Origin of the sequence: Chitinophaga sp. Ak27, assembly GCF_012726295.1 — a bacterium.
In the GTDB taxonomy this organism is placed as follows: domain Bacteria; phylum Bacteroidota; class Bacteroidia; order Chitinophagales; family Chitinophagaceae; genus Chitinophaga.
In genome coordinates this window covers 519,043-576,713 of the sequence record NZ_JABAOB010000004.1, presented here as the reverse complement: position 1 = coordinate 576,713, position 57,671 = coordinate 519,043, and the positions used below count along the sequence as shown (strand labels likewise).

The following is a 57,671-nucleotide window of genomic DNA, read 5'->3' as shown; positions in this document are numbered from 1 at the left end:
TATCTCAAAGCAACCGGTGGCTTTTTTTTTAGCGTATCACCGGGACAGTTTCCGAATGTAGGGCCTTATCCGCCGCAGGATTTGCATACCCAGTTTAATCCCGGCAGTCCCAACGCCAATCACATGGATACACTAAGCCGCAGAGTGCTTACCGGTTCCTATGGAGAAGGCTTCAGAGGTGGTTTGTCGGTAGGTTATAATATCAACAAATACCTGGCGGTAGAAGGAACCTTCAACTATTACCACAGCCGGAAAAACCTGATGACCCGCCAATCTACTACGTTGGTAGGCGGTAATACAGAGTTGGGGCATGTGGAATCACATGGTTATGTAAACGCAGTGGATTTTGCACCCAGCCTGGTAGTTAGCCCGGGATACGAAAAAGTAAATCCCTATGTGCGCTTCGGGTTTGTGGTACCGCTATGGGGCCGCCTGTACATAGAAACAGACGCCAACCAGACAACCGCTGTATCGCCCACCACGCAGGCGCTGACGACGATCAGTCGCAAGGAAGAAGTAAAACCTAATGTGACCATCGGTTTCCAGGGAGCACTGGGCGTTTCTTTTAAAGTGGGTTCCCGCTTCGATGTTTTTGTAGAAACAGAATATAGAAATGTACCGGTAAAAAGTAAGGAAAAAGAAATTACCCAATATATCGAAACCACGAAACTGGTCGCCGAGGGGAAGATAGTAGGGGAGACTTTCCGTAGCCTTGATCAGCTGAGTTATGCCGAAAAGCACACCATCTACCAAACCACCCTGGATCAGAATTCCAATACCCCCATTAACCAGCAGGGTACGAAAGTAATTTATAAAGATGACAGCAAGGCATCTAACGACCTGAAATCTTATATCAATATCGGCGGCCTCGGCGCTAATGTGGGGCTGAAGTTCAGGCTGTAAGAGCATAAAGCAAAAAGCTATTGTGGAGGCCAACTTAGCGAGTTTAAAATTCGTGTTAATGATCCTCCACATTAGCTTTTTGCTTTTTGCTTTCTGCTTTCCGCTTTTTGCCCACCTTAAAATTTGGTTAAAATACCAGGTACAACGATACTAGTCAGCCCGGTATTGAATAACTTAGTGCGGCAGAAAGCAGTATACCACATGAAATTATTCCGCCAATTATTCTTTGTTTGGATAGCGATGATGTTCCTGCCCAGGATGCAGGTACATAGCGAAGTTCTGCAAAGGAATGCGCTTGATAATATTCATGTGGCCAGCCACGGGATAGTGGTGGTACAACGGGTGGAAGCACTCAGGGTAAGTGCTACAATTACCCGCTTTAAGCGCAGGCCCGTTGGTATTAACGATAGCTACGGACATGAAAAGGTTTGTCCCCCTTTATTATCTGCCATTGCGCCCCGTTTTATTTACGTCGACAAAACCCATCGTGGATATTATTTTAACCCTTACCTCAGCGTACCCATACCGCTAAGAAGCTGGAGAGGCCCGCCAACAGCCTGATCACCGAATTCTATTCCTTTTTATTTCATTCTTTTTTCGTCGATTTATGAACGCACATATGATCGCGAAGAAGTTGTGTGGGTGGTTGCTATGTTTTTTTCCTTTCACATCTTCGTTCGCACAATCTGCAGCGGATAGCTTTTCGCTGCACCGCGCCATCGCGCTTACACTTGAGCACTACCCGGCCCTGAAAGCCAAAGCAGCCCAGGTGAAAGCAGGGCAGGCCAACCTGACAGATATTAAGCATAATTGGTACCCGGATATAAAACTGCATGAACAGCTGGACGCGGGTACAGATAACAGTATTTACGGCTCTTACTTTACATTGGGAATGATTCCTTCCACCTCCGGAGGTATCCGTGCAGAAAATAACAGCACCCTGATGAGTGGCAATATTGCGATGACAGCTATGCAGTGGGAAGTGTATAACTTCGGCGCCTATGGCAGCCAGCAGCGGGAAGCCGCCCAGGCATTGAAAGTACAGCAATCCGATCTCAACAATACGACTAACCAGTTAACTGTACTGGTTATACAAAATTATCTCGAACTATTACGGCTACACGCCTTACAGAAAATTGCATCGGATAATATTCAACGGAATGCAGAAGTACTGCGCGCGGTGGCCGCTATCGTATTACATGGTTTAAAACCGGGCGTAGACAGTGCTATCGCTGCGGCTGAATTATCCAAAGCACGGCTCAACTTGCTCGATATCAACAACAGCTATAACCAGGTACGCATTCAGCTATCTACCTTCACGGGGCTGGATACCGCACAGATCACTCCGGATGAGGTGAACAATGAACGCCTGCCGGTATTGCTCGGGCTTACACCTCCGGATAGCATAAGCGCACATCCCTTGCTGGAATACTACCAGGCCATTTACGGACAACAACGGGCTGCCACCGACGTCATTCGCAAAGCAAGATTGCCTAAAGTAAACCTGATGGCGGCCGGATGGATGCGCGGTTCCAGCGGATCGTATAATGATGTATATGATAAAAATCTCTGGAGCGGGTTGGGATACAGCAGGTACAACTATTTACTGGGGCTGGGGATTACCTACAACCTCACAGACCTGAAGCGTACCCACGAAAAGGTAGCGATACAGGATTACAAGGCCGAAGCAGCACGGGAACAACTGGAAACTACCCGTACCACGCTAAGTGGCCTCCTGCAACAGGCGCAAGCAGACATCGCCGCTTCCGGCGATAAGCTGAAAGAATTGCCGGTACAACTAGCCGCTGCGCAGGCAGCCGCCAGGCAAAAAATGGTGCTGTATAAAGGGGGACTTACCAATATTATTGACGTCACCACTGCTTTATTTGTACTCAACCGTGCGGAAACAGACCTGGTGCAAACCCGGGATGCCGCCTGGAGAGCGTTATTTCGCGCCGCCTATGCCGGCAATACGATTTCACAACTTTTACCTGATCTGAACTAAACTACCAACTATGTCATTTGTTGCTTCGGCACTGAAAAAACCAATAGCCGTGGTGGTGATCACCGGGGGACTACTGCTTTTCTCCGTGCTGTCTATATTCAATATACCCATCGATATTTTTCCGAAGCTCAATCTGCCTACCATTTATGTGATTGAGCCATATGGGGGAATGTCGCCTCAGCAGATGGAAGGCTTTTTTGCCACGCGGCTACAGGATCAGTTCCTTTATGTGAATGGGGTTAAAACGATTACTACTAAAAACATACAGGGGTTAACGTTATTAAAACTTACCTTTTATGAAAACACCGATATGGCGGAAGCCTCCGCCCAGGTGGCCTTACAGGTGAATCGTGTAATGACCTTTTTCCCGCCGGGCGCATTGCCTCCGCAGGTGATGCGCTTTGACGCTTCTTCCCTGCCGGTAGGGGAGCTGGTGTTCAGCAGTCCCTCCCGTTCTCTGAAAGAAATCTATGACCTGGCGGCTACCCGTATCCGGCCTATGTTTGCCGCGGTGTCTGGACTGTCTGCGCCACCACCTTTTGGCGCTAACTCCCGCTCGGTGATTATCAACGTTGATCCGCAGAAGCTGCGCAGCTTCAACCTGAGCGCCGACGAGGTAGTGGAAGCCGTGGCAAAAAATAACGTGATGACGCCCTCCGGCAACATCCGTATCAACAACACCATGTTTGTAACCACCGTAAACTCGCTGGAAAAACAGGTGACCAATTTCGAAGATATTCCCATTGCCACCAATGGCAACAACAACGTGTTTGTACGCGATGTAGCGCGGGTAGCCGATGGGATGGATGTAACCGTGGATTATGCCCTGGTGAATGGTAAACGCTCTGTATACCTGCCGGTGGTTAAAACCGCGGATGCATCTACCTGGGATGTGGTAAAGGGCTTGAAGGCAAAGATACCTGAAATGCAAAGCCTGTTGCCTGATGACGTAAAGGTGTCTTACGAATTTGACCAGTCCGTATTTGTGATTAATGCCGTGAAAAGCCTTATCTCCGAGGGAATACTGGGAGCGTTGTTGACGGGGCTCATGGTGTTATTGTTTTTAAGAGATCTTCGTAGCTGCCTGGTGGTAGTGGTAACTATTCCGGTGGCAGTGCTGTGTGCAGTGATGGGACTTAAGCTGGCAGGCCAAACCATCAATATTATGACGTTGAGTGGATTAGCATTAGCCATCGGTATTTTAGTCGACCAGGCAACGGTAACGATTGAAAATATTCACCAGCACCTGGAAATGGGAAAGCCAAAGAAGCAGGCTATTTACGAAGCTTGTGAGGAGATTGCCTTCCCGTTGCTGCTGATCTTATTGTGTATCCTGGCAGTATTTGCGCCTTCTTTCATAATGACGGGCGTGCCAAGAGGTATGTTCCTGCCTTTGTCATTATCAATCGGCTTTGCTATGGTGGCCTCTTATTTCGCTGCCCAAACCCTGGTGCCGGTCATATCCAACTGGTGGCTGAAAGCAGAAAAATATCAGCATGCACATGCGGGGCTGGCGCTGGATGCAGCAGAGGTGGAAGAAATAAAAAGCCATTTGCAGTACGAAGAATCGCACCCCGAAAAAGCTACCGGCTTTGAAAAGTTCAAGCTAAAGTTCATGGCCATCCTGGAGAGAGGGATGAACAGATCGCGGCTCATTGTTACCATCTATGTCATCGGAGCGTTGGCACTCGCAGGTGGCTGTTATATGTGGATAGGAAAGGATTTAATGCCTCATATCAATACCGGTCAGTTTCAGCTGCGTTTACGTATGCCGGATGGCACCCGCCTGGAACGTACAGAAGAAGGGCTGCACGAGGTACTGCATATTGTTGACAGTACAGTAAATGGTCACGTAGCCATCAGCTCTGCTTATGTGGGACTAGTGCCCAGCAGCTTCGGCGCCAGCAATCTCTATGTATTCAACAGCGGCACCCATGAAGCGGTATTACAGGTAAACCTGGATGAAGATTATAAGGTAGATATCGACCGGCTGAAGGACCAGTTGAGAGCTAATATCACGGCCAGAATACCGGAGATACGCTTGTCTTTCGAACCAATAGATCTCACTGAAAAGATTATGAGCCAGGGCGCTGCTACGCCGATTGAAGTGAGGGTGGCGGGTAAAGACATACAACAGATTGCAGGGTATGCCGAACAGCTGGTGAGCCGTCTGAAAACTGTACCATTCCTGCGGGATGTACAGATAGCACAACCGCTGCACTTCCCGGTGATCAGTATTAATATCGATCGTTTCAAACTGGCGCAGATGGGATTGAATATTTACCAGGTAGCCCGTTCGGTGACTGCATCAACTTCTTCCAGCCGCTTTTCTGAGAAGAACCAATGGCTCGATGAAAAAGTGGCGTATACCTACCAGGTGCAGGTGCAGATACCCGAGTATAACATGACAGCGATCAACGACCTGAAAGAAATACCGCTCGTGAAAGGCCAGGCGAGGCCGGTGCTGGCAGATGTAGCCACTTTTACCACGAAGGAAATGCCGGGAGAATATGACCGTTCCGGTCCTCGTAGGTTCGTTACTGTTAGTGCCAATGTTTCCGGGAAGGATCTGGGCGCTGCCACAGCAGCGGTACAAAAGGCCATTAACCAGGCGGGCCCTCTTCCCAAAGGTGTGATCACAGAGCTGAAAGGCTCATCGAGCCTGCTGGTGGAAACATTGAACAGCCTGCAGAATGGATTGATGATTGCGATTGTGGTGATTTTCCTGTTGCTCGCAGCCAACTACCAGTCGTTCAAATTATCGTTGGTGGTATTGGTGACCATACCTGCGGTAATTGCGGGGGCATTGATCGCGTTACTGCTCACAGGCGCCACGCTCAACCTGCAATCTTATATGGGAATGATCATGTCAACTGGCGTGTCGGTGGCCAATGCCATTTTGATTGTGACCAATGCGGAAAAGCTGCGACTCGATTACCAGGATGCCCGGAAAGCAGCCGTGGTAAGCGCCGGGGTAAGATTGCGGCCTATCCTGATGACCAGCCTGGCCATGATAGCCGGTATGATTCCCATGGCCAGCGGGTTGGGAGAGGCCGGTGATCAAACGGCTCCGTTAGGCCGCGCGGTGATAGGCGGCCTGATTGCCTCCACTCTGGCGGCACTCCTGATATTACCACAGGCTTATGCGCTGATACAGCGTAAAGCCAGCTATGATTCTCCTTCGTTAATGCCATCCGGCACCAATGATATAAAATAAAAAAATGATGAAGCACTCTAAATATTATTTGTCAGCGTTAAGCGTCATTACCGGTTTGGCAGCCTGCAACTCCGCTGCTATGACGGATAAAAAAGTAACTGCCCATAACAGCGAACGTACCTATACCCTGGCAGCCGTGGTACAACGCCCACTGGAAGGAAGTATCCGCCTGCCCGGCGCTTTAGCAGCCTTCCAAAAGGTAAGTATCTACCCCAGGATCAACGGGTTTGTAAAAAGTATTGGGGTAGACCGTGGCAGTAAAGTAAGGAAAGGCCAGGTGCTATTGGTACTGGAGGCGCCGGAGGTAGAACAACAGTACTATGCCGCCAAATCCAAATACCTGCAGGCAGCGGCTATGTTTGCTTCCAGTAAAGACAACTTCGAGCGTACCCTGGCAGTGAGTAAAGAGCCGGGTACTATTTCAGCGCATGACCTGGAACTGGCTAAGGCTCGCATGCTGGCTGACAGCGCGTTGATGAACAGTGAACAGGCTAACTTCCGTGCCCAGGAAGTTAATAAGAGCTATCTCACGGTGACAGCGCCATTCGACGGCGTAATTACAGAACGCAACATCCATCCGGGAGCGCTGGTAGGCCCGGATACCAAGGTAGACGATAAGCCTATGCTGATGCTGGAACAGGAAGATAAGCTGAGATTGATATTACAGGTCCCTGAAATGTACAGCGCACAATTAGGGCAGCAGTCGCAAATCGCCTTTGATGTGGACGCTATCCCCGGCAAACATTTCCAGGGCGCCATCTCCCGCCAGGCAGGCACCCTGAATGATAAATACCGCTCCGAAGCGGTGGAAATTGATGTGCAGAATGCCAGCCATTTGTTGAAGGCAGGTATGTATGCAGAAGTCCTTTTACCCTTGCAGGGCTCCGCACAGGCCATGCTGGTGCCTTCCAGTGCAGTGGTGATGTCGACCGAGCGAAAATATGTAGTAGCGGTAAAAGATCACTATACCAGGTGGGTAGATGTGGAAGAAGGCAATCACCACAACGATTCTACCGAGGTGTTTGGTCACCTGCAGGCAAACGACCAGGTAATTATCAACGCTACGGATGAGATCAAGGACGGGGTACGTGTGCCCTAGCGCCTTGGGGTGATGAATACAAAAACGACCGTCCCGATGATTCGGGACGGTTTTTCTGCTAACTGTTCCGTCTATATTGATTTTTTATGTTCTTATTAAAAAAAGAGAACAAATAACATCCACCTAGTAATCAATAACGGATTTACCTGTTGTTCAACTAAAAAAAGAATGTTAAAGCAGGCAATAGCGTGCCGTCACGCAGTTACGTGCTATGGGGCTCCCAGCGGGAAAAGATAAACTTGGATTTTGCCTCATGTTATTGGGCAACCATAGCGTTCAACGCAGGATGATGGCCGTCTGTGGTGTCTTACCTACCTAAATACGCTTCTGTTTCGTTGTTTAGATTAATAACACGAAAGGATTTGAAATTGTTGAAGAAAATATGCTAAAAGTTGAAAAGTTCGCGGAGGCCCAGGGCCAGCATCTGGACACCGATCACGGCGAGGATCAGCCCCATCATCTTGGTGATCACCATCATTACGTTGGTGCCGATTACTTTCACAATCCGTTCACCGGCAATAAAGAGGAGATAGGTGATGTAACATATAAATGCATAAATGGCAATTACTATGGCTAGGTGAGTGAGGTCTTTAGCAGCAGAGTAACTCATAGAGGTGGTGATAGCGCCAGGTCCTGCCAGCAGTGGCATGGCCAGGGGAGTAATGGCGATGCTGATACCCTGGTCAGCTTTTACCGGTTGTGCGCCAAGCTTTTCTGATTTGCTTTCTTTATCGCCCCGCACCATTTCATACCCGATCACAAATACCAGGATGCCACCTGTAACGCGCAATGCCGCCAGTGTAATGCCGAATACATGAAATATCAGTTTACCCGCTACACTGAAAACAAGGATAATACAAAACGCCACTAACACCGATTTGGTAGCTATATTGCGCTTGGCTTTTTTATCCATATGGGACGTGAGCTCCATGAAAACAGGAATGGCCGAAATAGGGTTTACAATGGCGAGCAATCCCATGAACACCGTGGTAGCAAACGCAATGTAGTTATCAAATAAAGTCATCATATCAGCAATATAATAAAATTTATTTACCGGCACGCATCCAGTTGGCTATTGTAGAAAACTAAGCCCGCATGCGGGGTAACTGCCAGTTGTGACGCAGGCTGACCAGTCGTATCGTTACTATAACGCCAACGGCTATACTCTGTACAATATCTCCGGGGATACCGGTATAGTGGCCCGCTACAAGGTACAGGATACCGCCGGCCAGCGAGGCTGCTGCATAGATTTCCCGTGTGAAAAGTATGGGTTGCTCACCGCAGATAACATCCCGTAATAAACCGCCAAAGGTACCCGTTATTACGCCCAGGGCTACGCATACCGGCATAGGTAAACCAACAGCCAAACCCTTGTTGATACCCGTGATGGTAAACATACCAAGCCCGATAGCATCAAAGGTGCTGAGTAAACGCGTCAATTTTTTCACATAGGAGAAGAATACAGCGGCTATCAGTGCAGCTACGATAATGGCGGTATTACTGAGCTCATCGGTCATCCAGGCTACCGGCACAGCGCCAATGAGTAAATCGCGTATGGTTCCGCCTCCAATGGCTGTAATAAATGCCAGTGCCAGTAATCCTATAACATCGTAAGATTTATTAATGGCGGCTGTTGCTCCTGAAACAGCAAATGCGAATGTACCGAGTAGTTCCAGTACCTGAATAAAGGTGAGCTGCATTCTCCTTATCTGATTTGCGGTCTAAGATAAGGATACTTTGTCTACAGGAACATTTTTTTTAATACGTTCTCAATAGTCATACGCCGATTCGCCGCGTAAGGTACGCTCAATCTGGTTGCGGAGATCGTGACTGAATCCCACCACTTCAATTTTAGGATGATGATCGAGGTAGATAAGAAAGCGTCCGGCTTCTTTGGTGACGAGGTCGTAAATATCTTCCAGCAATGCACTCAACAATTTTCGCGTAGTTTCCGCGATCTGCGCGAGTGAACTGTCTTCAAAATGCCGGTACTCGCGGTTTTTATAAGATAAGGCTATCTGTATCATAACTGATGGTTTTTCCAGGATTAGTTATACTGATTAGTATTATCTAATCAGTTGGTTTTCATTATTTAATTGTTAAATTCGGACATAAAAATAGAAAAAAAGAAATTGTTTTATTCCAACTAAAGGGGGATTTTTATCCACAAAAAAGAAAAAAGATGAAATAAATAATATCTTTCCAAGTTAACCACCCGCCATCACAACCATACCATTCCCACATTGTTCATTTTTTTTCCGTTATAATTTAGCTACCATTGCACTTCATATTATTATAGAATAATGAAGCAACTAACCTTATTAATTGTTTTAGTAGTGCTGTATTGCCTGCCCATGCAGGCTCAGCCAGGAAAAGGTGTCCGTTGGAGCCACGATGGCCAGGCTTATTTCAAGGCAACTCCGGCAGGTATCGAAGTCTATCCGCTATCAGGCGCAGCCGCCACTGTAGAAGTCCCCGCCGCCGCTTTTAATGGTCTCCCCATCAGGGATTTCTATTTTTCAGCAGACGAGAAAAAATTACTGCTCTACACCAATGCAAAAAAAGTATGGCGTTATGAAACCCGGGGCGACTACTGGGTACTGGATATTGCTACCGGCAAGCTGCAACAGCTGGGAAAAGGTAAACCGGCATCTTCACTGATGTTCGCGAAACTATCGCCAGACGGCACTAAAGCCGCCTATGTCAGCGAGCATAACATTTTCGTGGAAGACTTACAAAGCGGAAATATCACTGCGCTAACCACGGATGGTACCCGCCGTTTCATTAATGGTACTTTCGACTGGGCTTATGAAGAAGAATTTGGATGCCGCGATGGATTCCGCTGGAGCCCGGATGGCAAACAGATTGCCTACTGGCAAATTGATGCGACCAAAATCCGCGACTTCCTCATGATCAACAATACTGATTCTATCTATTCCTTCACCGTTCCCGTTGAATATCCGAAAGCAGGAGAGAGCCCATCAGCCTGCCGCATCGGCGTAGTAGATATACATACAGCTAAAACAACCTGGATGCAGGTTCCTGGCGATCAGCAACAACACTATATTCCCCGCATGGAATGGGTGCCCGGCAAAAATGCGTTGATCATCCAGCAGCTGAACCGGAAACAAAACGAAAGTAAGGTGATGCTCTGCGACGCCACAAGCGGCAAAGTGCGTTCTCTTTACGAAGAGAAAGACAGTGCCTGGATCGACGTGAAGTCACGTTGGGATGATGATAATATCGCTGGCTGGGACTTTATCCGTAACGGTAAGTCCTTCATCTGGGTAAGTGAGGAAGATGGCTGGCGTCATCTTTATAATGTTAATATGGAAGGAGGGAAAGCTACGCTGCTTACGCCAGGTAATTATGATGTCATCAGCATCGCCAAAATAGACGAAGCGAATAATACCATCTATTTTGCTGCTTCTCCCGAAAACCCCACCCAGCAATATCTTTATAAGGTATCTTTGACCGGTGGCAAGGCCGAACGCATTACACCTGCCAACCAACCCGGTACGCATGAATACAAAATTTCCCCTTATAGCAACAGGGCGATTCATGATTTCTGCAGTGCCGTTACTTATCCGGTAAATGAAAATCTGCAACTGCCGGCACATAAAAGCAGCACCAACGCGGTAATGAATGCGATCAACAAAGCATCCGGCGTACCCAACAAACCGGAATTCTTTGATATCACTACGGCAGATGGGGTAACCATGACGGGCTGGATGAGCAAACCTGCCAACTTCGACCCTGCTAAGAAATACCCGGTTGTATTCTATGTATATGGCGAGCCCGCAGGAGCTACTTCCCTGGATGCCATCGGCGCTGGCCGTAACTTCCTCTATGATGGCGATATGGCGGCTGATGGATATATCTATGTGACCATGGATAACCGCGGCACCCCATTGCCCAAAGGACGTCAGTGGCGCAAATCCATTTACCGTAAAGTAGGATTGATTAATGCCCGCGATCAGGCCATGGGCGCACAGGCCCTGATGAAGAAGTATGCTTTCATTGATCCGGAGCGTGTGGCAGTATGGGGTTGGAGTGGAGGCGGTTCAATGACGTTGAACCTCTTGTTCCAGTATCCCGATATTTATAAGACCGGTATTGCCATTGCGGCCGTAGGCAATGAGCTTACCTATGATAATATTTACCAGGAGCGCTACATGGGGCTGCCACAGGAGAATCGCGAAGATTTCGTAAAAGGATCTCCTATCACTTACGCGCGTAACCTGAAGGGCAACCTGCTCTATATCCATGGTACCGGCGATGATAATGTGCATTACCAGAATGCGGAAATGTTGCTGAATGAACTGATTAAGTACAACCGGCAATTCCAGTTCATGGCCTATCCTAACCGCACCCACAGCATCTCTGAAGGCCCCGGCACTTTTGAGCACCTGTCTACCTTGTACACAAATTATCTGCGGACACATTGCGAACCGGGTGGAAAATAAGCAAAAGCATTACCTTTGCCACCCTAAATAGAAAAGTATGTCCAGGACGGCTATTATTGGTATACTGGCAGTTTTGCTGGTAATTGTATGTGCTTTTTTCCCTTGGTCTTTCATTGAAAGCAAGCACCTGATGTTTACAGGAATGAATGGAACTGGCTCCAGCTATGGAGAACCCGGTAAACTAAGCATTATCCTTTCTGTGTTGGCGATCATCGTATTCCTGGTAAAGAATAAATGGGTATCCAGAATGAACCTGTTCATTGTAGGATTCTTGGTAGCCTGGACTTTCCGGAATATGCTATTGTATTCACGTTGTGAAATGGGAATATGCCCTCAGCCTGGAGTGGCCTTATATGTTTCGCTGGCAGCGGCGCTGCTGGCCTTTGGCTGTGTGTTGTTTACACGAACGCCCGGGAAAGCATAAGTCGGAAAAGCGAAAGACATAAAGCAAAAAGCTATTGTGAGGAAGAATGTAGCGAGTATTTAAAATTCGCCTCTGATCATTCTACACAATAGCTTTTTGCTTTATGTCTTTCGCTTTTCTGCTCTAAAAAATAGCTTTATGAAGTATCCAGGCTCCGGCCAGTATCCCGGCGCCCATGAGCCAATATCGCAAAATAACGGGAAGCGGCCGTTGGGCAGTGACCCTTGCTTTGATAAAACTAAAAAGGGTAAGCCCAAGGAAAACCAGCATGATACTGGTTTGAGAGGCAGCGGGAAAATTTTCGTTAGAGAGATAAGGCCCCAGCGATACAGTTCCTCCCAATAAAAAAAAGAAGCCGGTCAGCAATCCATGCTTTATGGCACGTGAACGGCTAAACGAAGTTTCCCTTACTTTTTCATTCTCCAGTAACTGTTCCCAGGAATGCGCATCCTTTTCCATCTCCTGTTCAATATGCGCGATCGTATGCGCATTGATATCAAGCTGTTGTAGTTTGGATCTTTCCTTATCAGACAGCAAGGGACTGTCGTGCTGCAGATCGCCTTTGTTGGCCTGGAAAGCGCTGAGCATCACCAGCAAGCTGGCTCCCAGCAGGAGGCACAGGTGAATGGTATAAAAGGTTTGTACCTCGATGGAGAACAGCTGTATTACCTGGGTGGCAAAAAACAACAGGAAAAGTCCATCGGGAAAACCAATGATAAAGTCTGTTTTCCATCCGGAACTACGGATGGCTTTATGGGAAGCAGTCATACAGTGATTAACTAGCTAAAAGCCTGTTCCAGGCTCCTTTGAATGATTTGCACACAATCTGCAATCTGTGCGGCATTGATAGTCAATGGCGGCGCGAACCGTATTTTGTCCCCATGGGTAGGCTTGGCCAGCAGACCATTCTCTTTTAACATCAGGCACAGGTCCCAAGCGGCTTCCGGATCCGGATGCCGGATCACGATGGCATTCAATAGGCCTTTTCCACGTATAGTGGTGATGTAGGGAGAATGGAGATCTTCCAGGCCACTGCGTAATAATTGGCCCATGGCTACGGCGTTTTCGGCCATATGTTCATCTTTCAAAACCTGGAGAGACGTAATGGCCACTTTGCAGGCCAGCGGGTTACCACCATAAGTGGAGCCATGTTCACCGGGTTTAATGGTCAGCATAATTTCATCATCGGCCAATACCGCGCTGATGGGCAGGGTACCACCAGACAATGCTTTACCAAGAATTAATATGTCGGGGCGTACCTGCTCATGGTCGCAGGCCAGCATTTTACCGGTGCGGGCAAGTCCCGTCTGTATTTCATCTGCTATAAACAATACATTGGCATCCTGGCAATATTGCCGGGCTTTGGCCAGGTATCCTTCATCAGGCACCATCACCCCGGCTTCACCCTGTATGGGTTCTACCAGGAAACCGGCAACGTCTTTATCCTGCAAGGCCTGTTCCAGTGCGGTCAGGCTGTTGTATGGAATCACTTCATAACCCGGCATAAAAGGACCGAAGTTATTACGGGCCGACGGATCAGTGCTGAACGAGATTACATTCAGCGTACGTCCGTGGAAGTTATTGGCGCACACGATAATCTTTGCCTTGTTCTGGGGGATACCTTTCACGATGTAGGCCCAGTGCCGGCAGAGTTTCAGCGCTGTTTCCACCGCTTCTACACCGGTGTTCATCGGGAGCACTTTATCGTATCCAAAGTAACTGGTAATGTATTGTGCGTATTCTCCCAGCAGGTCATTATGAAATGCACGGGAAGTAAGCGTCAGCTTTTGGGCCTGTGCTATCAGGGTCGCAATTATTTTAGGGTGGCAATGTCCCTGGTTCACTGCAGAATATCCGGATAAAAAATCGTAGTAACGTTTGCCGTCTACATCCCATAAAAAAACACCTTCTCCCCGGTCTAATACAACCGGCAATGGGTGGTAGTTATGGGCACCATACTGTTCTTCCAGCGCCAGGTAATGTTGTGAATTTTCGCTTAACGTGTATGAAGGTATCATGATCCAAAAGTACGTGAAAAAAGCGTAACGCAGAAAGCGTAAAGCACAAAGCTATTGCAGCGAATGAACAAAGCGGGTATTGGTTACTAACGCAGATGTCATTCGCTGCAATAGCTTTGTGCTTTAGCTTTCCGCTTTAAGCTCCTTTCAACCGCTGCACTAACGCCACATATTCTTCCATCGCAGCTTCCCTGGTTTTGCCTGTCAACTCGGCCCAGGCCTGATGTTTGGCTTTGGCTACAAAATCGAAAGGGTTGGAAGGACCTTCGGCATCCGCATCACCACTGGTTCCCTGTTTGTAGAGGGCATACAGTTGCAGTAATATTTCATTGGATGGTTTCTCGGGCAGTGTCTTACTTTCGGCTACAGCCTGTTCAAATTGCTGGATCAGTTCCATGGTCACCTCGTTTTTATTTGTTAACAATCCGGTTTTGATGCCTCATTTTTCCTTTATGTCTATAAAGTTGAACATTATATGTTAATATATCAAAAAAAGGCGGTGATCCTTAAAAACCAACCTGTAAAACATAATTATTAAACGTATGAACTAATGAACTAAATTCAATACCTTTGCCGGCTGAAAAGGTTTAATGCAGTAATTTGCAACAGGCCGACGGAACAGCAAAACATCATATGAAGAATATTCGCAATTTTTGTATCATTGCCCATATTGACCACGGTAAAAGTACCCTGGCAGATCGTTTATTAGAGTTTACCAAGACTATTTCAGACCGTGACATGCAAGCCCAGGTACTGGACGACATGGACCTGGAACGTGAAAAAGGGATCACTATCAAGAGCCACGCCATTCAGATGGACTATACCGCTAAAAATGGCGAAAAATATATTTTTAACCTGATCGATACCCCCGGTCACGTGGACTTCTCCTACGAGGTATCCCGCGCACTGGCTGCCTGTGAAGGCGCTTTATTGCTGGTGGATGCCGCACAGGGTATCCAGGCACAAACTATCTCCAACCTCTACCTGGCACTGGAAAATGACCTGGAAATCATCCCCGTTATCAATAAAATTGATATGCCGGGCGCAATGATTGAAGAAGTGAAAGACCAGATCATAGAACTCATTGGCGTAAAAGACGAAGAAATTCTCCTCGCATCCGGTAAAACCGGTATCGGTATCGAAGATATCCTCGAAGCAATTGTACACCGTATCCCGGCGCCTAAAGGAAGCAATGAAGCACCGCTGCAGGCGCTGATCTTCGATAGCGTATTCAACTCTTTCCGCGGTATTATCGCGTATTTCCGCGTGTTTAACGGCACTATTAAGAAAGGCGACAAAATCCAATTTGTGAACAGCGGAGAAGAATATTTTGCCGACGAAGTAGGGATACTCAAACTGGGACTGGAACCCCGCAAGGAAGTGTCTACCGGCGATGTGGGATACATTATTACCGGTATCAAGAGCGCAAAAGAAGTAAAAGTAGGGGATACCATCACCCTGTCTAATAACCCTTGTACAGAAGGGATCAACGGTTTCCAGGAAGTAAAACCCATGGTATTTGCGGGTATTTATCCTGTAAATACGGAGGACTTTGAAGAACTGCGCGAATGTATGGACAAGCTACAGCTGAATGATGCCTCCCTGACCTATGAGCTGGAAACATCACAGGCGCTTGGATTTGGCTTCCGCTGCGGATTCCTGGGCATGTTGCACATGGAAATCATCCAGGAACGCCTGGAAAGGGAGTTTAACCAAACAGTGATCACCACCGTACCCAACGTAAGCTTTATCGCTCACACTACCCGGGAAGGCGTGGTGATCGTGAATAACCCCAGTGAAATGCCTGATCCTACGAAACTCGACAGGATTGAAGAGCCTTTCATCCGGGCACAGATCATTACCAAGCCAGAGTACATCGGTAACATCATGACCCTCTGCCTGGGTAAACGTGGTAACCTGCTCAACCAAAGCTACCTGACCACCACCCGCGTAGAACTCATGTTTGAAATACCACTCACTGAAATCGTATTCGACTTCTATGATAAGCTGAAAAGCCAGACCCGTGGCTACGCTTCGTTCGACTATACGCCGATAGGCTTCCGCGACAGTGATATCGTGAAAATGGATATTCTCCTGAACGGCGATAAAGTGGATGCACTCAGCGCCCTGATTCACCGCAGCCGCGCCCAGGACTTTGGCCGCAAATTGACCGAGAAACTGAAAGAACTGCTGCCACGCCAGCAATTCCTCATCGCCATACAGGCTGCCATCGGCGCCAAAATAGTAGCCCGCGAAAATATCAGCGCCATGCGTAAAGACGTAACCGCGAAATGTTATGGCGGTGATATTTCCCGTAAACGTAAACTACTCGAGAAACAAAAAGAAGGTAAGAAACGTATGCGCCAGATCGGTAACGTAGAAATCCCGCAGGAAGCATTCCTCGCAGTATTGAAACTAGACGACTAAACGCATTAACAATAATACATAGGATAGCGAAGATGACGGTCAATTAACTGCCGGTATCTTCGCTGATCTTTTTTAAAGAGAACGCAGATTAACCTTATTTTTGAGTAAAACCAATCACCCATGCGATCTTTATTACTTTCCTTCTGGTGCTTGTTCGCAATAGGCGTATTTTCACAAGTACAAGCCCAGCAAGCACCTCCTGCGGCCAGCCAGGTGGTAAAAGAAGCCTGCAGCAAGGCTGGCAAAAACAATAAAAAAGTATTCGTTATTTTCCACGCGTCCTGGTGCGGCTGGTGCCACAGGATGGACACTGCCATGAACGATGCTTCCTGTAAAAAGTATTTTACCGACAACTACGAAATCCGTCACATTACCGTCCTGGAAAACGGCGATAAGAAATCGCTCGAAAATCCCGGTGGATTTGACATGCTCGCGAAATATAACGGCGATAAGGAAGGTATTCCTTTCTGGCTTATTTTAAGCCCGGCCGGGGAATTGCTGGCTGATAGCCGTATGAAAGATGCTGTCACGGGGAAATTGCAGAATGTAGGTTGCCCGGCTCAGAAAGCGGAAGTAGACTACTTTATCACCCTTCTTAAAAAAACTTCCCGGATGAAAACTACGGAACTCGACGCTATTCGAACAAGGTTCAGTAAGATCGCTCCCGGGCACTAAAAAACTATTTATACCGGGTGGCAAAGAAATTGGCACCCGGTATAAACTATTCCCCAATTTCGGACAGCCCTCACCGTTACTGTGGCGTTATAGCAGCTACTGTGGTTTTTTTGCCTCAACTATCCCTGGTTTCAGCCCCATATTCTCAATGCTCCAGTGCCCAGGCCGGCAGGCATGGTTTTTAGCAGTATTAAACTGTTTACCCTTTCATCTGTTATAGCAAATAAAAACCTTTACCTTATGCGAAAATGGCTCCGGATGATACTCCTGGGATGCGGCATAATGATAGCTTTAGTTGTACTGTTGTTCCTCGGGATGACCTGGTATATACATGCTAACAAAACGGAGTTCCTGAAGCAGCTGACCGCCCAGCTAAATGACCGGCTGAATGGAAAGCTTACCATCCAGGATATAGAACCCTCTGTGCTAAAGAGCTTTCCTAATGTATCTATTGCTTTGAAAAAAGTAGTATTACAGGATAGCCTGTGGCAGCAACACCGGCATGCACTGGTGGATGTAGACTATATTTTCGTACGGGTAAATACGTTATCACTGTTACGCAGGCACGTAGAGGTGAACGAAGTGACGTTGCAGGATGGCACGCTGTTTTTATACACAGATTCTACCGGCTATTCCAATACCTATGTGTTGCAAGGGACGGGCGATAAGAAGAAAGCCAGTAACCACAAAGACGCCAATATCCGGCAACTGTTGTTCCGTAATATCAACTTTGTGATAGATAACCGGCAAAAATTCAAGCTGTTTCAGCTAACAATCAACCGGCTGGATGGCAAAGTGAAAGCATCCGACAGCACTATACAAGTAACAGTACTGTCTAATATTCTCTCTAAAAATTTCGAGTTCAATACGCTCAAGGGTAGCTATCTGAAGGATAAGCTACTGCAACTGAACCTGTCGGTGATCTTCAATAAACGTACGAAAATAATGATGGTGCCGCCCCAGGAAATCCGGATCGACGATCACCCGGTACAAATCACCGGGCAATTTGGCTTTGGAGAGAAACCACCGCCGTTCCAGCTAAAAATTAATGCCAACCAGGTGCTCCTGAATGATGCGGCTACCTGGCTGCCTCCCAATATAAGCACTAAGTTAAATAGTATCACTCTCTCTGAACCGCTGGATGCAGAGGCCGATCTCGCAGGGCATATGAAATTCCGGGATACTCCTGATGTACGTGTTACCTGGAAAACAACCGGCAACGTGCTGGTTACTACCATGGGAGAGTGGACGAACTGTAATTTTACCGGCCGGTTTAATAATGAAGTCCTGCCTGGCCGCGGGCATACCGACGAAAACTCAGCGGTGACTATTTTTGGCCTAAGCGCGAACTTATCCGGTGTCCCTCTGAAAGCAGATACCATCCGGGTGGTGAATCTGAAACAGCCACTGTTACGTGGGCATTTCCGGTCAGCTTTTCCGCTCACCACCCTGAATAGCGCTACCCCTGATGATGCGCCCATTTTGTTCAAAGACGGGCATGCCGATGCCGATCTGTTTTACACCGGACCGCTGTTGAAAGATGATAATACAGCGTCATCATTGCAAGGCGTTGTGCAGATACAAAAGGGCGCTTTTTCCTACCTGCCGCGTAGCCTGGATTTTCACGATGCCAGCGCCACCCTGCGTTTCACCGGGCAGGATCTGCTGCTGGAAAACATCCGTATACAGTCGGCCAAAAGCAGTTTACAGATGAACGGAGCTATCAAGAACCTGTTGAACCTATACTTCACGACACCTGAAAAAATAGCGATCACTTGGAACATACGAAGTCCGTTGGTAGATCTCAACGAGTTCAAAAGTTTTCTGTCGCCCCGCAGGAAGGCTAAACCCTCCCGCAGCCAGCAGAAAGTAAGGATGGGCCGGGTATCCCAGCAGCTCGATGTGGTATTGGCTTCCAGCAATGTGAATATGCAGGTGGCACTGGATAAGGTAATCTATCAGCGTTTTACCGCCCAACAGGTAAAAGCTGTCGTCGACCTGACGAATACAGATATCCTGCTGAAGCAGATTGCCCTGCAACATGCCGGCGGCAATATGCAGATGGCTGGAAATGTGCACCAGGAGGGGAATAACAATTACTTCCAAATAAATGCTACGGTAAATAATGTGCATATTAACCAGTTGTTTTATGCGTTCAATAACTTCGGATTGGATGGGTTAACGGCAGAAAACCTAAAAGGAAATGTATCCGCTAAAGTGAATTTAAAAGGTAACATCCTGGATAACGGCACATTGGCGAAGCGATCGTTGTCTGGAGCGGTCAACTTCAACCTGAGGAACGGCGCCCTGGTCAACTTCGGGCCTCTGGCGGATATCGGGAATTTCGCCTTCCGCAAACGCCACCTCGATAGCATCACCTTTGAGAACTTGAGTAATACCTTCCAGATAGCCGGCAATAAAATAATGATTCCACCCATGCGTATTGCTTCCAGTGCGGTAAATATAGATGTGCAGGGTGTTTATGGCCTGGACGGCGGCACCAATATCAACCTGGATGTGCCTTTGCGAAATCCTGCGAAGGATGCTGACATTACTGATAAAGAAGAAAAACGTAAACGCAGCAGGAGAGGAATTATATTGCACCTGCGGGCCGTGTCAGAAAAAGATGGCAAGGTGAAAATAAAGCTGGGGAAAGGAGATGATGGCCGCGATGACGGAGGAAAGATTGTAGATGAGTAAAAATTGCCGGCACACAGATACGGTATGCCGGCAATCCAGGCCCTGTGCTAGAGAACAGTATCAAATGCCTGGCCCAGGTCTCCCTTGATATCGTCAATATGTTCTATACCCAAGGAAATGCGCAGTACGCCCGGCGCTACTCCGGCTTTCCTTTGCTCTTCCTCGCTCAATTGCTGATGTGTGGTAGTGGCGGGGTGAATGATCAGTGTTTTGGAATCACCTACGTTGGCCAGGTGATATACTAACTTCAACGACTGTACGAATTTATCAGCCGCTTCTTTACCTCCTTTGATTTTAAATGATAGTACGCCGCCAAAGCCATGCCGCAGGTATTTTTTACCCAGCTCATGGTATTTATTGCCGGGCAGCCCGGGATAGTTCACGGAATCTACCTGCGGATGTTGTTGCAGCCACTCGGCCAGTGCCAGTGCATTATCTACCGTCCTTTGTACCCGCAGGGATAATGTTTCCAATCCCTGGATAAAGAGGAAAGCGTTTTGCGGGGAAAGGGCAGGCCCCCAGCTACGCAGTCCCGCTACGCGTGCACGGATAATATAGGCAATGTTGCCAAACGGACTATGGTCGCCAAATACTTCCCAGAATTTCATGCCATGGTATGCTTCGTCTGGTTCGCTGAATTGTTTGAACTTACCATTGCCCCAGTTATAATTGCCGCCATCTACGATGATACCGCCTATGCTGGTGCCATGTCCGCCAATCCATTTGGTAGCGGCTTCCACTACCACGTTGGCGCCGTGTTCCAGTGGACGGCACAGGTAACCGCCTGCCCCAAAAGTATTGTCAACTACCAGTGGCAGGTCGTGCTTGCGTGCAATAGCGCTGATCTTTTCAAAGTCAGGAATGGCAAACCCCGGGTTACCGATGGTTTCCACGTAAATTGCTTTGGTATCTGCATCAATCAATGCTTCGAAGCTCTCCGGCTTGTCAAGATCTGCAAATCGGGCTTCTACACCGATACGCTTGAAGCTCACTTTAAACTGGTTGAAGGTACCACCATACAGATAGGAAGAGCATACAAAGTTATCGCCCGGTAATAAAATATTGTGGAGGGCAATGAACTGTGCCGCCTGCCCCGATGCTACGGCCAATGCGCCTACGCCGCCTTCCAATGCGGCTACTCTTTTCTCAAATACATCCGTAGTTGGATTCATGATACGGGTGTAGATGTTACCAAACTGCTTCAGCTGGAACAGATCTGCTGCATGTTCTGCACTGTCGAATGTGTAAGAAGTGGTTTGGTAAATAGGTACTGCAGCTGCATGCGTGGAAGATTCCGGCTGGTAGCCTGCGTGCACCTGCAACGTGTCGAAATGTAATGGCTTAGTAGACATAACTGGGGGATTTAGAATAGATATAAAAAGTCTACAAATATAGTAGACTAATTCTAATAATAAAATATTTTATCAATATTATATTTCAGAGAAGATCTGCGGAGATATGTCATGAATTTGTACTAAATAATAAAAAATAATATCTTCGTTCTATTCATGATAAAAAGCGTGCTTCCGTGAAAGAGCACAGTTGACCGATGTTATTAACTATTACGACTAAACGTTACCCCGCGACCGACCTTGGCTACCTGTTGCATAAACATCCTGCTAAAGTACAAACCGTAACGCTGACGGCAGGCAGTGCCCATATTTTTTACCCGGAGGCAACTGACGAAAGCTGTACCGCCGCTTTGCTGCTGGATATAGACCCGGTACGCCTGGTACGCCGCAACAATGGCCCCGCCGATTTTGTACTGGAACAGTATGTGAATGACCGCCCTTATGTAGCCTCTTCTTTTATGAGTGCTGCCATTGCACAGGCATATTCCTCTGCTATGAACGGACGTTGTAAAGACAAACCACACCTGGTAGATGAAGCTATTCCGTTTGAAATCAATTTATCCGTACTCCCGGTAAAAGGTGGAGAGGCTTTGCTACGCGAGTTCTTTGAACCCCTGGGCTATGATATCACGGTGCAATCGCACCTGCTGGATGACCAGTTTCCCGAATGGGGACAAAGCCGTTACTTTAATGTGACGCTGCGTCATACCCAGCCGCTTAAAACTATCCTGAGCCAGCTGTATATCCTCATTCCGGTATGCGATAATGATAAACATTATTTTATAGGCGGGCATGAGATTGAAAAGCTCATGGAAAAAGGGAAAGGCTGGCTGGATACGCATCCTGCAAGAGAACTGATCACCCGCCGTTACCTGCGTTATATAGGTCCTCTTGCCAAAGAAGCACTGGGTATGATCATGAAAGACGAGGTACTGCCGGTGGAAGAGAAGCAGCCCAAAGATAAAATAAGGCTGCACGACCTGCGTCTGCAAACGGTGAGGGATATACTCCTTGAACTGAATATAGCCACCGTGGCGGATATGGGATGTGGCGAAGGAAAGTTGCTACGCTTGCTGATGGAAAAGCAGGCATTTAAGAAAATCCTGGGTATGGATGTTAGCTACCATGCGCTGGAGATTGCGCAGAGCAAACTGAAAATGGATCGACTGCCAGAAATGCAACGGGCGAGGCTGCAACTGGTACAGGGAGCACTCACGTACAGGGATAAACGCCTATCGGGTTTTGATGCCGGCGTATTGGTAGAAGTGATTGAACACCTGGATGAACCCCGGCTCGCTGCACTGGAAAAGGTGGTGTTTGAGTATGCAAGGCCGCAATACGTGATCATTACTACCGTTAATGCCGAGTACAATGTGCTATATGAAAAATTAGGCGACGGCGCTTTCCGGCATAGCGATCACCGTTTTGAATGGACAAGATCGCAGTTTGCTGCCTGGGGAAACCGGGTCGCCACACAATTTGGTTATGAAGTATCTTACAGGCCGCTGGGAGAAACAGATGAAGTACTGGGAGGTCCCAGCCAGCTGGCCTTATTTAAACGTTCGTGATGGAAACAAATATATTACAACAGATAAAAGCACTGGAAGAGGAGCACCAGGTGAAAATTCTTTACGCCTGTGAATCAGGTAGCCGCGCCTGGGGCTTTGCCTCTACAGACAGTGACTATGATGTACGTTTTATTTACGCCCGTCATAAAGATAGTTACCTCAGCATCCTGGAACAGCGCGATGTGATTGAACTGCCGGTAGATGAAGTGTTGGATGTAAGCGGCTGGGATATCCGTAAAGGACTCCAGCTATTCCTGAAATCCAATGCGCCGCTGTATGAATGGCTGCAATCACCGGTGGTGTACCAGGAAATCACAGACTTTAAAGCAACGCTTACCAGCTTAATGGAAAAATATTTTTCGCCCCGTTCAGGTTGCCACCACTACCAGTCTATGGCTACCAATGTATTTACCAATGAGCTGTCGGGTGCCTCGGTGAAGTTGAAGAAATACTTTTATGTGCTTCGCCCCATGCTCGCCTGTCAATGGATCTTAGCCGGAAAAGGCGTGCCTCCAATGGAGTTCTCCCAGCTTCGTACCTTGATTACTGATGCCGGCATACAGGCAGCTATTGATCACCTGCTGCAGCTGAAAGCCGGCGCTGATGAGCAACTGATGGTACCGGCCATGCCGGAATTACATCAGTGGATAGCCGGCATACTGGAAGAATGCAGGTACCAGGCAGCGGAGTTACCCGTGGTGAAGAACGATGCCAATGAACTGGATGCCCTCTTCCGTAAATATATTTCCTATGACTTTTGAGGAGTTAAAGCAACAACGGTCCTGTATACTACTGGAATGCATCAGTGGAAGCAAGGCCTATAACCTGCAGGTGCCTACATCAGACACCGATATAAAAGGAGTATTTATCTTGCCTCAATCTGAGCTATATGGAATGTCCTATACGCCGCAGGTAACCAACGAAAGCCACGATGAAGTATATTTTGAAATCCGGCGCTTCCTGGAATTGCTGGAGAAAAATAATCCCAATATATTGGAACTGCTCAGTACTACTGCGCAAAATGAATTATACCGCCATCCGCTGATGGACCTGGTAAAACCGGCAGACTTTTTATCCCGCTTATGCCTGGATACCTTTGCCGGCTACGCAAAAGCCCAGATTAAGAAAGCGAGAGGATTGAATAAAAAGATCAATCAATCCTATCCGGAAACCAGGAAACCAGTCATTGAGTTTTGCTACGTGATCAGGGGAGGGCAAAGTATGCCATTATTGGAATGGCTATACGAAAAAGGTCTTCGCCCCGAGGATTGCGGCTTGTCAAGGATTGATCACTTCCGGGATGTATATGCTTTGTATCACCGGCGACAGTTTACTACGGCGGTGGACTTCAAAGGTGTTTTTTCGGGAGAAAGTGCTAACGACGTGCAGCTAAGCTCCGTGCCCCCGGGCGTTGACCCGTTGGGCATTATGCACTTTAACAAAGATGGGTATACTGTGTATTGCAAAGACTTTGCGTCCTACTGGGAATGGGTGGAGTTGCGCAACGATGCCCGTTATCAGCATAACCAGGCGCTGGGTGCCGACTACGACAGTAAGCACATGATGCATACCTTTCGCTTGCTCAACATGGCAGCCGAAATAGCCCGCTACAAAGAAGTACGGGTATACAGAGAAGACCGCGATTTTTTATTGCGTATCCGCAACGGCGAGTTCAGTTATGATACGTTACTGGAAATGGCGGCCGAAAAATTAGATCAAATGGAACAATTATATGCTGCATCAGATTTACCGGACCATCCGGATCCGGCACTGGCGGCATCATTGCTAATCCGCATCAGAGAGGAATATTATGTCCCGAAGAAATACTAAACTATCACATATCTCTATACCAGAATTATCGTTGGTTTTATTAATCGGCCCTTCCGGCGCCGGAAAATCCACTTTTGCCCGCAAATTCTTTAAGCCTACGGAAGTCATTTCCTCCGACGTTTGCCGGGGACTGATCAGTGACGATGAAAATAACCAGGCGGTATCGGCAGATGCCTTTGAAGTAGTTCGTTTTATTGCTGCCAAACGTCTCAAACTGGGATTGCTCACGGTGATTGACGCTACCAATGTGCAGCCGGAATCCCGGAAGGAATGGGTGCGATTGGCCCGCGAATACCACGTGTTGCCGGTGGCCATTGTATTGAACATGCCCGAACGGGTTTGCCAGGACCGAAACGAGTTGCGCAGCGATCGCAATTTCGGCGCCCATGTTATTCCCCAGCAGATCAGTCAGCTGAAGCGCGGATTACGCGGACTGCGGGAAGAAGGCTACCGCCATATTTTCGAGATGCGCACAGAAGAAGAGGTGGCTATGCTGGAAACCATTACCCGCACGCCGCTCTATAACAATAAGAAAGAGGAGCACGGACCCTTCGATATTATCGGGGATGTACACGGCTGTTACGACGAACTATGCACCCTGCTGGATACCCTGGGCTACCAGGTGGATAAGGAAAATGCGGCGCTGATCAGTGCCGCCACCACCGTTACCGCCGAAGGTCATATGCTTATCCGCAAACCTGTATTCGTGGGCGACCTGGTAGATCGTGGGCCGAAGTCGCCACAGGTGTTGCGCCTGGTGATGAATATGGTGGGCAATGGCCAGGCTTTATGTGTGCCGGGTAACCACGATGCGAAACTACTCCGCTATCTCAACGGTAAAAACGTACAGCTAAGGCATGGCCTGGAACAAACCGTAGCCCAGCTGGCAGGCGAAACGCCCGCTTTCCTGGAATCCGTTAAATCATTTATTGACGGGCTGGTAAGTCATTATGTGTTAGACGATGGCAAGCTGGTGGTAGCACATGCCGGCCTGAAAGAAAGTATGCAGGGACGCGGCTCCGGCGCCGTAAGGGAATTTTGCCTGTATGGCGAAACTACCGGGGAAACAGATGAATTCGGCCTCCCGGTAAGATATAACTGGGCGCTGGAATACAAAGGCCGCGCCATGGTAGTATACGGGCATACCCCGGTACCCGCAGCTCAATGGTTAAATAACACCATCGATATAGATACAGGTTGCGTATTTGGCGCATCGCTGACTGCCCTGCGTTACCCCGAAAGGGAGCTGGTAAGCGTGCCTGCACTGGAAGAATACGCGGTACCAGCCCGCCCGATTGGCTATAATGAAGGGAGCGCGCTCAGCGTGCAACAGCAATACGATGGCGTATTGGATATTGCCGATTTTACAGGCAAACAAATCCTTGAAACGCGCTATAGTCACAACATCACCATCAGGGAAGAAAACAACATCGCTGCGCTGGAAGTGATGAGCCGCTTTGCAGTGAACCCGAAATGGCTGATTTATTTGCCTCCTACGATGTCGCCTGCTGAAACCAGCCAGGAGCCAGGCATGCTGGAACATCCCGCAGAAGGCCTGCAATATTTCCGGGACGCCGGGATCAAAAAAGTGATCTGTGAAACCAAACATATGGGATCCCGCGCTGTAGTAATTGTATGCCGGGATGAGGCAGCAGCAACTGCCCGTTTTGGGGTAACAGGAGAAGGTAACGGAATCGTATATACGCGGACCGGACGCGCCTTCTTTACCGATAAACAAACGGAACAGGCATTTATAGCCCGTGTCAATACAGCGTTGATTAATACCGGTTTTTATGAAAATTTCAATACCGACTGGGTATGCCTCGATGCGGAACTAATGCCCTGGAGCGCCAAAGCCCAGGCATTGCTGCAAAATCAGTATGCAGCAGTTGGTGCTGCCGCCGGCCATGCACTACCGCAAGTAATTAACGCTTTACAGCAGGCAGTATCCAATGGTGCGCCTGCACAGGCTTTGCTCGACAAGTACAGCCTGCGCCAGGAGCAGACTACGAAGTATGTAGATGCCTACCGGCAGTATTGCTGGCCGGTAAATGATCTCAGCGACTATAAACTGGCGCCGTTTCATATCATGGCCACGGAGGGAAAAACGTACTTCGACAAAGACCATGAATGGCATATGTCTGCCATTAAAAATATTTGTGCCGGTGATGAACAAATACTGCTCGCTACGCCTTATCTGTTGGCAGATATCGGGGATGCCGAAAGCGAAAAGGCGGTTATTACCTGGTGGCAGCAGCTGACGGCTGCCGGGGGCGAGGGAATGGTCATCAAACCATATACGTTCCTTAGCAAAGATGGCAAAGGGCTGATCCAACCGGCGATTAAAATCCGTGGAAAAGAATACCTGCGGATTATATATGGACCTGAATATGACGCCGAAGAAAATTTACTGCGTCTGCGCGGCCGTAAGCTCTCCGGGAAACGATCGCTGGCATTACGCGAATTCGCCCTGGGATTGGAAGCGCTGGAGCGATTTGTAAATAAAGCGCCTTTGCAGCTGGTACATCAATGTGTATTTGCTATTTTAGCATTAGAGAGTGAGGCGGTAGATCCACGATTGTAAACTCCAGCATAGTCAATATATCTTTCTACATATTAAAATCATTCTTATGAAAGCGGTTGCCGTATCGAAATTCAAAGACATTCCCGCAGTGATGGATTTACCCAAGCCAGCAGTGCGGCCAGGCACGGTGTTGATTAAAGTAGCCGCTGCCGGCATCAATCCCTTCGACTGGAAAATGGTCGATGGCATTATGGATGGAGCTATGCCGCATCAGTTCCCGCTCATCATGGGCGTAGATGGCGCAGGGACCGTGGAAGAAGTAGGAGAAGGGGTTACCCGGTTTAAAAAAGGCGATAAGGTATATGGCCAGTTTATTCATGCACCTATCGGAGAAGGTTCCTATGCCGAATATGCTATCGTTCCGGAGAAATCAGGGCTTACACTGGCGCCGTCCAGCCTGTCGGCTGCTGAAGCCGCAGCAGTGCCTACTTCCGGCATGACGGCCCAGCAAATGCTGGATCACCTGGACCTGCAGGAAGGTGATACCCTGCTGGTGGTGGGCGCTACCGGCGGCGTAGGATCTTTTACTGTACAGTTGGCAAAATTACAGGGTATTCATGTAATAGCTACTGTGGGCGATGATGCTGCCGCTGAGAGAATGAAAAAGCTGGGCGCCACGGTAACAATTAACTATAAAACTGCTCCCCTGGCTCAACAGGTGAAAGCTAAATACCCCGGTGGCGTAGATGGATTGATTGATGTGGCCAGCGATGGCGCCGGGTTTACTGCTAATCTTGACCTGGTAAGACCCGGCGGGGGAGCACTGACTACCATGTTTGTAGCCGACGAAGCCGCCCTCAAAGCCAGGAGTATTCATGGAGGCAATTTCGAAACCAAAGGAAGTGCCGCTTCCCTCGATACACTATCACTCATTATTGACCGGGGCGAATTACAGGTACCCGTAGAAAATAAAATCAGACTGGAGGACGTACCGGCCGCTATTGCCCTGAGCCGCCAGGCGAAAGGCAAGGGAAAGACGGTGATTATTATCTGATAAGTCGCCCATAAAAAAAGCTATTGAAAAGGCGATTGCCGTTTTCAATAGCTTTTTTATGAATGCCATTGCCTGGTCCTGAAATAGCGATACAAAAAAAGGATCGTTATCTCAGAAGAACCCGATGCTTACCTGCCTTGGAGGCCTGCCATGCTTGCGGGATAGCGTTCTCCCTGAAGACTGATGTTGTCCAACGCCTTATTGATATTGGCTAAATCATCATCGCTTAAGGTGATGTTGGCACCAACTATATTTTCTTCTAAGCGAGTCATTTTTGTGGTTCCCGGAATCGGTACAATCCACGACTTTTGCGCCAGCAGCCATGCCAATGCAACCTGCGCTGGCGTTGCGTGCTGTTCTCCCGCAATCTTTATTACAAGGTCAACAATGGTTTGATTCGCTTCACGGTTTTCTTTGGTAAAACGAGGGAGGATATTTCTGGCATCGGTCTGGTCAAATTCGGTGCCTGCATTCATCTTACCCGTTAAAAATCCTTTGCCCAGCGGACTAAACGGAACGAAGCCAATGCCCAATTCTTCAAGCAGCGGGATGATTTCTTCTTCAGGTTCGCGCCAGAACATGGAATACTCGCTTTGCAGGGCTGCTACAGGTTGTACGGCATGCGCCCTGCGTATACTTTGCAAGCCGGCTTCACTCATACCGAAGTATTTTACTTTACCTTCGGCGATCAAATCTTTTACGGCTCCTGCAACTTCTTCAATAGGGACATTCGGGTCCACACGGTGTTGATAAAACAAGTCGATATAGTCGGTTTGCAGATGCCGGAGCGAGGTTTCCACCACCTGCCTGATGCGTTCCGGGCGACTATCCAAACCATCTGTATGCTTACCGTTTCTAAAGCCAAACTTGGTAGCGATGATTACTTTATCACGAACATCGTGCAATGCTTTTCCTACCAACCGTTCGTTGGCGCCCTGTCCATATACTTCTGCAGTATCAAAGAAAGTAATGCCTGATTCATAGGCTTTTTGAATGAGTGCAATGGCATCATTTTCATTTGTTGCCGGCCCATAGCCATGGCTTAACCCCATGCAGCCGAAACCAAGTTCGGATACTTCTAATCCTGAGGCGCCTAATTGTCGTGTTTTCATTTTATATGTTTTCTGCTCCAAAATTATGAAGAAGGGCAAGCTGGCCTTGTATACACATTACTGGTTTTCTAACCAGTTTTACTGATCGGGAAGGTTGGTATCAAAAAGGCTTACCGGAACCTGTAAATTTGTAACGATAAAAGAATAAGGTATGGAAGAGATCGTAAAAATTGGTAGCATCGCGCACTACAATGCCATACGGGGCGTAACTACCAAACATCCCCTGGTTACAGTAATTGACCTCTCTAGAGCGCAACCGATGCCTGCCAAATCATTCAACTTTGGTTTGTATGCAGTGGGGCTTAAAGAACTTAACTATGGCCAATTGCGCTATGGAAGAAGGCACTATGATTACCAGGAAGGAAGTCTGATATTTATAGCGCCCGGACAGGTAGTAGGTGTGCAACCTGGCTTTGAACTATTTGCTCCGAAAGGCTGGGTATTACTCTTTCATCCCGACCTGATAAATGGTACGCCATTGGGTAAACAGATTCAGGATTATTCTTTCTTTTCGTACAATGTAAACGAAGCGCTTCACCTGTCGGATAAAGAGAGGAGTATCGTGATTGATTGCTTCTTAAAAATTGAGTATGAACTAGATCAAAATATAGACAAACACAGTAAAGGACTGATTGCATCCAACATCGGGTTGCTGCTCAATTACTGCATCCGTTTTTACGACCGCCAGTTTATTACGCGCGACAATGCAAATAAAGGAATCCTGGAACGGTTTGAATACATATTGAACGGCTATTTTTTATCCGATAAACCGCAGAACGAGGGCTTGCCTTCCGTAGCTTATTGTGCCGAAGCCCTGCATTTATCCCCCAACTATTTTGGTGATTTGGTGAAGAAAGAAACAGGCAAATCTGCGCTGGAATACATTCAGTCAAAAGTGATAGAGGTGGCAAAAGACAGACTGTTTGACAGGAATAAATCCGCGAGTGAAATTGCTTACGAATTAGGGTTTAAATACCCGCAGCATTTCACGCGTTTATTCAAACAAAAAGTAGGCATTACGCCTAATGATTACCGGATGATGAATTAAATGAACTCGTTTAAATAAACGGAAAAACAGTAGCAAGAGTGAACCTGCTACTGTTTTAATCATGCTATTTTTATTTTTTAATCATCTGTATCACCATTTCAGGGCCGGTTTTATTTGAGTCTTCCCGCAGTAGCCTTGAAAATCTCCGCATTGCCGGTAATCTGGTAGGTAGCATTGTAGGCAGTGAAAACGCATTGGCCTTTCTGCACGGAAATAGTGTCTTCTCCTTTAATAGTAGCACTACCATTTATCACGATCAGGATTTCTGCCGCCCGGGCCGTATGCTGATAGGTTTGTCCTTCGGAGATATTTATTTTACTTACTTCAAAATCGGGAGCAGGCGATGGATAAATTCTTTCCAGTCCGTCGGCACTCAGATCGCCCTTGATGATATGTGGGTGGATACCTTCAAAACGAGTATGTTTCAGCAACTCCGGCACATCTACGTGTTTGGGAGTAAGACCACCACGCAGTACGTTATCTGAATTGGCCATCAGCTCTACGTTCTGTCCTTCGAGATAGGCATGTGGTACGCCCGCATCCTGGAATACGGCATCACCGGGTTGTACCTGCATAATATTAAAAAAGTAGATGGAAAAGATACCCCTGTCCAGCTTATCCTTACTGTTAGGATCATTTAACACGGCACGGGCAGCCCAGAAGCCCGGATCTGTTTTCGCTAACTGGTTAGTTTTATACAGCGGTATGAGGCGATCGGTCAGCGGTCGGAGAATAATATTCACCAACGATTGCGGCATCTCCATTACATTCTTATACAAACCGAAATAACCTTCATTTTCGTATATGCTTACCAGTGAAGTAAACTCCGGTACGGCATTTAATACCTCCTGCAACTGTGCATGTGGCAGAAAGCCATGTAACAGGTAAAATTCACTCAGCGCCACCATAATTTCAGGTTTATGGTTGTCGTCTTTGTAATTGCGGTTAGGAGCATTCAGCGGAATACCTTCGGCATTTTCCCTGGCAAACCCTTTCTCTGCTTCGCTTTTAGTAGGATGTACCTGTATAGACAACATGTCTTTTACATCCAGTATCTTAAAAAGAAAGGGCAGCTCTTTGAATTTTTCCCATACAGCCGGGCCGGTAATATTGGCTGGATCCAGCTGTATCAGCTGGTTCAGCGGTTCCTGGCCGGTGGCTGTAGTAATGAGGGAAGGAGCGCTGGGGTGCGCACCCATCCAGTACTCTGCACTAGGTTGATCAGTAGGCGTAATGCCCAGTAATTCAGGAATGTAGGTATATCCTCCCCATGCATAATGCTGCACTTTTCCTTCCAGTCTGAATAAGTTCATATATGGTTATCTGTTTTACTTGTTAAATAGCCGAGAATGAATAAATTTATATGCCTGCAAAAATAGGTGTTAAGTAGAATATTTTTCCCTTGATTATTCCTGCTTAGCAGTTTGTGATACCTAACCCTGAAAATATATGCATCATTTATCGTTGGGCCAGCAGGGCGAAGCCATTGCCCAAGCTTATGTGCGCCGCCACTGTAGTGTGTTGCATGTCAACTGGAAGTCCGGCCGGAGAGAAATTGACATCATTGCCGGAAAAGACAACAATATCTATTTCATTGAAGTAAAAACGCGTTGCAGCGATCGTTATGGATGGCCGGAAGAGGCGGTCAACTATAAAAAGGAGGAACACATCCGTAGTGTAGCCTCCGATTACTTGCTGCAATATGGACTCCATCCCGTAAGTATCCGGTTCGATATTATCGCCATTACATTTTATGGCGACACCTATGACCTGATGCATTTGAGAGATGTGTTCTAATGAGCGGAAAGCATAAAACGCAAGCAAAAAGCTATTGAAACTATTAAAAAGGTACAAGCCATTCGCTTCGCTAGCTTTTACTTTGCACTTATGCCCTGTTCCTTAACCAGTTATTAACAAAAAAATGCCTGTGATAATTTTATAATAGTATCAATATTTATATATTTGCATCGCTTTTAGAACTAACCCCTTGTTGTTACCCACTCCGGTATACCGGTAGTTTTCAAGCAAATTATTTCACGGGAAACCCATAACAAGGTGATGACAACCTATGCAGGTGGTTTGTGGCTGGTATTACAGTTACAACAGGAAGTGGGGAGCAGAAAATAGAAATTAATACAAGAACAGCGTTTGTTTAACCTAAGCGCAGTAATGCACTCAAACATATTGATCGCAGAAATTGCTTTCGGGAGTTAACAAAAAAGCTCCGTCCCTGGGACGGAGCTTTTCTATTATTGGAATATCGCTTACCACAAACCGGTATAGTTATGTGGCGTAATGGCTTTCAGTTCTTTCTTCAGTGCAGCGCTGATCTTCAGGCCATCTACAAACTTGTGCATGCTTTTCTGTGTAATCTGTTCTCCGCCACGGGTCAGCTCCTTCAGGGCTTCGTAGGGTTGCGGGTAGTTTTCACGACGCAATACCGTTTGAATGGCTTCTGCTACTACCGCCCAGTTGTTTTCCAGGTCGTCTTTCAGCTTGGCTTCGTTCAGGATCAGTTTACCTAATCCTTTCTGGATAGATTTGGTAGCCAGCAGGGTATGACCAAAAGGAACGCCGAGGTTACGCAATACCGTAGAATCGGTCAGATCGCGCTGTAAACGGGAGATCGGTAACTTGGCGCTAAGATGCTCAAAGAGGGCATTTGCCAGTCCCAGGTTACCTTCGGCATTTTCGAAGTCAATCGGGTTCACCTTGTGTGGCATTGCAGAAGAACCTACTTCATTCTTCTTGATTTTCTGCTTGAAGTAGTCCATGGAGATGTAAGTCCATATATCCCGGCAGAAATCCAGTAATATCGTATTGATACGTTTGAGCGCATCGAATTGCGCGGAGATATTATCGTAGTGCTCAATCTGCGTGGTATATTTCATACGTTGCAGGCCCAGCGTGGTGTTCACGAATTTTTCGCCGAATTTTTCCCAGTTGATTTTAGGGAAAGATACGTAGTGAGCATTGAAGTTACCGGTGGCGCCCCCAAACTTCGCTGCAAAAGGAATGTGTCCCAGCAGGTTTACCTGGCCTTCCAGGCGCTCTACAAATACCAGTATTTCTTTACCGAGAATGGTAGGTGAAGCGGGTTGTCCGTGGGTACGGGCTAGCATTGGCACCTTCATCCAGGATTCGCCTAATTTCTTTAACTCCAGGATCAGGTTGGCCAGTGCCGGCATATATACGTGCTCGATAGCATCTTTCCAGAAGAGAGGAGTAGCGGTATTGTTCACGTCCTGGGAAGTGAGGCCGAAATGTACCCATTCCAGTTTATCTTCCAGTCCCAGGTTTTTCAGTTCATTCTTCAGAAAATACTCCACAGCCTTTACATCGTGGTTGGTAATCTTTTCTGTGTCTTTGATCAGCTGTGCATGCTCGATAGTGAATTCCTGATAAATCTTACGCAGGGCAGGGAATTTGGCTTTGGGCAGTGTAAACAGCTTCTGCTCCGACAGTGCAATAAAATATTCCACCTCTACCATCACACGGTAACGGATCAACGCAAATTCAGAAAAATAATTGGCCAGCTCGTCCAGTTGCTTGCGATAGCGCCCGTCCAGCGGAGAAATGGCAGTTAAAGGTTGTAGTTGCATATTCCAGTATTACAATTAACGTTTTTAGCGGCAACAAGTCACATTTACCCGCCAACAAATATTCATTTGGAACTTGTTAACCGGGATTTAATTACTTTTGCAGCTTCAAAATTACTGAAATTGGAACGGAAAGTAAAAGTTGCGGCTGTAAGTTATTTGAATACGAAGCCTTTATTGTATGGATTCAGGAATCATCCGGTGATGGAGATGATGGAATTATCGATGGATTATCCGGCTAAGATAGCCCAGCAGCTGATAGATGGAGAGGTAGACTTAGCCCTGGTGCCAGTGGCTATTATTCCGCAACTGAAGGAATACTATATCATAGCAGATTACTGTATCGGAGCAGAGGGACCAGTGGCCTCTGTTTGTTTATATAGCGATGTGCCCCTGAATGAAATAAAACGGATTTATCTCGACTACCAAAGCCGTAGCTCGGTAGCGCTGCTGCAGGTGCTGGTACGCGAATACTGGAAACTCGATGTGGAATTTGTGGATACCAACGGCGATTACCAGGACCAGATCAAAGGCACTGATGCCGGGCTGGTGATTGGCGACCGTGCACTAGCTCAGCGTAAAGTATCTCCTTATATATATGATCTGGCAGAAAACTGGGTACGCTTTACCAGCCTGCCTTTTGTTTTCGCTGCCTGGATCAGTAACAAACAGCTTCCCGCAGCTTTCATAAAGGAGTTCAGTAACGCTACCAGCCTGGGTATTAAAAATATCCCGGCGGTAGTGGCAGAAAATCCTTACGATATCTACGACCTGGCTACCTACTATATTCATAACATCAGTTATCCGCTTACTCCCGCTAAAAGACAAGGAATGCAGCGCTTCCTGGGATACCTGCTGGAAGAGCACTAAGCATAATGCATAAAGCACAAAGCTACCTTAATGAAGATGGTATTGTATTTATTATTAATATAAATTATCTGCCATCTTCATTAAGGTAGCTTTGTGCTTTATGCCCTAAGCTTTCAGCTTTTTTAGTTATCTTCATGTTTCGCACTATCCTTAAATAATTGCGCATGAAAATTGGTATCCTTGGAAGCGGTCCGGTAGGATTAACCCTCGGCGTAGGGCTTATTCAAAATGGACATGATGTTACTATCGGTACCCGGAATCCCTCCAGGGAATCGTTGCAACAATGGGTGAAGAAACAGGGAAAGCAAGCCATGGCAGGTACTTTCAGGCAGGCCGCCGAATTTGGTGAAATGTTATTGATCTGTACCAGCTGGGGCGGCACACAAAAAGCGATCGAAGCTGCAGGCATCTGGAACTTCAAAACCAAAACCGTGGTAGATGTCACCAATCCCCTGGATGGCAAAGGCCCCGATGATCACGGTCGACTCACCTTCACTATCGGCCATAATAATTCCGCCGGCGAACAAATTCAAGCCTGGTTACCACCCGACGCCAATGTAGTAAAAGCCCTGAGCTGCATAGGCCACGAACGCATGTTTTTACCCAACTTCCGGGAAGGAGCGCCCACTATGTTTATCGCCGGCAATAGTGCTGCGGCAAAAAAAGAAGTTACCGATTTATTATTCCAGATAGGCTGGGAGGATGTAGCCGATATGGGGAGAATTGAAATGAGCCGGAGCATAGAGCCACTTTCTATCTTGTGGGCGGCATATGGGTACCTGAATAACAGCACCTCCCACGCCTTTAAAATGCTGAGGGGATAAAAAAGGCCCACCAGCTGGAAACTACTTCCCCGCAAATGGGCCATGATACTTTATTGCACCTGCTTTGTGTGAATATAAAAGTTCTTGTCTACTTCAAAATCCTTCAGATTACTCAACGTAACGCTGGAACTACGCCATAACGTTCCCGGATATATTAATTTATAACCGTTGTCGCTCAGCTTTACTTTTACGGGCATATTAAAATCCTTTACATCTGTTACCCAACGGTATTGTACCTGTTGGCCTTTAAAGCGGTATTCCAGCGTGGGAACAGTTGTATGACGAAGGTATTGATCAAACACTTTGCTCAGATCCATCCCTACGGCATTGCTCATATATTGCTCTATTTCTTTGGTGGTCACTGTTTGATGATAAAAGGTTTTATTCAATCCCCTCAACATTTGCCGGAAGGCCTCATCGTTTTCCATGATCTGCCGGATATTATGGATCATGTTGGCTCCTTTGTAATACATATCTCCACTGCCCTCTGCATTCACGCCATAGGGCGCAATGATAGGCACGTCATTCTTGATGTTCTTCCGGATGCCCTGCAGGTATTCATTTGCGGCTTTCAGTCCATATTGACATTCTGTAAAGAGCGTTTCAGAATAATTGGTAAAGGATTCATGTATCCACATGTCTGCCAGGTCTTTACTGGTGATACTGTTACCAAACCATTCATGCCCGCTTTCATGGATAACGAGAAAATCCCATTTTAATCCCCAGCCGGTGCCGGAAAGATCGGTGCCTTTATATCCCATCTTGAACTTGTTGCCATAAGCTACTGCGCTCTGGTGCTCCATGCCCAGGAAAGGCGTTTCCACCAGCTTGTAACTGTCCTGGTAAAAAGGATATTTACCAAACCAGTATTCGAAGCATTTCAACATAGGCTTCACTACCTGGAAATGTTCTCTGGCTTTCTCCCCGTTATAATCCAATACCCAGTAACCCAGTTCCAGCTTCCCGCCCTCTCCGGAGTAACTGTCTTTCATTTCTATATAATTGCCAATATTAATGGCCACATCATAATTATTGATCGGGTTGTTCACCTGCCATATAAAGGTGTGGGTGCCATCGCCGTTTTCAATGGTTTTCTTCAGCCGTCCGTTGGATACGTCTACCAGTTCAGAGGGAACAGTTACGTTGATCGTCATTGCCTCCGGCTCGTCGCTCTGCGTATCTTTATTGGGCCACCAGATGCTGGCGCCGATACCCTGTACTGCACTGGCTATCCAGGGCCGGCCTTTTTCGTCCTTTGCCCATACGATGCCACCATCCCAGGGCGCATTTTTAGCTACCCGGGGTTTACCGCTATAAAATACAGTGAGCTGCTTCTTTTTATCTTTTGTTTGGGGAGATGATAGCCGGATAAACCATGCATTGCCATCCCGGGTAACGGACAGGGATTTCTTGTCTTGTATAACGCTGTCTATCACCATAGGCATCTGCAGGTCTATCTGCAGAAGGGTGTCGGGTTTCAATACCCTATAGGTAATGGTGTTGAAACCGCTGAAGGTACTGTCTTCCGTATTGACAGTTACGTGCAGGTCGTAGTGAATAACGTCCCACCATACACGCTGGGGAGCGTTGATATTGCCCCGCAGGCTATCTGCCCGGGTGAAGTGTTCCTGGGCGCTGGAGGCCAATGTTGCCAATAACACTATACATAGCATTGTGATGCCGCGCATATTATTCGTATATTTTAACCTGAAAGATATTAATTTACTGCCAAATGAAAAGTTGTTATTGTCAGGCGGTTATAATTAAATGGAGGCTTGTCCTCCTCAGCGGCTTATTATGGGTATCCTGTACGCCATCGGAAAAACGGTCGTTGTCCGTATTCCGGTACAACAGTACCTATACAATTGCCAGTCTTGACCCGGCCTTTGCCAAAAGCCAGGAAGTAATATGGGCGGTAAAACAGTTATATAATACGCTGGTGGAACCCGACAGCAACCTGGAAATCCGTCCTTCGCTGGCCAGGCAATGGCAGGTGTCGGCCGATCACCGCACCTATACCTTTGATCTGCGCACGGATGTCTATTTCCACGACAGTGATATTTTTCCCGGAGGAAAAGGTCGTCGTATGACGGCCCACGATGTGGTATATAGCCTGAAACGCATCATGGACCCGGCTACCGCATCATCGGGCGCCTGGATATTCAATGGTAAACTTAGCGCCGATAGTGGTTTCAAGGCCCTCAATGATTCAACGTTTTCTATTACCCTGTACCGGCCTTTCCATCCGATATTGGGCATTCTTAGTATGCAATATTGCTCCGTGATACCACATGAGGCCGTGGAAAAATACGGGAAAGACTTTCGCAGCCATCCCTGCGGTACAGGACCTTTCCGCTTCTTCTTCTGGGATGAGGGCCAGGCCCTGGTGCTGCACCGCAATCCCGATTATTTTGAGAAAGACGAAAACGGGCAACGCTTACCTTACCTGGAAGCAGTACAGGTGAGCTTCCTGGAAAGCAAAGCATCAGAGTTCCTGCTCTTTCGCCAGGGCCGGCTGGATTTTATGAACGATATCGATGCGTCGTTTAAAGATGAGGTGTTGACCAAGCAAGGCCGGCTGCGAAAGGAATGGGAGGGGAAAATGGTACTCAGCAAACATCCCTATCTGAATACGGAATACCTCGGCATCCTGGCGGACAGCGCCAACCCGCTGGTACGTAACTCGCCTCTGCATTTCAGAAAAATCAGGCAGGCCATCAATTATAGTATAGACCGTATCAAAATGATGACCTACCTGCGTAACGGCATAGGTACTGCGGCCACCTCCGGGTTTGTGCCGGCGGGCTTGCCCTCATTCGATTCCAGCCAGGTAAGAGGATATCCCTACAATCCCGGGCTGGCCCGGCAACTGTTGCGGGAAGCGGGGTATCCCGACGGAAAGGGATTGCCGGTAATCAAGTTGCTGTCTATCCCTATTTATGCTGACCTGGCCAACTACGTAGCCAATCAGGTGCAGGAGATAGGGATCCGTGTGCAGGTGGAGGTACTGCAGAAAAGCCTGCTGCTGGAGCAAACCGCTAAATCCCAGGCGCTTTTTTTCCGCGGTAGCTGGATAGCTGACTACCCCGATGCCGAAAGCTACCTGGCCATGTTTTACAGTAAGAACCCGGCGCCTCCCAATTATACCCGCTATAACAACCCGGCTTTCGACCGCCTCTATGAGCAGGCACTGGAGGAGAACAACGACAGTATTCGTTATAGACAGTACCAGGCCATGGATAACATGATCACTTCAGATGCCACCGTAGTGCCCCTGTTTTACGATGAGGTAATCCGGCTGGTACAGCCGAATGTAACCGGGTTAACAGGTAACGGCATGAATATGTTGGAGTTACGACGGGTAAGGAAATATTGAGATTTAAAATTATTTTAACTTTTCCTTCACCAACAGGATCGCTTTTTTATGGGTTTATCGGTCAAATTAGTGTAACTTTGGCGCTTATTTGTCACTTTACAAAGTATAGAAATGACGGCGATCCTGATATTCTTTTGTGTGCACTGGTTCTTTTCCTTGTTTTTTCACACATTCTATTTACACAGGTATGCATCTCACCAAATGTATACTACCAGCAAGTTCTGGGAGCGTTTCTTTTATTTCAGCACCTGGTTTTTCCAGGGATCTTCTTACCTGATACCAAGAGCTTATGGCGTAATGCACCGCATGCACCACGAGTTTAGCGATACCGAACATGACCCGCATTCTCCACACTTCTTTAAAGACGTTTGGGGTATGATGGTGCAAACCCGCAAAATCTATAATGGTTTTGTAACCCGTACAAACGTAGTAGATCCTAAATTTACCGCAGAGCCATTACCAGAATGGGATGCCATGGATAAATTCGGCGACAGCAACATTACCCGCTTCGCATGGATGGCTGCTTATGTTGCTTTTTACGTGGTATTTGTACCTGCCGGTATGTGGTATCTTTATTTATTACTGCCTATCCACTTCCTGATGGGACCTGTACAAGGTGCTATCGTTAACTGGTGCGGTCACAAATACGGTTACCAGAATTTTGATAACGGCGATCATTCCAGGAACACCTCTCCATGGGGTATTGTGTTACTCGGAGAACTGTTCCAGAATAATCACCATAAATTCAAAGACAGTCCTAACTTTGCCAAGAAATGGTATGAGCTGGATCCCAGCTACCAGGTAATGAAGTTGCTGAACTTTGTGGGTATTATCAAGCTGAAACCTGCGCTGGTGACGCCAGCACAGATGAAGCGGGCTAAGGCCGCCTGATGAAAGCGTACAATCAATCTGTTACAATAATAAAAATGCCCTGCCGTAATGGTAGGGCATTTTTTATGTCGAAAAGCGCCGTTTATATGCGCCGGAAAGGCTTATACATGGTATGTTGTGCCAGCGCCAGCATAGGCCTGTCGCCTTTGGTATCGCCATAGGCATATATTTCCTGGAAATTCTCCAGGTGATATGCCTGGCGGATACGGTTTACCTTTTCTTCTCCATTGCAGTTGAGTCCCTGTATCTTCCCGGTAATTACCTTATTTTTTACTTCCAGCCGCGTCCCCAGGCAAACAATGTTTTCCCGCCTGCACCAGGAAGCCACCCAGTCCTGTGCCGAGGCGGTCACCACTACCACATGATGTCCTTGCTGCTGATGTTTTCGTATAGCCGTCAATGCTGAAGGCCGTATCAGCGCGGGTAATCGTTCCCTGGAAAATTTTTCACAGCCTGCTGAGAATTCAGCGACCGGCATATCTGCAAAAAAATATCCCAATACCTCTTCCTTTAATTCCTGGGCTGGCATCATTTTCAAAAAGTACCGGATAAACGCCGGTGCCAGTTGCACTACACCGGCGTACATAGCCGCCCGGCCCCTGTGGAACCTAATGATTTCCCACAGGGTATCTTTACGGGTGATGGTACCGTCGAAATCGAAAAAGGCGATGGTCACAAGGATAGTTTTTTGAAAATGCTTTCGGGAATAAGTTTGATAATGAGCATAATATACCTCCAGTGCCATTTAACATACAGCACATTTTTCTTTTTTTCTATTCCTTTAAAAACAGCCTGGGCCACTGCTTCCGGCTGGGCAGTCAGTAAAGGAGGGAGGGTAAGGTGCTGGGTCATCCGGGTATTAACAAACCCTGGTTGCACACTCATCACGTGTACGCCGCTACGAAAAAGACGGTTCCTCAGCCCACTGAGGTAGGCGGTAAAGCCGGCCTTGGCACTGCCATATATATAGTTGCTTTGTCTTCCTCTTTCACCGGCAACAGAGCTGATCCCCACAATAATGCCTTGTTTTCTATCAGCATAACTGTTGGCTACCACATTGAGAATAGATACCGCCCCGGTATAGTTGGTATCGATAATGGTGGCTGCTTCGTCCCATTCTTGTTGCGCCTTTTCCTGGTCGCCAAGGTAGCCAAACACACAGATGGTAATATCCGGTATTGCTGGCAACCCCGCGTAAAATGCGGCATGCGAGGAAAAGTTGGTGGCATCAAATGCATGAGTGGTAACGCTAACGCCATAACGTACCTGCAAATCCTGTTGTTGGGGGATAAGGGTGTCGGCAGCCCTTGCTGCTAACTGTATATTATATTTTTCGGCAGCAAACCTCCGCGCAATGGCGATAGCCATATCGGAACCGGCGCCTAAAAGTAAAATGGTCGGCATGTGGTGTTTCGTTAATAGGGTACACTATTTAGTCAAAGACAAACGCTCCGATTGGAGGGATTCAAACCGTGCGTTGCTATTATATTGCTTCACAATGTCAGCAAACCTGCCGGCATTGGGATAACTGTTCCAGAATATTTCCCGCTTCATCCGGGCATCTTTAGACAGGTATAATCTGCCTCCATATTGTAATACAATTTCGTCCAGCTCATCCAGGAATTCAAACAGCCCTTTTCGTATAGGAAAATCCAGGGCCAGTGTATAGCCCTCCATAGGGAAGGAGATAAGGCTTTCCTGTTTACCAAATACTTTTAATACAGCCAGGAAGGAACCCCAGCCTTTGTCGCTAATGCGTTTGAGGATGGTAATCAGGCCTTCTTTCTGCTCCAGGGAAACGACAAACTGGTACTGTACAAACCCGGCTTTACCATAACCCCGGTTCCAGTGAAGAATGGCATCCAGGGGGTAAAAGAACGGTTCGTAAGGAATGACTTTGTGCATTTCCCTTTTATAGTTCTTCCCGTAATACAACCAATTAAACGCCTTTACCGTAAAAGTGTTCAACGCAAAAGAGGGCAGGTTAAAGGGCAGGGTCAGCTTTCGTTTAGCTGGTAGTGTAAGGGGCGCCTTCCGCTGCACTGCGCTGAGCTCTTCTGGGGTGGCATGTTCGCCTATTATGAGGATACTACGCCCGAAGCTATCGCCCTTTTGCAGGCAATCGATCCAGGCCATGGAGTAAGTGTAGTGCTTATATTCTTCAAAAAGCCGGATCACTTCCTCCAGGTTTTTTGCTTTCAGCTGCGTTTGACGGATATAAGCGGTAGAGATTTGCTTCAAACCGAACTTTACCCGGGTAATAACGCCGGTGAGCCCCATGCCACCGCAGGTGGCCCAGAATAGATCGGGGTGTTGACTAGCGGAGCAGCAAATGGTTTCGCCGGAGCCGGTGAGTACATCCATATCGATAATATGGCCGGAGAAGGCGCCGTCCACGTGATGGTTCTTTCCATGTACATCAGAAGCAACAGCGCCGCCCACTGTAATATATTTGGTACCGGGTGTTACAGGTAAAAACCAACCTTTAGGAACAATGATATCGAGGATTTGATCCAGGGTTACGCCGGCCTGGACATCCATAATGCCCTTTTCGGTGTCGAAAGCCAGCATCTTATCGTACTTCAGCATAGATATGCTGTGGTCACCCAGGGAGGCGTCTCCATAACAACGTCCATTACCACGGGCTATCATATGGGTATTGGCCAACACATACTCCCGGAGTTGTTCTTCCTGGGTAAAGGCATTTTCGTCGCTGGTAATAGCCGGGTAGTTACCCCAATTTGCTAACCGTTTTTGCATTATTCAAAAAATGTTTTGTCTGTCGGTAAATAAATTAAAATATAAAAATTAAGCACCCACAGGAATATGGTCAATTGAATAAAACGGTCTTTATATAGGATTTTAGTGGGAGAGCCGGTATTGTTCTCCACGTAGGTTATTTGCAAATATCGTAATAATCCGCCAATTACAAAGAGAGTGGTGTAATATAGGCGGTAGGTCTTAAACCGCAGCTGGGTTTCTGGCGAAATAGTATACATTAAATAGCATACAATGATGACTGCCGATACCAACGCGAGCATCACATTGAGAAAGTCCATATTATACCCGGAGGCTGCTTTCCGCATATCTTTACCGGAATCCATTTTTATCAGGATATCATCCCGGCGCTTGGCGATAGCCATAAAAAGGGCCAGCAGGAAGATCATGATCATCAGCCACTCCGATATGGCTACCTCGGCCGCTACACCGCCGGCCTTTACCCGCAATACAAATCCAACTGAGAGGATCATGATATCGAGGATAGAGATATTCTTCAGCCCAAAGCAATAAGCCAGGTTCATGATAAAATAAAGGCCCAGCACAAACGCGAATTTCTCCCTCACCAGGCAGGCAATGGCAAATCCACCTGCCACACAAAGCACAAAAAGCCATAATGCCGTCGTCGTGGAAATAGCCCCCGAAGCCAGTGGCCGTTTACATTTCACCGGGTGCAGCCGGTCGGCAGCCACATCGCGGTAGTCGTTCAAAATATAGATGCTGCTAGCCACTAAACTGAAGGCAACGAAAGAGATAAGTAACTGTATTAGTTTGGTGGTATTGAAGATTTCCCCTGCAAAGAAAAGCGGAATAAAAAGGAATGCATTTTTTATCCAGTGTTTTGGCCTGAGTAATTGAATGTATTTCATGGGGAACTAAAAAGTTGATTCTGACAGCCCAAGATACAATTTATTCAATTACTTTTGCCACCATTCACATTACCGGATTATTACAAATAACCGCTAATCCCAATTTCTATGTCGCTTATTTCCCTAAAGGATCGCAAGTGGTCCATTACCGAAAGCATTATTATTATTGTACTGGCATTGGTCCCCCTGTTCGTTACCTTCCCTTACCGGGTAAATATATTCCTTTCCTGGGAGGGTGCCTACCGGTTGTCATCCGGACAAATCCCCTACAAGGATTTTGGTACGCCACTGGGATATGGTTACTGGATTATTCCCGCCATCTTCTTCAAAATCTTTGGGCCAGAGCTGATTACGTTGGTAAAAGCCCAGGTGTTTATTAATATTATTTCAGGTTTTGCTTTCCGCTCCATCCTTAAAAGCCTGGACCTGCCTAAAGGGGCACGCCTGTTGTCGGTGCTGGTTTTTGTATTGTCTTATTCGTTTTTCAACTTTTGGCCCTGGTATAACCATACGGTCATTGTATATGAACTGGTGGGTATCAGTTTTCTCCTGAAAGCCTTTTTTTCGGATAGCCGTCAACGTAGTTATGCCTGGATGGCAGCTGCTGCATTTTTTATCTTCCTGTCTATCTTTACCAAACAAGACGGTGGCGGCATGGCATTCATGCTATGCCTGGCGCTATTGGCGTATAACTGCTTCCAGACAAAGCGCTGGATCGACTTCCCCGTGTTCATTGGCATGTTTATCCTGATCGCAGTGTTCATGATTAAGCCGCTGATGCCGGGGTTTGCTTATTGGTTCAACCATGGACAGCCACCTCATAGCTCACGGCTAGCCATAAACGATTTTACTGATGAAATCATGGGTGGTTCTGACTGGATCAAGGGATACCTGGTGCTGGTAGCACTGTGCCTTGTTGCCAAAGTAAGACAATGGAATACCTGGCTGCAGCAACGCAGGCAGGTATTGTTTGCCCTGCTCACCCTGGGTATTTTAGGTGAAGCGGCTATTTTCCAGGTGACCAGCTATACGCCACCCGACAACAATATTTTCTTTCACAGTTTTGCTTTTGCCTTCATTGCCACTTACTTATGCGAGCTGTTGAAAGTAGATATCAGCCGCCCAAAGGTAATGCTGGGCGCTACTTTGCTGGTACTCTTCTGGTGGTCAGGCACCTGGTGGAAGTATGTAGGCCGGTTTACGGACCGCCTGTTTCCCACAACTGAAGTTGCAGATGCACATAATCCCAACCATGAGAATGTGGTAAACCGGCGCAACTTTATGTTAAATACCGACACTATCGACATCCCTGTATCTTCCTGGGTGTTTTCCAGCCTGAAGCCTTTCCGTAAGGTATATATGCCCGAATCGACCGTAAAAGGGATGGACCGGGTATTGGCGCTGCCTATAGTAAAAGAGAAGAAGGAAAACATTAAAGTGCTGAATATGACCGAGCTCACGCCGTTGGCAGCAGCTATGCCCTATAAACTGGAAACCGGTCCGGATTATCCCTTATGGTATCACCTGGGCGTAGGGATGTTTAACCGGCAGTTAGCCACCTTTAAACAGAGGGTACAGGAAGGTCACTATGACCTCGTGTTATTTGAATATGCCCCCGGTCTGAATAACTTTTTCCCCTTCGCATTGAGGGAGGAGTTAAAGAAAGACTACCACCAGGTAGATACATTTTATGCTCCCCGGAGACCAGTAAATGCAATTATTGAAGTATATGTTAAATAAATAATGTATTTTTACGGTATTCCTGGAGAAATCAACAGGATTTTCAAATATCTGCAGATTAAAATACTATCATCAGCATAGGAAAAGCAGCTCTTTAGGAGTTGCTTTTTTGTTTATAAATAAATTGATTTTCAATTAATTATGTTTGATAATATAAAGAACTGGTTTAAATGGTGAAATTTCCATTTTAACCTCATTTTTTATTAACCAGTAAAACTTGTTTTACTGGTTAATATTTAGTTTATCTTTGTTGCTCCAGGTCAAATTATAGAAATATGTCTGCTCAAAAATCCATTACTGATCTCCGGCTGGATGGTGGTGTTTTGTGCCTTGATTTTGTTAATACCATCAGTAACCGGAAGAAGATGCCGCCCGTAGATTATCTGCATCACTTCAAAGATGTATTGCAATGGTATGGACATACCGGCAGTTTACCCGTCAAAACGATCCATACTTTGGAACGGTTGGCAAAAGACTATCCTCAAAAGGCAGCCATTGTTTTTGATAAGAGCATAGCCTTAAGGGAATTACTGCACCAGCTGTTTTTAAGTAAGGCATCCGATAAACGCCCGACGCCGGCAGATTTGTTCCAGTTCAACAGTTATGTCGGGGAGGTCTATGCTAATATTGAAATAGGCTGGACGGCTGGCGGGGCGAAATTGCAATTCAACGCACCAGCCCTGGAGCAGGTATACTGGTGGCTGGTAAAATCGGCGGTAGATTTGTACACGGCCGACCAACCTATGCCGGTAAAGGAATGCCCCGCCTGCGGATGGCTGTTCCTGGACAAAAGCAGGAATGGATCCCGGCGTTGGTGCAGTATGAGCACTTGCGGCGATGTAGACAAAGTAACCAGGAGTTATCAGCGAGCTAAAAGAAAATTATCATGAGTAAAGAAACAGGAAGTACCATATCTTCTAAACTGATCTTTTGCCTGCTGGCAGTATATATTATCTGGGGCTCCACTTACCTTGGTATGAAGATCGCTACCAAAGTGGTACCACCCTTTATGCTGTCGGCCATGCGCTTTTTGCTGGCCGGAAGCCTATTAGGGGTGATTGGTTATGTAAAAGAGAGAAGCTGGCCGGATCGTCGCCAGTTCCTGTCTGCCTGTTTAGTCGGTATTGCATTGATAGGCATTGGTAATACTACCGTAGCTCTGGCGGTTCATCATATGCCTTCGGGACTGGTAGCATTAATGGTTGCTGCCATGCCAGCCTGGATTATGGGCATGGACTGGGCATTTTTTAGTCGTAAGCGCCCATCTTATTTAACCATGTCGGGTATTGTGGTTGGTTTCATAGGCCTGTTCCTGTTGTTTAATCCCTTTCAGGTACAGGAGACCCGTAGCTTTCCGTTATGGCCGGTAGTCATTGTAGTAGCGGGGAATATCTGCTGGGCGGCCGGAACGCTATTGGTACCGCGACTGCCAATGCCTACCCAAATTACTAGCACTGCTGTTCAGATGCTCGCCGGGGGTGTATTCTCTTTCCTTGTAAGCCTCGTTTTCGAGCCAGGCGCTGTGGCTACTATTCCATTTATGACAACAGAGGGTTGGCAAGCTTATTTTTATCTTGTATTCATTGGATCATTGGTGGGTTATACGTCCTATAGTTGGTTGTCGAAAAATGCCCCACCCCGTCTCACGGCCACTTACGCTTATATTAACCCCATTGTCGCCTTATTTCTTGGCTGGGCCATCGGGCATGAAGATATTAGCGCCATGGTAGGTGTATCCGCCGCCATTGTTATCTCCGGTGTCATTCTCATGACATTGGGGCGCCGTTGACCTATCCCTTGCTGGTAGCTGATTTAGACCTGTTTTTCAGTATTTTCTCTTTCTTTTCCGCCTGATAATGTTTATCTTGCCAACTTCACATTTTTACAGGTGTAGCCCTTATCCAGCTCTGGATAAATCCTGTTGACCAACTTTCGCCTTGTAGCAGCATTGCATTAATTTATATATGTAAATTCCGCTCTTTTGGGTTCATTTTTTGTTGTATTAACGGCTATTCCTATTGAATGTAATTAGATAATAGATTATATAAACTGACTATGCGAAAGACCATTATTGTATCGAACAGACTGCCGGTAAAGATTTCAGAAGCAAACGGTGATTATACGTTAACTCCCAGTGAAGGTGGCCTGGCTACCGGCCTAGGCTCTATCTACAGGGAAGGTAATAACATTTGGGTAGGCTGGCCGGGACAGGAGATTACAGACCAGAAAGAGCAGGAGAAAGTAACAAAGCAATTGAGAAAGATGAACCTGGTGCCGGTATACCTGACGCAGGATGAAATCAACAATTTTTACGAAGGGTTTTCCAATGAAACACTGTGGCCAGTTTTCCACTATATGTCTGTTTATGCCCACTATGAACAACATTATTGGGACGCCTATTTTCAGGTCAATAAAAAATTCAGGGATATTATTTTGAAGATAGCTGAACCGGGTGACATCATCTGGATACATGATTACCAGTTGTTGTTATTACCCGGAATGATCCGGGCAGAGCTACCCGAAATCTCCATCGGCTTCTTTCAACATATTCCTTTTCCATCTTTTGAGTTATTCCGCCTCATTCCCTGGAGGGCCGAAATTCTGGAAGGGATGCTGGGTGCTGATCTCATGGGCTTTCATACCTTCGATGATACCCGTCATTTCCTGGATGCCGCCAGTCGTATCCTGCCGGTGAATACATCGGCCAACATAGTTTCTTACAATGACCGGGCTATTGTAGTGGAGACATTTCCCATGGGCATCGACTTTAACAAGTACGCCGCGCTGGGCAATTACCCCGAAGTGCAGGAGCAGATCAGGGACCTTGAACAGAACTTTGATAAGAACCAGTTGATCCTGTCGATAGATCGCCTCGATTACAGCAAAGGGATCCTGCAACGGCTGCAGGCTTTTGAATTATTACTGCAACTACATCCCGAATATATTGGGAGTGTAGTGTTGTATATGATTGTGGTGCCATCCCGTGATACGGTGCCACAATACAAGGAATTGAGGGATGAAATAGATAAGTATGTAGGGAATATCAATGCGCGTTTCAGGACACTGACCTGGCATCCGGTGCAATATTTTTATCGTGCTTTCCCCCTGGAAACCCTGTCTGCGCTATATAACTTCGCCGGTATTTGCCTGGTAACACCCATGCGCGACGGGATGAACCTCGTCAGCAAGGAATATGTGGCCAGTCGCAATAACAACGATGGCGTATTGATCCTGAGCGAGATGGCTGGTGCATCTAAAGAATTAATTGACGCTATTGTTGTCAACCCAAATAATATTGGTGCCATTACCCGTGCTATTGTAGATGCCCTCGACATGCCGCTCGCAGAACAGCAGCGGCGTATGAAACAGATGCGGACGGTGGTCGCCAAGTTTAATGTACACCACTGGGTAAGGCTGTTTATGACCCGATTACAGGAGGTAAATGAAATGCAACAAAATATGCTGGCCCGCCGGGTCAACCAGGAAACTGCTGTATCGATCCGGCAGCAATATTTCCAGGCGAAGAAACGTATCATCTTTCTCGACTATGACGGGACCCTCGTAGGTTTTCAGCCTAATATAGACATGGCTTCACCTGACCAGGACCTGTACCAACTGCTAAAAGAGCTGACCAACATCCCAGGCAATGACCTGGTAATGATCAGTGGCCGGAACCATGAAACGCTGGGAGAATGGTTTGGTCATCTTAAGCTGGATCTCATTGCAGAACATGGTGCCTGGCAGAAAACCCGGACGGGGGAGTGGTACCAGCTACCGGGGCTAACCGACGATTGGAAGAAAGAGCTATTACCCATTATGGAGCTGGCCACTGATCGCACCCCCGGCTCTTTTATTGAGGAAAAGAGTTACTCGCTGGTATGGCATTACCGTAAAGTAGAGTCGGGGCTGGGAGAACTAAGGGCCAATGACCTGATGAATACCTTGCGCTATTATACCGCGGAAAAGGGGTTGCAGGTATTGCCCGGCGACAAGGTGATTGAAGTGAAAAATATAGAGATCAATAAAGGGAAAGCAGCCCTGAGCTGGCTCCACCACAAGAAGTATGATTTTATTATGGCTATGGGAGATGATGTAACAGATGAGGATATCTTTAAGGCGGTTCCTGCCTCGGCCATTACAGTAAAGGTGGGCAGCCAGGTATCTGCGGCGCAGTACTATCTAAGAAGTTATCATGAAGTGAGACATTTGCTGAGAACCCTGAGAAGCCGAGAAGGGCAGGGGGTGTAGGAGAAGTTGAAAGCAGAAAGCGTAAAGCAAAAAGCTATCATATCAAATGATTTATGCGGGTGGTTATCCGCTCTAATGACTTGCTATGATAGCTTTTTGCTTTACGCTTCCTGCTTTCGCCTATAGAAAGATTGGAGCGTCCAGTTTCATGGCGATGCGGTAGGCCGCATTCATCAACCCCACATGGCTATAAGCCTGTGGGAAATTGCCCCATTGGCTGCCGGTTTCAGCTTCCACATCTTCGCTGAAAAGAAGCAGGTGATTAGAATATTGCAGTAATCTTTCGAATTCCCGCTGGGCCTCATCCAGCCGGCCTACGCAGGCAAGTGCTTCTACATACCAGAACGCACATACGAGAAAAGTGGTTTTCGGTTTACCGAAATCATCGGAGTGGAGATAACGGAAAAAGAGTCCTTCCGGTGTTTTCAATTCCCGTTCCAGCGCAGCGAGATGGTCCCTGGCCCGCTCGGAGGTGGGATCCAGGTAATTCATCATAATTAATTGCAGCGTGCTGGCATCCAGGTATTTACTACCAGCGGCGTTGGTATATACTTTTCTTACGGGGTCATAACAGCTTTCTATGTGAGCTGCCGCACGTTCTTTTAGCGCGGTGGCCCGTTGTAACAGTGCCTGGTTGCCAATAGTGCGGGCCATTTTTTCAGCAGCAGCGCAGCCGGCCCATTGAAACAGGTTCGTATAGCAATGTACGTTAGCCATGTTCCTGAACTCCCAGATACCTGCATCTTTTTCATCGATGGTCTTCTCTATTTTCTTCAGTAATAATTCTATCCAGCGATCAGAGTCCTTCCGCTCTGAGAAAATAAAGCGGTGATCGGTATATAGCGGCAGCATGGAAATCAGTACTTGTCCGTAAATATCATTCTGTATATGTTCATAGGCCTGGTTGCCAATGCGTACCGGTTTATTGTTCATATATCCATCCAGGTGGGGGAGTATGGTTTCCACCAGCTCCTTTTGCCCTGTAATGCCATATAGTGGCTGATAGCGGAAATCCCCGGAGAACGAGATATCAGTGATATACCCGAAGTAGCGTTCCATCTCCTCAAAATGACCGATATGGTTGAGCGCGGTGATAATATAATAGGTGTCCCGTAGCCAACAATAGCGGTAGTCCCAATTGCGGCCACTATCAGGGAATTCGGGTAAGCTGGTGGTGCTGGCAGCAATGATAGCGCCGGTATCTTCAAACTGGTGAATCTTGAGGGCGAGGGCCGAACGGATCACATAAGGCTGGAAATAATGGGCAATAGACGAGTGCTTGATCCAGGTTCTCCAGTAGGTAATGGTTTCCCGGAGAAATCTTTCTCCTGTACTGACCAATGGTGCTTCCAGCGGATGGCCATAGGTAAGAATAAGATACCGGGTATCGTTGAGCACAAAAAACTCATCTTCAAAAAGGTAACTCACCGCAATGTTGGTGGTGAGTCGTATGTTTTCATCGCAGCCTGCAAATTCAATATGACTACTGCCTCTCATGCGTTTGAGCTTATAGGCGCCATAGTCACACACCGGTTCACACTTTACCCGGATACGGGGAGATCCCTCCAGGGGCTCAATTTTGCGCACCAGCATCAACGGTTTAAAAAACCGCTCAAATTGCATAAACCGCGGGGCGAAGTCTGTAATCCGGTAGCTGCCTTCAGTGGTAGTAATCTCTGTACACAGGATATTGGTATTTTCCATGTAATACTGATGGGAAGAGTAGTCAGCTGCCGGAAGGATAGAAAATTCGCCGCCATTTTTTTTATCCAGTAATCCGCCGAAAATAAAGGAACTATCCATGCGGGGCCAACAAAGCCAATCGATATTTGTATTCTTATTTATATGCGCCAGGAATGCGCAATTGCCAATAAGTCCCGTCTGATAGGTGTGTCTTTCCATAATTCCTTGATTTGTTTTGATTTACATTTTTCCCTGAAATTTGTTCATCTCGAACAAAAGCTGTTCCAATAATGGCTGGGCTTCCCCGGAAGTCTTTTATTAACAAAACATATTCATGTGGTAGTTTTCACGGAAACGCTTATTTTTAAGTATAAAGTTCCACAGCGATGCAAACAATGAAAAAGCAGCACTACCTTCCCCGGTTTATGATGCCGGTATCTGATAACGGTGTCAAGACTCACTTACTGGCCGGTGACCTGGGCGGCACTAAAACCAACCTGGCACTATTTAGTAGTGTAGATGGCGAGTTGGACCTGATTCGCGAGCAGCGGTATGTTTCCCGCGACTACGCCAGCTTTTCAGATATCATCCAGCATTTTATCGGGGAGAGCCGGGAGACGCCGCCGCATCGTATATGCATTGGCGTGGCAGGTCCTGTGGTAAAAGGAAAAGTGGAACTCACTAATTTATCAAGGGAATTGAGCGAGGATGAAATACGGCAGACAACCGGTATCAATGCAGTAGCACTGATCAACGACCTGGAAGCTACTGCCTACGGCCTGGCTACTTTGTCGCCCCAGCAGCTGACCACGCTGCACCGGGGCGCTGCGGACCATACTGGCAATATTGCGATTATTGCACCAGGCACGGGTTTGGGGATGGCGGGCATGTATTGGGACGGGGAATACCATCATCCCTTTCCCACAGAGGGAGGACATACTGACTTTGCGCCGCGGACGGACCTGGATATACTGCTGCTCCGTTATTTGCAGGAGAAATATGACATCGTGAGCTGGGAGAGAGTGGTGAGCGGCCCGGGAGTATACGACATTTACCAGTTTCTGAGAGATATAAAAGGCATGGAGGAACCTGTGGAACTGCGTGCCGCGATGAATGCCGGTGACCCGTCGGCCGCCATCAGCAAGGGCGCTATTGAGCAGAAGATCCCGGTTTGTGTAAAAACCATGGAGCTTTTTGTACGTTACCTGGCCAGGGAATCCTGCAACCTGGTACTAAAAATGAAGGCCACAGGAGGTTTGTTCCTGGGTGGAGGAATTCCTCCAAAGATTGCAGTGCTGCTCGAAACGGGCGAGTTTTATCATCACTACATGCAGGGCGACCGGATGGCAGAGCTCTTAGCCAGTGTACCTATTCATATTGTGAACAATGATAAGTCTGCCTTATGGGGCGCCGCATTTTATGCTGGATTATTAAAAGATTAAAGTATTTTTGAGAGATAAAACAGGAAATGGTGTCTTCCTGATCAGAACCGTCAGCCCAGGGCTGTCTGATGGCGCCTACAAATATTAATGGCATGGTATGCCATTTCACGCTGCTATTTGTAGGATATGAAACAATTTAAGTTTTCTTCTTTTGAACAAGGGAGAGTAGCATACCAGCTACTCCGCTGGACTGTATTGGTAATACCGGTATCGCTGATCGTGGGATCGCTCGTAGCTTTATTCTTATGGTTACTGGAAACGGTAACGCATATACGCTGGGAATATGAGTGGTTATTATGGGGCTTGCCGGTGGCCGGTGTTCTTATTTATTGGCTGTATCGATTGGGCGGTAAGCAGGCCGACAAGGGTAATAACCTGATCATGGAGGAAATTCATCAGCCCGGCGGTGGGGTTCCTGCACGTATGGCGCCCCTGGTGTTGGTAACCACCATTCTTACTCATTTATTTGGTGGCTCTGCGGGTCGGGAGGGTACCGCCGTGCAGATTGGCGGCAGTATCGCAGGCTGGATTGGAAAGCAGCTACGGCTGTCGGCAGCAGACCTGCGTATTTTACTGATGACGGGGATTGCGGCAGGATTTGGAGCTGTATTCGGTACGCCGCTTACCGGGGCGGTGTTTGCCTTGGAAGTGCTGGCTATCGGGGTAATGCGCTATGATGCGCTGGTGCCTTGCCTGATAGCGGCGGTTTTTGCTGATGTTGTCTGCAGTGCCTGGGGCATTCATCATACCCATTATCATATCAATTATATCGATCACCCGCTGATAGATAGCCTGCCATTTATTCACCTGGATGTATGGCTGCTGGTAAAAGTAATTGTTTGCGGCGTTGCATTTGGATTGAGCAGTTTCCTGTTCTCCACGCTGATGCACAATATTAAGTATAACGCTCAGGCCTATATTAAAATACCCTGGCTCATCCCGGTAGTTGGCGGTATCGTTATTTTGCTGTTGAGTTACATCACGGGAACAACCGATTACCTGGGACTGGGTGTCAGTAGCAAATCGCCCAACGGCATTAGTATACTGGCAGCTTTTGAAGCCAACAGTAGTGTAAATGACTGGAGTTGGCTGTGGAAGCTGGTGTTCACGGCCATTACGCTGGGAATGGGTTTCAAAGGGGGAGAGGTGACTCCCCTATTTTTTATAGGCGCTACTTTAGGTCATACGCTGGCTTTGCTGCTGGGCGCCCCTGTTGACCTGTTTGCCGGACTCGGATTTATTGCGGTTTTCGCTGGTGCAACGAATACCCCAATTGCCTGCACGTTGATGGGTGTTGAATTATTTGGTACCACCCATGTGCTGTATTTCGCCGTGGCCTGTTTTACTGCATATTACTTTAGCGGGCATTCGGGTATTTACGGTGCCCAGCGACTGGAAGTAAGGAAATGGCGCTAACATTCGCGTGGAGAAACCTAAACCTAAACCACGATATGGAGAAACTAAAAATATTGACGGAGGAAACGCTGAGCATAATTGAAGTGCTGGCTGTAAAGCAATAGTGAAAAATATTAGCAGCAATTGGGGGCGCCGATGGAGGATATCCATCGGCGTTTTTTATTTGGTGGAAATAGTATGAACCCGGGGATAGGATAGATATCGTGGCCAAGACTAAAATGAACGCTCTCAGAATAGCATATACGCTCACTAGTCTAGGTATTATATTTTTATTCAATTCTCAGGGTATTCATTTTTAATGGAATCTGGTACCTGAAGAAACTAAAAATCGCCCCATAAGCTTAAAAACTCGTTATGGTATTAATGGTTTAAAATAATTCCTATAATTTATATTATGTTAAATAAAACAATTCAGTTCAAGCTTAAATAATAATACAGCTATCTCCTAAGGCTTAGTTGCCTCCTTGAAACAACATAAGCCCTAACCTCTCACAGCTATCAACAGCTTTTTCATGATATAGGTCCTGCTTCCAGTAAAGATACAGGATCTATTCCTTCCGGCTACTCCTGTCACACATACGCATGACAAGAATAGCATACGTTTAACCTATACTGTAGCCGCCGCAGGCTGTTTTGCTTTTACGTTAATGCTGGTGCGACTGATATAGGGCGTTATCACAATTAAGAGCATCAACACCATTATCAGGATGGAGATCAGCTCATAGTAATCCATCGCGTATTTCAGGAAGGTTTGTTTTTGGATAGCTTTGTCCAATAAACCGGGTGCTAGCCGCGCCGCCTGATCAGCCATTAATCCCCGTGACTGGAGTGCAGACTGGTAAGTTTGTAAGCGTTCTGCCAAACCATTATCTACCCTGGATACGCCGTCGCTGAGTCGCATGGCGTGCGTCCTGGTAAAATAGAGCGAAAAATAGTTGATCAGCGCCGTACTCAATCCAAAAAAAGTAAAACGGATAAATACGCCTGCGGTGGAAGCGGATACACTAATGGCTTCCGGTACCGATGAAATAATAAACAATACGATCGGCGTAAGCAACATCCCTGCACCCATCCCCTGTAGCATCAGAGGAAGTATGAAAGTCGCCTCGTCAACCTCAGATGTAAACAGGAAGTACATCGCACTGTGAAATACCAGTAGCAGGAAAAAGCCTACCAACCAGATGAATTGTAAAGGACGCTTTTTTATAACCAGCCTCGCTGCTATGGTAGCGCCTATCACAATCCCTACCAGGTTATAGCTCAACAGCTCATAGGTATGCAAGGGGTCCATACCTAATACATTGGAGAAATAGCTGGTGGTGATGTTAAAGGCCCCCCGGATCAGGTACAGGCCGCCCAGTAAGGTAATTCCAAATACAAACGACCTGGATCTGAATACTTCCATGTTAATGAACGGGCGCTTGCGATGCAATTGCCTAACGACAAATGTAGCGGTCAGCAATACAATACCAATAACGCTTCCAACAATCCGGGGGTCCTGCAGCCAGTAATATTGCTGCCCGTAAATCAATATATACCCTAACAAAATAAGCATGGGCGCATATAGGAAGAAGCTGGTCCAGTCGAGCTGGTAAAGGGGTACCCGGCGCACCAGGTGCACCCTGTTCATCAACAACAATAACAAGGTAGCTCCCGGTACAAAGGTGTAAATAACCATCTTATACAACATATTGTACTCAAAATCGTCTACCAGCGGAGCGGTAATCAGCGATGTTAGAGATCCTGAACAAAGAATCATCCCGTAAAAAATAGCGTACCCGGTTTCACGGGCATGCTCCGATTTCAGCCGGCTAAACAATAATGTTAAACAGATACTGGTGACGCCACAGTTAAGAACCCCCTGTAAAAAACGGCAGATAAAAAGTACTGTCACTTCCCTGGTATGATAACACCAGTAAGTAACAATTACCTGCAACACCAAACAAATCAGGAAATATTCTTTGGTGGCGATGCGGCTGAAAAAGCGTTTTTCCAATGGGGTAAAAGCCACGAGGGCGGCATAATACAGGAGCATGGAAAATTGGATATCCTGGGGCTCGGCGCCATAAAACCCCGTAGCTGCGTTCACGTTAGCAGTCGATAACGCAAATAGCATCACTGTCGGAAACAGCACCAGGAAAATAGTTAGCCGGATGAGCCATTCAGGCACCCAGGAACGAAATATCTGTTTACTCTGCCCCATGACTATTGACGTTCTTTTGCAACCGACACATTTACATTCATTCCGGCAGACAGCTGCTTCAGCTCCTCAGGTGTACCGTTGAGGCGAATACGTACTGGAATACGCTGGGCTATTTTCACGAAATTACCGGTGGCATTGTCCGGCGGCAGCAGCGAAAACCGGCTGCCAGTAGCGGCGGACAACGATTCTATTTTTCCGGTGAGTTTTTTCCCCGGGAAAGCATCTACGACTATGCTGGCGGTTTCGCCAATGTTCATATGGCGGATCTGCGTTTCTTTGAAATTAGCCACTACCCATTTGCCGGCTTCCCAGTCTACAATATAAGCCAGGACCTGCCCTGCCTGCACCAACTGCCTGGGTTGTATGGTGCGGCGCCCCATTTTACCATTATAGGGCGCTGTAATAATAGTGTAGGATACATTAAGATCATTTTTAGTCACTACAGCTTCTCTCCTCTTTATTTCTGCATTCAGGGCACTCTGCTGTACTTTGGCGTCATTGATCTTAGCCAGGGACGCCTGGTAAGCATCCTGGGCGGTTCTGTAATCGGAACGGGCCACCGCCAGCGCGGCCTCTACTTTCTCCAATTGTTGTTTGGTAGCGGATTCTACATCATATAATTTCTTGTAACGATCGTATTCCTGTTCCTGGTTTACGAGTTTTGCCCTGGCTGCAGCTATCTGTGATTCGTATACCCTGGCTGTCTGAGCCGAGGTAGTGACATTGCTTTCCAGTACGGATACCTGCGCACGGGCGTTGAGCAGCGAGGCCTCTGCTTCCTGTTGTTGTGCAGCATACTCACTGTTATCTATGATAATCAACGTGTCCCCTTTTTTTACTTCCTGATTTTCTTCATAGCGGATCTCTTCAATATAACCGGTTACCTTGGCTACAACAGGGTTAATGTATTCGTCGATTTGTGCGTCGTTGGTTTCTTCAAACTTCCAGTGCTGCAACAGGGTGTTTATCCCCCAAATACCCAGGCATACTACTACGATGGCAGCGATAATAGTGGTAATACGGGAAATGAGTATGTCCGTTTTGTTGGTAGTGGTGTTGGTGTTCGTCTTGTTCATATATTAAAGGTTGCCTGTTGCTTTCAATAATTGATAGTATTGTAATTGTGCGGTTACTTCCGCCGTGGTCAGGTCAAAGCGGGACTGCAGCAGTTGCGTTTCTGCGTCCAGCAGATCCGTGAGCAGCGACAGCTGGTTGAAATAGGTATTATTGACAATCCGGAAATTCTCTTTCGCCTGCGTAATATTGTCGTTCGCCACCTGGATGCGTGTCAACGCCTCGGTATAGCGTAA

The 57,671-nt window shown here is 47.2% G+C and carries 46 protein-coding genes and 1 riboswitch (2 of these 47 only partly in view); of the genes, 27 read left to right on the top strand and 19 right to left on the bottom strand.

The genetic code is table 11. The annotated features are described in order from the left end of the window. The 5 genes from HGH90_RS17185 to HGH90_RS17165 form a co-directional block, all read left to right on the top strand. Window positions 1–903, top strand: partial view of an outer membrane beta-barrel protein gene (locus HGH90_RS17185; RefSeq protein ID WP_169191620.1) — the 3' portion only. 96 nt of this gene lie to the left of the window's left edge; the window shows 903 of its 999 coding nt (coding positions 97–999); its start codon lies beyond the left edge, outside the window; the stop codon is at window positions 901–903. Window positions 904–1,104: 201 nt separating this feature from the next. Beyond that, window positions 1,105–1,464, top strand: a complete 360-nt coding sequence (locus HGH90_RS17180; protein WP_169191619.1) for a hypothetical protein — start codon at window positions 1,105–1,107, stop codon at window positions 1,462–1,464. 46 nt (window positions 1,465–1,510) lie between these two features. Then, window positions 1,511–2,908: a TolC family protein gene (locus HGH90_RS17175; RefSeq protein ID WP_168763220.1), complete on the top strand. Its 1,398-nt coding sequence runs from the start codon at window positions 1,511–1,513 to the stop codon at window positions 2,906–2,908. Window positions 2,909–2,918: 10 nt separating this feature from the next. After that, window positions 2,919–6,125, top strand: coding sequence for an efflux RND transporter permease subunit (locus HGH90_RS17170; protein ID WP_168763219.1), 3,207 nt, complete (start codon window positions 2,919–2,921; stop codon window positions 6,123–6,125). Between the two features lie 4 nt (window positions 6,126–6,129). Then, a complete protein-coding gene (locus HGH90_RS17165) occupies window positions 6,130–7,224 on the top strand; it encodes an efflux RND transporter periplasmic adaptor subunit (RefSeq protein ID WP_168763218.1) in 1,095 nt (364 codons plus the stop codon). A gap of 385 nt (window positions 7,225–7,609) precedes the next feature. Here HGH90_RS17165 and HGH90_RS17160 read toward each other — a convergent pair whose 3' ends face one another. The 3 genes from HGH90_RS17160 to HGH90_RS17150 form a co-directional block, all read right to left on the bottom strand. Next, window positions 7,610–8,251: a MarC family protein gene (locus HGH90_RS17160; RefSeq protein ID WP_211092913.1), complete on the bottom strand. Its 642-nt coding sequence runs from the start codon at window positions 8,249–8,251 to the stop codon at window positions 7,610–7,612. A 58-nt stretch (window positions 8,252–8,309) separates the two neighbouring features. Next, window positions 8,310–8,924, bottom strand: a complete 615-nt coding sequence (locus HGH90_RS17155; RefSeq protein ID WP_168763217.1) for a trimeric intracellular cation channel family protein — start codon at window positions 8,922–8,924, stop codon at window positions 8,310–8,312. A 69-nt stretch (window positions 8,925–8,993) separates the two neighbouring features. Continuing rightward, window positions 8,994–9,251 (bottom strand): hypothetical protein, encoded by a 258-nt coding sequence (locus HGH90_RS17150; RefSeq protein WP_145666267.1) that lies wholly within the window; start codon window positions 9,249–9,251, stop codon window positions 8,994–8,996. A 276-nt stretch (window positions 9,252–9,527) separates the two neighbouring features. Between HGH90_RS17150 and HGH90_RS17145 the strand changes: the two genes are divergently transcribed. Both HGH90_RS17145 and HGH90_RS17140 read left to right on the top strand, forming a co-directional pair. Then, window positions 9,528–11,690 carry a S9 family peptidase gene (locus HGH90_RS17145; RefSeq protein ID WP_211172653.1) on the top strand — a complete coding sequence of 721 codons (2,163 nt, stop codon included), beginning with the start codon at window positions 9,528–9,530 and terminating at the stop codon, window positions 11,688–11,690. 37 nt (window positions 11,691–11,727) lie between these two features. Then, window positions 11,728–12,114, top strand: a complete 387-nt coding sequence (locus tag HGH90_RS17140; RefSeq protein ID WP_168763215.1) for a hypothetical protein — start codon at window positions 11,728–11,730, stop codon at window positions 12,112–12,114. 123 nt (window positions 12,115–12,237) lie between these two features. Here the strand turns inward: HGH90_RS17140 and HGH90_RS17135 are convergent, their stop codons facing one another. The 3 genes from HGH90_RS17135 to HGH90_RS17125 form a co-directional block, all read right to left on the bottom strand. Continuing rightward, entirely contained in the window at window positions 12,238–12,882 is a 645-nt protein-coding gene (locus HGH90_RS17135) for a VIT1/CCC1 transporter family protein (RefSeq protein WP_168763214.1), read from the bottom strand. A gap of 11 nt (window positions 12,883–12,893) precedes the next feature. Then, window positions 12,894–14,132, bottom strand: a complete 1,239-nt coding sequence (gene rocD, locus HGH90_RS17130) for an ornithine--oxo-acid transaminase (protein ID WP_169191618.1) — start codon at window positions 14,130–14,132, stop codon at window positions 12,894–12,896. Window positions 14,133–14,268: 136 nt separating this feature from the next. After that, window positions 14,269–14,529: an acyl-CoA-binding protein gene (locus HGH90_RS17125; protein WP_168763212.1), complete on the bottom strand. Its 261-nt coding sequence runs from the start codon at window positions 14,527–14,529 to the stop codon at window positions 14,269–14,271. A 236-nt stretch (window positions 14,530–14,765) separates the two neighbouring features. Here HGH90_RS17125 and lepA point away from each other — a divergent pair, with 236 nt between their 5' ends. From lepA to HGH90_RS17110, 3 genes are all read left to right on the top strand, one after another. Beyond that, entirely contained in the window at window positions 14,766–16,559 is a 1,794-nt protein-coding gene (gene lepA, locus HGH90_RS17120; protein ID WP_168763211.1) for a translation elongation factor 4, read from the top strand. 120 nt (window positions 16,560–16,679) lie between these two features. Beyond that, entirely contained in the window at window positions 16,680–17,234 is a 555-nt protein-coding gene (locus tag HGH90_RS17115) for a thioredoxin family protein (RefSeq protein WP_169191617.1), read from the top strand. A gap of 240 nt (window positions 17,235–17,474) precedes the next feature. After that, entirely contained in the window at window positions 17,475–19,934 is a 2,460-nt protein-coding gene (locus HGH90_RS17110; RefSeq protein WP_169191616.1) for an AsmA-like C-terminal region-containing protein, read from the top strand. Window positions 19,935–19,981: 47 nt separating this feature from the next. Here the strand turns inward: HGH90_RS17110 and HGH90_RS17105 are convergent, their stop codons facing one another. Beyond that, window positions 19,982–21,286, bottom strand: coding sequence for an O-acetylhomoserine aminocarboxypropyltransferase/cysteine synthase family protein (locus tag HGH90_RS17105; RefSeq protein WP_168763208.1), 1,305 nt, complete (start codon window positions 21,284–21,286; stop codon window positions 19,982–19,984). Window positions 21,287–21,483: 197 nt separating this feature from the next. On the opposite strand from HGH90_RS17105, the gene HGH90_RS17100 reads away from it, so the two are divergent. Genes HGH90_RS17100 through HGH90_RS17080 form a run of 5 tightly spaced genes read left to right on the top strand, consistent with a single transcriptional unit; the run spans window position 21,484 to window position 28,262 of the window. Beyond that, a complete protein-coding gene (locus HGH90_RS17100; protein ID WP_168763207.1) occupies window positions 21,484–22,854 on the top strand; it encodes a 3' terminal RNA ribose 2'-O-methyltransferase Hen1 in 1,371 nt (456 codons plus the stop codon). Beyond that, window positions 22,854–23,615, top strand: coding sequence for a nucleotidyltransferase domain-containing protein (locus HGH90_RS17095; RefSeq protein ID WP_169191615.1), 762 nt, complete (start codon window positions 22,854–22,856; stop codon window positions 23,613–23,615). The genes HGH90_RS17100 and HGH90_RS17095 overlap by 1 nt, the downstream gene beginning before the upstream one ends. After that, entirely contained in the window at window positions 23,605–24,684 is a 1,080-nt protein-coding gene (locus HGH90_RS17090) for a DNA polymerase beta superfamily protein (RefSeq protein WP_169191614.1), read from the top strand. The genes HGH90_RS17095 and HGH90_RS17090 overlap by 11 nt, the downstream gene beginning before the upstream one ends. Further along, the gene (locus HGH90_RS17085) at window positions 24,665–27,268 is read left to right on the top strand and encodes a polynucleotide kinase-phosphatase (RefSeq protein ID WP_169191613.1); all 2,604 of its coding nucleotides are present in this window, start codon (window positions 24,665–24,667) and stop codon (window positions 27,266–27,268) included. Before HGH90_RS17090 ends, HGH90_RS17085 begins: the two co-directional genes overlap by 20 nt. A gap of 46 nt (window positions 27,269–27,314) precedes the next feature. Continuing rightward, window positions 27,315–28,262, top strand: coding sequence for an NADP-dependent oxidoreductase (locus tag HGH90_RS17080; RefSeq protein ID WP_168763203.1), 948 nt, complete (start codon window positions 27,315–27,317; stop codon window positions 28,260–28,262). 128 nt (window positions 28,263–28,390) lie between these two features. Here the strand turns inward: HGH90_RS17080 and HGH90_RS17075 are convergent, their stop codons facing one another. Then, a complete protein-coding gene (locus HGH90_RS17075) occupies window positions 28,391–29,374 on the bottom strand; it encodes an aldo/keto reductase (protein ID WP_168763202.1) in 984 nt (327 codons plus the stop codon). Window positions 29,375–29,525: 151 nt separating this feature from the next. Between HGH90_RS17075 and HGH90_RS17070 the strand changes: the two genes are divergently transcribed. Further along, window positions 29,526–30,422 (top strand): helix-turn-helix domain-containing protein, encoded by an 897-nt coding sequence (locus tag HGH90_RS17070; RefSeq protein ID WP_169191612.1) that lies wholly within the window; start codon window positions 29,526–29,528, stop codon window positions 30,420–30,422. 110 nt (window positions 30,423–30,532) lie between these two features. Here HGH90_RS17070 and manA read toward each other — a convergent pair whose 3' ends face one another. Beyond that, window positions 30,533–31,735 (bottom strand): mannose-6-phosphate isomerase, class I, encoded by a 1,203-nt coding sequence (gene manA, locus HGH90_RS17065; protein WP_168763200.1) that lies wholly within the window; start codon window positions 31,733–31,735, stop codon window positions 30,533–30,535. A gap of 136 nt (window positions 31,736–31,871) precedes the next feature. On the opposite strand from manA, the gene HGH90_RS17060 reads away from it, so the two are divergent. Continuing rightward, window positions 31,872–32,219, top strand: coding sequence for a YraN family protein (locus tag HGH90_RS17060; RefSeq protein ID WP_168763199.1), 348 nt, complete (start codon window positions 31,872–31,874; stop codon window positions 32,217–32,219). Between the two features lie 467 nt (window positions 32,220–32,686). Here the strand turns inward: HGH90_RS17060 and purB are convergent, their stop codons facing one another. After that, entirely contained in the window at window positions 32,687–34,024 is a 1,338-nt protein-coding gene (gene purB / locus HGH90_RS17055; RefSeq protein WP_168763198.1) for an adenylosuccinate lyase, read from the bottom strand. A gap of 120 nt (window positions 34,025–34,144) precedes the next feature. On the opposite strand from purB, the gene HGH90_RS17050 reads away from it, so the two are divergent. Both HGH90_RS17050 and HGH90_RS17045 read left to right on the top strand, forming a co-directional pair. Beyond that, window positions 34,145–34,891 carry a menaquinone biosynthetic enzyme MqnA/MqnD family protein gene (locus HGH90_RS17050; protein WP_169191611.1) on the top strand — a complete coding sequence of 249 codons (747 nt, stop codon included), beginning with the start codon at window positions 34,145–34,147 and terminating at the stop codon, window positions 34,889–34,891. Window positions 34,892–35,055: 164 nt separating this feature from the next. Continuing rightward, complete coding sequence (locus HGH90_RS17045) at window positions 35,056–35,715, top strand: NADPH-dependent F420 reductase (RefSeq protein WP_168763196.1); 660 nt, start codon at window positions 35,056–35,058, stop codon at window positions 35,713–35,715. Between the two features lie 50 nt (window positions 35,716–35,765). Here HGH90_RS17045 and HGH90_RS17040 read toward each other — a convergent pair whose 3' ends face one another. Continuing rightward, window positions 35,766–37,403, bottom strand: coding sequence for a M1 family metallopeptidase (locus tag HGH90_RS17040; RefSeq protein ID WP_169191610.1), 1,638 nt, complete (start codon window positions 37,401–37,403; stop codon window positions 35,766–35,768). A gap of 44 nt (window positions 37,404–37,447) precedes the next feature. Between HGH90_RS17040 and HGH90_RS17035 the strand changes: the two genes are divergently transcribed. Beyond that, entirely contained in the window at window positions 37,448–39,091 is a 1,644-nt protein-coding gene (locus HGH90_RS17035) for an ABC transporter substrate-binding protein (RefSeq protein WP_169191609.1), read from the top strand. A 111-nt stretch (window positions 39,092–39,202) separates the two neighbouring features. Next, window positions 39,203–39,982, top strand: a complete 780-nt coding sequence (locus HGH90_RS17030; protein WP_168763193.1) for an acyl-CoA desaturase — start codon at window positions 39,203–39,205, stop codon at window positions 39,980–39,982. 82 nt (window positions 39,983–40,064) lie between these two features. On the opposite strand, the gene HGH90_RS17025 is transcribed toward HGH90_RS17030, so the two are convergent. From HGH90_RS17025 to HGH90_RS17010, 4 genes are read right to left on the bottom strand one after another with little or no spacing between them, the layout of a single operon-like run. Beyond that, window positions 40,065–40,658: an HAD-IB family hydrolase gene (locus HGH90_RS17025; RefSeq protein ID WP_168763192.1), complete on the bottom strand. Its 594-nt coding sequence runs from the start codon at window positions 40,656–40,658 to the stop codon at window positions 40,065–40,067. After that, complete coding sequence (locus HGH90_RS17020) at window positions 40,655–41,386, bottom strand: SDR family oxidoreductase (RefSeq protein WP_169191608.1); 732 nt, start codon at window positions 41,384–41,386, stop codon at window positions 40,655–40,657. Before HGH90_RS17020 ends, HGH90_RS17025 begins: the two co-directional genes overlap by 4 nt. A 24-nt stretch (window positions 41,387–41,410) precedes the next feature. Then, window positions 41,411–42,742, bottom strand: coding sequence for an FAD-binding oxidoreductase (locus HGH90_RS17015; protein WP_168763190.1), 1,332 nt, complete (start codon window positions 42,740–42,742; stop codon window positions 41,411–41,413). Beyond that, window positions 42,742–43,629 carry a decaprenyl-phosphate phosphoribosyltransferase gene (locus HGH90_RS17010; protein ID WP_168763189.1) on the bottom strand — a complete coding sequence of 296 codons (888 nt, stop codon included), beginning with the start codon at window positions 43,627–43,629 and terminating at the stop codon, window positions 42,742–42,744. The genes HGH90_RS17015 and HGH90_RS17010 overlap by 1 nt, the downstream gene beginning before the upstream one ends. 108 nt (window positions 43,630–43,737) lie before the next feature. On the opposite strand from HGH90_RS17010, the gene HGH90_RS17005 reads away from it, so the two are divergent. From HGH90_RS17005 to HGH90_RS16990, 4 genes are all read left to right on the top strand, one after another. Next, the gene (locus HGH90_RS17005) at window positions 43,738–45,369 is read left to right on the top strand and encodes a hypothetical protein (RefSeq protein ID WP_168763188.1); all 1,632 of its coding nucleotides are present in this window, start codon (window positions 43,738–43,740) and stop codon (window positions 45,367–45,369) included. 275 nt (window positions 45,370–45,644) lie between these two features. After that, window positions 45,645–46,259: a CGNR zinc finger domain-containing protein gene (locus HGH90_RS17000; protein ID WP_169191607.1), complete on the top strand. Its 615-nt coding sequence runs from the start codon at window positions 45,645–45,647 to the stop codon at window positions 46,257–46,259. Next, window positions 46,256–47,158: an EamA family transporter gene (locus HGH90_RS16995; RefSeq protein ID WP_168763186.1), complete on the top strand. Its 903-nt coding sequence runs from the start codon at window positions 46,256–46,258 to the stop codon at window positions 47,156–47,158. The genes HGH90_RS17000 and HGH90_RS16995 overlap by 4 nt, the downstream gene beginning before the upstream one ends. A gap of 266 nt (window positions 47,159–47,424) precedes the next feature. Further along, window positions 47,425–49,617 carry a bifunctional alpha,alpha-trehalose-phosphate synthase (UDP-forming)/trehalose-phosphatase gene (locus HGH90_RS16990; RefSeq protein ID WP_169191606.1) on the top strand — a complete coding sequence of 731 codons (2,193 nt, stop codon included), beginning with the start codon at window positions 47,425–47,427 and terminating at the stop codon, window positions 49,615–49,617. A 120-nt stretch (window positions 49,618–49,737) separates the two neighbouring features. On the opposite strand, the gene HGH90_RS16985 is transcribed toward HGH90_RS16990, so the two are convergent. Beyond that, window positions 49,738–51,519: a glycoside hydrolase family 15 protein gene (locus HGH90_RS16985; protein WP_169191605.1), complete on the bottom strand. Its 1,782-nt coding sequence runs from the start codon at window positions 51,517–51,519 to the stop codon at window positions 49,738–49,740. Between the two features lie 167 nt (window positions 51,520–51,686). On the opposite strand from HGH90_RS16985, the gene glk reads away from it, so the two are divergent. Beyond that, on the top strand, window positions 51,687–52,742 hold the full coding sequence (gene glk / locus HGH90_RS16980) for a glucokinase (RefSeq protein ID WP_211092912.1): 1,056 nt from the start codon (window positions 51,687–51,689) through the stop codon (window positions 52,740–52,742). Between the two features lie 13 nt (window positions 52,743–52,755). Next, a riboswitch (Fluoride riboswitch) is annotated at window positions 52,756–52,827 on the top strand. A 41-nt stretch (window positions 52,828–52,868) separates the two neighbouring features. After that, complete coding sequence (locus HGH90_RS16975; RefSeq protein WP_168763183.1) at window positions 52,869–54,158, top strand: voltage-gated chloride channel family protein; 1,290 nt, start codon at window positions 52,869–52,871, stop codon at window positions 54,156–54,158. A gap of 607 nt (window positions 54,159–54,765) precedes the next feature. Here the strand turns inward: HGH90_RS16975 and HGH90_RS16970 are convergent. The 3 genes in view from HGH90_RS16970 to HGH90_RS16960 are tightly spaced (at most 3 nt apart) and all read right to left on the bottom strand, a layout consistent with a single transcriptional unit that may run on beyond the window. Further along, entirely contained in the window at window positions 54,766–56,361 is a 1,596-nt protein-coding gene (locus HGH90_RS16970) for an MFS transporter (RefSeq protein WP_169191604.1), read from the bottom strand. A 2-nt stretch (window positions 56,362–56,363) separates the two neighbouring features. After that, entirely contained in the window at window positions 56,364–57,437 is a 1,074-nt protein-coding gene (locus HGH90_RS16965; protein ID WP_168763181.1) for an HlyD family secretion protein, read from the bottom strand. A 3-nt stretch (window positions 57,438–57,440) separates the two neighbouring features. Further along, on the bottom strand, window positions 57,441–57,671 hold the 3' end of the coding sequence (locus HGH90_RS16960; RefSeq protein WP_169191603.1) for a TolC family protein. It continues 1,104 nt past the right edge of the window; 231 of the gene's 1,335 nt are visible here — the last part of the coding sequence; the start codon falls outside the window, past its right edge — the gene reads right to left on this strand; it ends in the stop codon at window positions 57,441–57,443.

Bases quoted from the DNA above. Each gene is read 5' to 3' on its own strand.
- HGH90_RS16975 (WP_168763183.1), top strand. From the start codon at position 52,869: ATGAAACAATTTAAGTTTTCTTCTTTTGAACAAGGGAGAGTAGCATAC.
- HGH90_RS16990 (WP_169191606.1), top strand. From the start codon at position 47,425: ATGCGAAAGACCATTATTGTATCGAACAGACTGCCGGTAAAGATTTCA.
- HGH90_RS17125 (WP_168763212.1), bottom strand. From the start codon at position 14,529: ATGGAACTGATCCAGCAATTTGAACAGGCTGTAGCCGAAAGTAAGACA.
- HGH90_RS17105 (WP_168763208.1), bottom strand. From the start codon at position 21,286: ATGTCTACTAAGCCATTACATTTCGACACGTTGCAGGTGCACGCAGGC.
- HGH90_RS17080 (WP_168763203.1), top strand. From the start codon at position 27,315: ATGAAAGCGGTTGCCGTATCGAAATTCAAAGACATTCCCGCAGTGATG.
- HGH90_RS17085 (WP_169191613.1), top strand. From the start codon at position 24,665: ATGTCCCGAAGAAATACTAAACTATCACATATCTCTATACCAGAATTA.
- HGH90_RS17155 (WP_168763217.1), bottom strand. From the start codon at position 8,924: ATGCAGCTCACCTTTATTCAGGTACTGGAACTACTCGGTACATTCGCA.
- HGH90_RS17020 (WP_169191608.1), bottom strand. From the start codon at position 41,386: ATGCCGACCATTTTACTTTTAGGCGCCGGTTCCGATATGGCTATCGCC.
- HGH90_RS17010 (WP_168763189.1), bottom strand. From the start codon at position 43,629: ATGAAATACATTCAATTACTCAGGCCAAAACACTGGATAAAAAATGCA.
- HGH90_RS17110 (WP_169191616.1), top strand. From the start codon at position 17,475: ATGCGAAAATGGCTCCGGATGATACTCCTGGGATGCGGCATAATGATA.
- HGH90_RS17070 (WP_169191612.1), top strand. From the start codon at position 29,526: ATGGAAGAGATCGTAAAAATTGGTAGCATCGCGCACTACAATGCCATA.
- manA (WP_168763200.1), bottom strand. From the start codon at position 31,735: ATGAACTTATTCAGACTGGAAGGAAAAGTGCAGCATTATGCATGGGGA.
- HGH90_RS17150 (WP_145666267.1), bottom strand. From the start codon at position 9,251: ATGATACAGATAGCCTTATCTTATAAAAACCGCGAGTACCGGCATTTT.
- rocD (WP_169191618.1), bottom strand. From the start codon at position 14,132: ATGATACCTTCATACACGTTAAGCGAAAATTCACAACATTACCTGGCG.
- HGH90_RS17030 (WP_168763193.1), top strand. From the start codon at position 39,203: ATGACGGCGATCCTGATATTCTTTTGTGTGCACTGGTTCTTTTCCTTG.
- HGH90_RS17095 (WP_169191615.1), top strand. From the start codon at position 22,854: ATGGAAACAAATATATTACAACAGATAAAAGCACTGGAAGAGGAGCAC.
- HGH90_RS17160 (WP_211092913.1), bottom strand. From the start codon at position 8,251: ATGATGACTTTATTTGATAACTACATTGCGTTTGCTACCACGGTGTTC.
- purB (WP_168763198.1), bottom strand. From the start codon at position 34,024: ATGCAACTACAACCTTTAACTGCCATTTCTCCGCTGGACGGGCGCTAT.
- HGH90_RS16965 (WP_168763181.1), bottom strand. From the start codon at position 57,437: ATGAACAAGACGAACACCAACACCACTACCAACAAAACGGACATACTC.
- HGH90_RS17135 (WP_168763214.1), bottom strand. From the start codon at position 12,882: ATGACTGCTTCCCATAAAGCCATCCGTAGTTCCGGATGGAAAACAGAC.
- HGH90_RS17060 (WP_168763199.1), top strand. From the start codon at position 31,872: ATGCATCATTTATCGTTGGGCCAGCAGGGCGAAGCCATTGCCCAAGCT.
- HGH90_RS17075 (WP_168763202.1), bottom strand. From the start codon at position 29,374: ATGAAAACACGACAATTAGGCGCCTCAGGATTAGAAGTATCCGAACTT.
- HGH90_RS17170 (WP_168763219.1), top strand. From the start codon at position 2,919: ATGTCATTTGTTGCTTCGGCACTGAAAAAACCAATAGCCGTGGTGGTG.
- HGH90_RS17090 (WP_169191614.1), top strand. From the start codon at position 23,605: ATGACTTTTGAGGAGTTAAAGCAACAACGGTCCTGTATACTACTGGAA.
- HGH90_RS17015 (WP_168763190.1), bottom strand. From the start codon at position 42,742: ATGCAAAAACGGTTAGCAAATTGGGGTAACTACCCGGCTATTACCAGC.
- HGH90_RS17045 (WP_168763196.1), top strand. From the start codon at position 35,056: ATGAAAATTGGTATCCTTGGAAGCGGTCCGGTAGGATTAACCCTCGGC.
- HGH90_RS16985 (WP_169191605.1), bottom strand. From the start codon at position 51,519: ATGGAAAGACACACCTATCAGACGGGACTTATTGGCAATTGCGCATTC.
- HGH90_RS17040 (WP_169191610.1), bottom strand. From the start codon at position 37,403: ATGCGCGGCATCACAATGCTATGTATAGTGTTATTGGCAACATTGGCC.
- HGH90_RS16970 (WP_169191604.1), bottom strand. From the start codon at position 56,361: ATGGGGCAGAGTAAACAGATATTTCGTTCCTGGGTGCCTGAATGGCTC.
- HGH90_RS17115 (WP_169191617.1), top strand. From the start codon at position 16,680: ATGCGATCTTTATTACTTTCCTTCTGGTGCTTGTTCGCAATAGGCGTA.
- HGH90_RS17140 (WP_168763215.1), top strand. From the start codon at position 11,728: ATGTCCAGGACGGCTATTATTGGTATACTGGCAGTTTTGCTGGTAATT.
- HGH90_RS17100 (WP_168763207.1), top strand. From the start codon at position 21,484: ATGTTATTAACTATTACGACTAAACGTTACCCCGCGACCGACCTTGGC.
- HGH90_RS17000 (WP_169191607.1), top strand. From the start codon at position 45,645: ATGTCTGCTCAAAAATCCATTACTGATCTCCGGCTGGATGGTGGTGTT.
- HGH90_RS17175 (WP_168763220.1), top strand. From the start codon at position 1,511: ATGAACGCACATATGATCGCGAAGAAGTTGTGTGGGTGGTTGCTATGT.
- glk (WP_211092912.1), top strand. From the start codon at position 51,687: ATGCAAACAATGAAAAAGCAGCACTACCTTCCCCGGTTTATGATGCCG.
- HGH90_RS17005 (WP_168763188.1), top strand. From the start codon at position 43,738: ATGTCGCTTATTTCCCTAAAGGATCGCAAGTGGTCCATTACCGAAAGC.
- lepA (WP_168763211.1), top strand. From the start codon at position 14,766: ATGAAGAATATTCGCAATTTTTGTATCATTGCCCATATTGACCACGGT.
- HGH90_RS17165 (WP_168763218.1), top strand. From the start codon at position 6,130: ATGATGAAGCACTCTAAATATTATTTGTCAGCGTTAAGCGTCATTACC.
- HGH90_RS16995 (WP_168763186.1), top strand. From the start codon at position 46,256: ATGAGTAAAGAAACAGGAAGTACCATATCTTCTAAACTGATCTTTTGC.
- HGH90_RS17145 (WP_211172653.1), top strand. From the start codon at position 9,528: ATGAAGCAACTAACCTTATTAATTGTTTTAGTAGTGCTGTATTGCCTG.
- HGH90_RS17180 (WP_169191619.1), top strand. From the start codon at position 1,105: ATGAAATTATTCCGCCAATTATTCTTTGTTTGGATAGCGATGATGTTC.
- HGH90_RS17035 (WP_169191609.1), top strand. From the start codon at position 37,448: ATGAAAAGTTGTTATTGTCAGGCGGTTATAATTAAATGGAGGCTTGTC.